This is a genomic window from Amycolatopsis sp. 3B14, assembly GCF_050958625.1.
Classification (GTDB): Bacteria; Actinomycetota; Actinomycetes; order Mycobacteriales; family Pseudonocardiaceae; genus Amycolatopsis_E; species Amycolatopsis_E thermoflava.
In genome coordinates this window covers 222387-278503 of sequence record NZ_JBHZEN010000023.1, presented here as the reverse complement: position 1 = coordinate 278503, position 56117 = coordinate 222387, and the positions used below count along the sequence as shown (strand labels likewise).

At 69.7% G+C, this 56117-nt stretch carries 52 protein-coding genes and 1 pseudogene (2 of these 53 cut by a window edge); 9 read left to right on the top strand and 44 right to left on the bottom strand.

Annotated elements, in window-relative coordinates; translation table 11 throughout:
- The 12 genes from ACCP09_RS14245 to ACCP09_RS14190 form a co-directional block, all read right to left on the bottom strand.
- Positions 1-593 carry the 5' portion of an RraA family protein gene (locus ACCP09_RS14245; protein ID WP_209440741.1) on the bottom strand. Its footprint begins 25 nt before the window's first position, so the window shows 593 of its 618 coding nt (coding positions 1-593); the start codon lies at positions 591-593; its stop codon lies off the left edge, out of view.
- Positions 594-1092: 499 nt separating this feature from the next.
- Complete coding sequence (locus ACCP09_RS14240) at positions 1093-2070, bottom strand: LysR substrate-binding domain-containing protein (RefSeq protein WP_433746724.1); 978 nt, start codon at positions 2068-2070, stop codon at positions 1093-1095.
- Positions 2067-2522 carry an Lrp/AsnC family transcriptional regulator gene (locus tag ACCP09_RS14235; RefSeq protein ID WP_433746721.1) on the bottom strand — a complete coding sequence of 152 codons (456 nt, stop codon included), beginning with the start codon at positions 2520-2522 and terminating at the stop codon, positions 2067-2069. The genes ACCP09_RS14240 and ACCP09_RS14235 overlap by 4 nt, the downstream gene beginning before the upstream one ends.
- Positions 2523-2590: 68 nt before the next feature.
- On the bottom strand, positions 2591-3655 hold the full coding sequence (locus ACCP09_RS14230; protein ID WP_433746718.1) for a substrate-binding domain-containing protein: 1065 nt from the start codon (positions 3653-3655) through the stop codon (positions 2591-2593).
- A gap of 62 nt (positions 3656-3717) precedes the next feature.
- On the bottom strand, positions 3718-4554 hold the full coding sequence (locus ACCP09_RS14225; RefSeq protein WP_433746715.1) for a mycofactocin-coupled SDR family oxidoreductase: 837 nt from the start codon (positions 4552-4554) through the stop codon (positions 3718-3720).
- Positions 4554-5294, bottom strand: coding sequence for a hypothetical protein (locus tag ACCP09_RS14220; protein ID WP_433746712.1), 741 nt, complete (start codon positions 5292-5294; stop codon positions 4554-4556). The genes ACCP09_RS14225 and ACCP09_RS14220 overlap by 1 nt, the downstream gene beginning before the upstream one ends.
- A 38-nt stretch (positions 5295-5332) precedes the next feature.
- Complete coding sequence (locus tag ACCP09_RS14215; RefSeq protein ID WP_037322236.1) at positions 5333-5887, bottom strand: VOC family protein; 555 nt, start codon at positions 5885-5887, stop codon at positions 5333-5335.
- Positions 5888-5963: 76 nt separating this feature from the next.
- Entirely contained in the window at positions 5964-6371 is a 408-nt protein-coding gene (locus ACCP09_RS14210) for a hypothetical protein (RefSeq protein WP_433746708.1), read from the bottom strand.
- A 60-nt stretch (positions 6372-6431) separates the two neighbouring features.
- On the bottom strand, positions 6432-7220 hold the full coding sequence (locus ACCP09_RS14205) for an SDR family NAD(P)-dependent oxidoreductase (RefSeq protein WP_027929221.1): 789 nt from the start codon (positions 7218-7220) through the stop codon (positions 6432-6434).
- Positions 7221-7279: 59 nt separating this feature from the next.
- Positions 7280-7732 (bottom strand): pyridoxamine 5'-phosphate oxidase family protein, encoded by a 453-nt coding sequence (locus ACCP09_RS14200; RefSeq protein ID WP_433746704.1) that lies wholly within the window; start codon positions 7730-7732, stop codon positions 7280-7282.
- Positions 7729-8829 carry an ABC transporter permease gene (locus tag ACCP09_RS14195; RefSeq protein WP_433746701.1) on the bottom strand — a complete coding sequence of 367 codons (1101 nt, stop codon included), beginning with the start codon at positions 8827-8829 and terminating at the stop codon, positions 7729-7731. The genes ACCP09_RS14200 and ACCP09_RS14195 overlap by 4 nt, the downstream gene beginning before the upstream one ends.
- The gene (locus ACCP09_RS14190; protein ID WP_433746698.1) at positions 8826-10376 is read right to left on the bottom strand and encodes a sugar ABC transporter ATP-binding protein; all 1551 of its coding nucleotides are present in this window, start codon (positions 10374-10376) and stop codon (positions 8826-8828) included. The genes ACCP09_RS14195 and ACCP09_RS14190 overlap by 4 nt, the downstream gene beginning before the upstream one ends.
- Before the next feature lie 270 nt (positions 10377-10646).
- Between ACCP09_RS14190 and ACCP09_RS14185 the strand changes: the two genes are divergently transcribed.
- Complete coding sequence (locus ACCP09_RS14185; protein ID WP_433747059.1) at positions 10647-14159, top strand: indolepyruvate ferredoxin oxidoreductase family protein; 3513 nt, start codon at positions 10647-10649, stop codon at positions 14157-14159.
- 357 nt (positions 14160-14516) lie between these two features.
- Here the strand turns inward: ACCP09_RS14185 and ACCP09_RS14180 are convergent.
- Positions 14517-14719, bottom strand: a pseudogene (locus tag ACCP09_RS14180) (IS701 family transposase); the annotation flags it as partial.
- A gap of 245 nt (positions 14720-14964) precedes the next feature.
- On the opposite strand from ACCP09_RS14180, the gene ACCP09_RS14175 reads away from it, so the two are divergent.
- Positions 14965-15231, top strand: coding sequence for a hypothetical protein (locus ACCP09_RS14175; protein WP_433746695.1), 267 nt, complete (start codon positions 14965-14967; stop codon positions 15229-15231).
- Between the two features lie 578 nt (positions 15232-15809).
- Here the strand turns inward: ACCP09_RS14175 and ACCP09_RS14170 are convergent.
- The 12 genes from ACCP09_RS14170 to ACCP09_RS14115 form a co-directional block, all read right to left on the bottom strand.
- Positions 15810-17006 carry an acyl-CoA dehydrogenase family protein gene (locus ACCP09_RS14170; protein WP_433746692.1) on the bottom strand — a complete coding sequence of 399 codons (1197 nt, stop codon included), beginning with the start codon at positions 17004-17006 and terminating at the stop codon, positions 15810-15812.
- Positions 16996-18225, bottom strand: coding sequence for a CoA transferase (locus ACCP09_RS14165; RefSeq protein ID WP_433746689.1), 1230 nt, complete (start codon positions 18223-18225; stop codon positions 16996-16998). Before ACCP09_RS14165 ends, ACCP09_RS14170 begins: the two co-directional genes overlap by 11 nt.
- The gene (locus ACCP09_RS14160) at positions 18222-19442 is read right to left on the bottom strand and encodes an acetyl-CoA C-acetyltransferase (protein WP_433746686.1); all 1221 of its coding nucleotides are present in this window, start codon (positions 19440-19442) and stop codon (positions 18222-18224) included. Before ACCP09_RS14160 ends, ACCP09_RS14165 begins: the two co-directional genes overlap by 4 nt.
- A 2-nt stretch (positions 19443-19444) precedes the next feature.
- Positions 19445-21061, bottom strand: coding sequence for an AMP-binding protein (locus ACCP09_RS14155; RefSeq protein ID WP_433746683.1), 1617 nt, complete (start codon positions 21059-21061; stop codon positions 19445-19447).
- Positions 21058-21888, bottom strand: coding sequence for an alpha/beta fold hydrolase (locus tag ACCP09_RS14150; RefSeq protein WP_433746680.1), 831 nt, complete (start codon positions 21886-21888; stop codon positions 21058-21060). Before ACCP09_RS14150 ends, ACCP09_RS14155 begins: the two co-directional genes overlap by 4 nt.
- A complete protein-coding gene (locus ACCP09_RS14145; protein WP_433746677.1) occupies positions 21885-22727 on the bottom strand; it encodes a MaoC/PaaZ C-terminal domain-containing protein in 843 nt (280 codons plus the stop codon). The genes ACCP09_RS14150 and ACCP09_RS14145 overlap by 4 nt, the downstream gene beginning before the upstream one ends.
- A gap of 14 nt (positions 22728-22741) precedes the next feature.
- A complete protein-coding gene (locus tag ACCP09_RS14140) occupies positions 22742-24130 on the bottom strand; it encodes an MFS transporter (RefSeq protein WP_433746674.1) in 1389 nt (462 codons plus the stop codon).
- Between the two features lie 62 nt (positions 24131-24192).
- The gene (locus tag ACCP09_RS14135) at positions 24193-24702 is read right to left on the bottom strand and encodes a hypothetical protein (RefSeq protein WP_433746671.1); all 510 of its coding nucleotides are present in this window, start codon (positions 24700-24702) and stop codon (positions 24193-24195) included.
- A gap of 275 nt (positions 24703-24977) precedes the next feature.
- Positions 24978-26099: a muconate/chloromuconate family cycloisomerase gene (locus ACCP09_RS14130; protein ID WP_433746668.1), complete on the bottom strand. Its 1122-nt coding sequence runs from the start codon at positions 26097-26099 to the stop codon at positions 24978-24980.
- Between the two features lie 63 nt (positions 26100-26162).
- Positions 26163-27011 (bottom strand): catechol 1,2-dioxygenase, encoded by an 849-nt coding sequence (gene catA, locus ACCP09_RS14125; protein WP_433746665.1) that lies wholly within the window; start codon positions 27009-27011, stop codon positions 26163-26165.
- Positions 27012-27031: 20 nt separating this feature from the next.
- Complete coding sequence (locus ACCP09_RS14120; RefSeq protein ID WP_433746662.1) at positions 27032-28606, bottom strand: 4-hydroxyphenylacetate 3-hydroxylase family protein; 1575 nt, start codon at positions 28604-28606, stop codon at positions 27032-27034.
- A 34-nt stretch (positions 28607-28640) separates the two neighbouring features.
- Complete coding sequence (locus tag ACCP09_RS14115; RefSeq protein WP_123686399.1) at positions 28641-29177, bottom strand: flavin reductase family protein; 537 nt, start codon at positions 29175-29177, stop codon at positions 28641-28643.
- 110 nt (positions 29178-29287) lie between these two features.
- Between ACCP09_RS14115 and ACCP09_RS14110 the strand changes: the two genes are divergently transcribed.
- The 5 genes from ACCP09_RS14110 to ACCP09_RS14090 all read left to right on the top strand — a co-directional run bounded on the left by ACCP09_RS14110 (position 29288) and on the right by ACCP09_RS14090 (position 33604).
- The gene (locus ACCP09_RS14110; protein WP_123687342.1) at positions 29288-30067 is read left to right on the top strand and encodes an IclR family transcriptional regulator domain-containing protein; all 780 of its coding nucleotides are present in this window, start codon (positions 29288-29290) and stop codon (positions 30065-30067) included.
- A 152-nt stretch (positions 30068-30219) separates the two neighbouring features.
- Positions 30220-30837, top strand: coding sequence for a TetR/AcrR family transcriptional regulator (locus ACCP09_RS14105; RefSeq protein ID WP_027929208.1), 618 nt, complete (start codon positions 30220-30222; stop codon positions 30835-30837).
- Positions 30838-30923: 86 nt separating this feature from the next.
- Positions 30924-31412 (top strand): nuclear transport factor 2 family protein, encoded by a 489-nt coding sequence (locus ACCP09_RS14100; protein ID WP_433746657.1) that lies wholly within the window; start codon positions 30924-30926, stop codon positions 31410-31412.
- A 106-nt stretch (positions 31413-31518) separates the two neighbouring features.
- Positions 31519-32751 (top strand): amidohydrolase, encoded by a 1233-nt coding sequence (locus ACCP09_RS14095; protein ID WP_433746654.1) that lies wholly within the window; start codon positions 31519-31521, stop codon positions 32749-32751.
- A gap of 217 nt (positions 32752-32968) precedes the next feature.
- Complete coding sequence (locus tag ACCP09_RS14090) at positions 32969-33604, top strand: NADPH-dependent F420 reductase (protein ID WP_237337874.1); 636 nt, start codon at positions 32969-32971, stop codon at positions 33602-33604.
- A 17-nt stretch (positions 33605-33621) separates the two neighbouring features.
- On the opposite strand, the gene ACCP09_RS14085 is transcribed toward ACCP09_RS14090, so the two are convergent.
- A complete protein-coding gene (locus ACCP09_RS14085) occupies positions 33622-34128 on the bottom strand; it encodes a MarR family transcriptional regulator (protein ID WP_433746650.1) in 507 nt (168 codons plus the stop codon).
- An 88-nt stretch (positions 34129-34216) separates the two neighbouring features.
- Here ACCP09_RS14085 and ctaD point away from each other — a divergent pair, with 88 nt between their 5' ends.
- Complete coding sequence (ctaD, locus tag ACCP09_RS14080; RefSeq protein WP_433746647.1) at positions 34217-35971, top strand: aa3-type cytochrome oxidase subunit I; 1755 nt, start codon at positions 34217-34219, stop codon at positions 35969-35971.
- 269 nt (positions 35972-36240) lie between these two features.
- Here the strand turns inward: ctaD and ACCP09_RS14075 are convergent, their stop codons facing one another.
- The 4 genes from ACCP09_RS14075 to ACCP09_RS14060 are packed head-to-tail and all read right to left on the bottom strand — an operon-like array spanning position 36241 to position 41718.
- Complete coding sequence (locus tag ACCP09_RS14075; protein WP_433746644.1) at positions 36241-37758, bottom strand: bifunctional 3-(3-hydroxy-phenyl)propionate/3-hydroxycinnamic acid hydroxylase; 1518 nt, start codon at positions 37756-37758, stop codon at positions 36241-36243.
- Positions 37755-39644: an acyl-CoA synthetase gene (locus tag ACCP09_RS14070; RefSeq protein WP_433746641.1), complete on the bottom strand. Its 1890-nt coding sequence runs from the start codon at positions 39642-39644 to the stop codon at positions 37755-37757. Before ACCP09_RS14070 ends, ACCP09_RS14075 begins: the two co-directional genes overlap by 4 nt.
- On the bottom strand, positions 39641-40576 hold the full coding sequence (locus tag ACCP09_RS14065; RefSeq protein WP_433746638.1) for a fumarylacetoacetate hydrolase family protein: 936 nt from the start codon (positions 40574-40576) through the stop codon (positions 39641-39643). The genes ACCP09_RS14070 and ACCP09_RS14065 overlap by 4 nt, the downstream gene beginning before the upstream one ends.
- A complete protein-coding gene (locus ACCP09_RS14060; protein WP_433746635.1) occupies positions 40573-41718 on the bottom strand; it encodes a VOC family protein in 1146 nt (381 codons plus the stop codon). The genes ACCP09_RS14065 and ACCP09_RS14060 overlap by 4 nt, the downstream gene beginning before the upstream one ends.
- A 114-nt stretch (positions 41719-41832) precedes the next feature.
- Between ACCP09_RS14060 and ACCP09_RS14055 the strand changes: the two genes are divergently transcribed.
- The gene (locus ACCP09_RS14055; protein WP_433746632.1) at positions 41833-42489 is read left to right on the top strand and encodes a TetR/AcrR family transcriptional regulator; all 657 of its coding nucleotides are present in this window, start codon (positions 41833-41835) and stop codon (positions 42487-42489) included.
- A 336-nt stretch (positions 42490-42825) separates the two neighbouring features.
- On the opposite strand, the gene ACCP09_RS14050 is transcribed toward ACCP09_RS14055, so the two are convergent.
- The 14 genes from ACCP09_RS14050 to ACCP09_RS13985 all read right to left on the bottom strand — a co-directional run.
- Entirely contained in the window at positions 42826-44370 is a 1545-nt protein-coding gene (locus ACCP09_RS14050) for an AMP-binding protein (RefSeq protein ID WP_433747056.1), read from the bottom strand.
- Between the two features lie 11 nt (positions 44371-44381).
- Positions 44382-44906: a flavin reductase family protein gene (locus tag ACCP09_RS14045; RefSeq protein WP_433746629.1), complete on the bottom strand. Its 525-nt coding sequence runs from the start codon at positions 44904-44906 to the stop codon at positions 44382-44384.
- Complete coding sequence (locus ACCP09_RS14040) at positions 44903-46075, bottom strand: NAD(P)/FAD-dependent oxidoreductase (RefSeq protein ID WP_433746626.1); 1173 nt, start codon at positions 46073-46075, stop codon at positions 44903-44905. The genes ACCP09_RS14045 and ACCP09_RS14040 overlap by 4 nt, the downstream gene beginning before the upstream one ends.
- A complete protein-coding gene (locus ACCP09_RS14035; protein WP_123686388.1) occupies positions 46072-46275 on the bottom strand; it encodes a ferredoxin in 204 nt (67 codons plus the stop codon). The genes ACCP09_RS14040 and ACCP09_RS14035 overlap by 4 nt, the downstream gene beginning before the upstream one ends.
- Positions 46272-47456: a cytochrome P450 gene (locus ACCP09_RS14030; RefSeq protein ID WP_433746622.1), complete on the bottom strand. Its 1185-nt coding sequence runs from the start codon at positions 47454-47456 to the stop codon at positions 46272-46274. The genes ACCP09_RS14035 and ACCP09_RS14030 overlap by 4 nt, the downstream gene beginning before the upstream one ends.
- A gap of 5 nt (positions 47457-47461) precedes the next feature.
- Positions 47462-48586, bottom strand: a complete 1125-nt coding sequence (locus tag ACCP09_RS14025) for a hypothetical protein (protein WP_433746619.1) — start codon at positions 48584-48586, stop codon at positions 47462-47464.
- Entirely contained in the window at positions 48586-49908 is a 1323-nt protein-coding gene (locus ACCP09_RS14020) for an MFS transporter (protein WP_433746616.1), read from the bottom strand. Before ACCP09_RS14020 ends, ACCP09_RS14025 begins: the two co-directional genes overlap by 1 nt.
- A gap of 27 nt (positions 49909-49935) precedes the next feature.
- Positions 49936-50868 (bottom strand): 4-hydroxy-tetrahydrodipicolinate synthase, encoded by a 933-nt coding sequence (dapA, locus tag ACCP09_RS14015; RefSeq protein WP_433746614.1) that lies wholly within the window; start codon positions 50866-50868, stop codon positions 49936-49938.
- Positions 50865-51734, bottom strand: coding sequence for an ornithine cyclodeaminase family protein (locus tag ACCP09_RS14010; RefSeq protein WP_433746611.1), 870 nt, complete (start codon positions 51732-51734; stop codon positions 50865-50867). The genes dapA and ACCP09_RS14010 overlap by 4 nt, the downstream gene beginning before the upstream one ends.
- The gene (locus tag ACCP09_RS14005) at positions 51731-52636 is read right to left on the bottom strand and encodes a fumarylacetoacetate hydrolase family protein (RefSeq protein ID WP_433746610.1); all 906 of its coding nucleotides are present in this window, start codon (positions 52634-52636) and stop codon (positions 51731-51733) included. Before ACCP09_RS14005 ends, ACCP09_RS14010 begins: the two co-directional genes overlap by 4 nt.
- Positions 52633-53751: an LLM class flavin-dependent oxidoreductase gene (locus ACCP09_RS14000; RefSeq protein ID WP_433746607.1), complete on the bottom strand. Its 1119-nt coding sequence runs from the start codon at positions 53749-53751 to the stop codon at positions 52633-52635. The genes ACCP09_RS14005 and ACCP09_RS14000 overlap by 4 nt, the downstream gene beginning before the upstream one ends.
- A gap of 91 nt (positions 53752-53842) precedes the next feature.
- Positions 53843-54757: a LysR family transcriptional regulator gene (locus ACCP09_RS13995; RefSeq protein WP_433746604.1), complete on the bottom strand. Its 915-nt coding sequence runs from the start codon at positions 54755-54757 to the stop codon at positions 53843-53845.
- Positions 54758-54826: 69 nt separating this feature from the next.
- A complete protein-coding gene (locus ACCP09_RS13990; protein WP_433746601.1) occupies positions 54827-55381 on the bottom strand; it encodes a maleylpyruvate isomerase N-terminal domain-containing protein in 555 nt (184 codons plus the stop codon).
- A 17-nt stretch (positions 55382-55398) separates the two neighbouring features.
- Positions 55399-56117: the 3' portion of an alpha/beta hydrolase family protein gene (locus ACCP09_RS13985; protein WP_433746598.1), read on the bottom strand. 34 nt of this gene lie beyond the right edge of the window; only the last 719 of its 753 coding nucleotides appear in the window; its start codon lies beyond the right edge, outside the window; its stop codon occupies positions 55399-55401.

Below are 56117 nucleotides of genomic sequence, written 5' to 3'. Positions count from 1 at the left end.
GTGAACTGAGTGTCGTGCATGACCTCCACCACCGACGCCCCGGACTCGACTGCCTCGATCATTTGACGCTCCCGTTCGAGGATCAGCTCGCACAGCCGCAGAACCTCGCCGATCACGCCCGCAGAGATGAACGTGACTCCGCACGCGTCCGCGAGGATGTAATCGCCGGCGTTCACCGTCACCCCGGCGAACTCCACCGGCTCGTTGAACGCCTCCTGCACGATGCGGCCACGGGCGCTGATAGGAACCACCGCCCGGCCGTACACCGGGAAGCCAAGGGACCTGCTCGCCCCGATGTCGCGGCATGCTCCGTCGATGACCACGCCGGCGATTCCACGCTTCTTCGCCGCGTGAGTGACGATGTCGCCCCAACACGAGACATCCAGACGCCCCTTGTTCGCCATCACCATGATGTCGTCTGGGGCAGCGGTGGCGATGGCTTCGGTAGCCAGGTGATTGGTGCCGGTCTCGGACTGGGCACGATCGGCGACCGTCACGGTTCGTGCGCGACCCACGATTTTCTCGCAGTCCCACAAGGGTCGAACGCCGTGGACGGCGCCAGGCCGGCCGAGGAAGTCGAGCGCGTCGGACACGGCGCAAGTGTCGTAGCGCGCAAGCTGCTCAAGAACGTCGGCATTTGCGATCGTAGTCAATCCGACTACCCTCTTTCTGTGTCACGACACGGGCCGGGCGACTAGTTCGATTCGACATAGCCCTCCGACCAACCCGTGTAGTTGAATCTTGGAACCGGCCCGGCGCGATGTCCAATACTCATAAGATGCCCAGCCGATACTTTCGGCCTTGGTGTCAGTTCAGAATGAGCTTGCCCAGGTAGATCATCGAGCCGAGCGGTGTGCCGTGCGCGTCGGCGATCGGACTGGGCCCGACATGATCCCGCCTGCTTCGTGCGACCGGAGTCATCCGTCGCCGGCAGATGGTGACCGAGGCGCCGAACAAGGCACTAGGCAGCCGATGCCAGCCACGGTTCGAGACGTGCCCACCGCTCGGTCAGAACCTCCTCACCCAGATCGTGATCTTGAAACGTCCTGCGACCGGCAAAACCGACATATCAGTCCATTCTGAACTGATCGCTTATTGCGCGGTTCCCTTGGTTTCGTCTTCGGCGCCGCCGTTGCCGTATATACCGGTGATGACCTCAAGGACGTTGCGCACCAGCGCCGGCGGGTCGTCACGAAGCCAGACCGCCGCGATCTCGGTGAGCGAAACGGGTTGCGCAAGCGGCACCCAGACGGCCCCGGATGTGCCCAGCATGCGCGCCGAAGTCGGCGCGAGCGTGACTCCCAGGCCGCAGGCGACGAACCCGACCTGGGACTGGATCGTCGAGCCTTCGAACGCGGTGCGAGCCGTGACTCCAGCCGAATGCAGCGCGCCGACGACCTGGTCGTGATAGTACGGGGACACCGAGCGGTTCGGGAGCACGAACGGTTCGCCGGCCAGCTCCGCGATGTCGACCCGTGCGCGGGTGGCAAGCCGGTGGTCCGACGGGACGACGACAGCGAGAAGTTCGCTTTTGAGCGGTCTGAGCACCAGGTCGTCATCAGTGATGCCTGCCCGGACGAACGCGATGTCGATGATGCGTTCGCGCAGATGCATCAGTGCCGCGGCGGTGTCGGTTTCAGTCAGATCTATGGTGACGTCCGGGTAGGCGGCTGAAAACGCCGAGATCGTAGCGGGCAGAATCTGCCAGAAGGCGTGGGCGATTCCCGCGACGTGCAGCGTGCCGCTGTGCCCGAGAGATGCCCGGTGCACCCGTTGCCGTGCCTGGTCGGCCAGGTCCAGGATTCGTCGCGCTTCGGCGACGAAGGCTTCACCTTCCTTGGTGAGCCTGATGGCCCGGCTCTGGCGAAGGAAGAGCGTAACGCCGAGATCCTTCTCGAGCGCCCTGATCTGCACGCTCAGCGGAGGTTGCGCCATGTGGAGCCGGGCGGCCGCCCGGTTGAAGCTGAGTTCCTCGGCGACCGCCAGGAAGTACCGCAGATGGCGAAGTTCCATGCCTCCGGCGGCCGATCTTGTGGTGGCCGCGGCATCGGCCGGGCGTTTGGTGGTCATGACGGGATCCCCATGACATGGGATGCGAGGATCACGTGGGAGCGGGTGTCGACCACGCCGGCCGTCTGCCTGAGCGCGTCGATGATCTCGGTGAGATGGGCTACATCACGCAGTCGCACCCAGACGAGTGCGTCGTAGTTGCCGGAGACCGTGAACACCGCGAGGACTTCCCCCATCGCCGACGCCGCGTCGTCCATGGACTTCGGGCGGGTCCGGCCGGCGAACCGCAGCTCGATCAGCGCCTCGACCGGGAAACCGAGCTTTCGCTGGTCGACGCGAACGGTGTATCCCCCGATGACGCCATTCGCTTCGAGGCGCTTGAGGCGGCGAGTCACCGCAGTTTGGGACAGGCCGACCTTGGTCGCCAGGACGCTCGCGCTCGCCCGCCCGTCGACCGTCAGGGCGTCGATCAGTCGCCGGTCGATGTCGTCGACGACAACTTCACTGGACACCTCGCTCGCCCTCCGGATCTTGCGGGTTTGTGTTGTGCCGCTGTGCTCGGTCCACGTTGACCGGGATGTTACAGCAGGTCGACGTTCGCGCCCTGCAGGAAGATCACTGAGTCGGCGTTCGTCTTGTCGACGATGGGCGAGTTCACGATGACCTTGGACGGGATCTCGCCGACGAGCTTGCGGACGTGCATGGCTCCGACGATCACCGGCCAGGCGTAGATCTGGGACGCCGCGTGACGCACCGTCGCGAACAGTTGACCGTTCAACACCGCCTGGCAGCCACGCACTGTTCCGTCCACGCCGGTCAGCAAGGTCTTGTCCTGCCGGTTCGCCGCCTTCAGCGCGTTGAACGCGCCGAAGGCCATGTCCTCGTTCTGGCAGAACGCGCCGTCGATGACCGGATACTTCGTCACGTAGGATTGCCACAGTGCCTGTGACTTGTCGGTGGTGAAGTTGCCGTAGTCCGAGGCGAGGACCTCGATGTCCGGGAACGCCTTTACGGCGTCGGCGAATCCGCGGTGCCGGTCGATGACGTTGCTGCCACCGGCGATGCCCTGCGTCTCGATGATCTTGCCCTTGCCCTTGAGCGCATTGCACAGCTTCGTGGTCATGTCGAACCCCATCTGGTAGTGGTCGGCCTCGATGGTCGTGAGGAGGCCGTCCACCGGTTTGGTCTCCAGCGCCACGTCACTGAGGTAGCTGATCACCGGCGTCCCGGCGTCGATGAACTTCTGCGCCGCCGTCGACAGGTTTCCCTGGATGATGCCGTTGAGGACGACCAGATCCCACTTCTTCGCCGCGGCATCCTGGATCTGACTCAGCTGCTTGCCCGGATCCCCGCCGGGGTCGAGCTGAGTCAGATTCACGTTGAACTGGTTCGCCCAGAATTTCTGCGAAGCGTAGCCCTGGGTGGTCCAGGGGATGACGTTGCCGTAGGACGAGGACAGCACGTTGAGGGTCTTTGAATCGCTGTTGCCGCTGTCCTTGTTGTCGCTTGGTGTGCTTACCTTCGTGCAGGCTGCCAGCAGAGATCCCAGCAGGCCGACCCCGGCGACGCCGGCACTCGCCTGCGCGAACGAACGTCGGGAAACACCGGGTCTGGTGTCGGTCCGGTGGTGCTTGGAGTCGGTCATGATGAACCTCCGGCGTCAGCGTCGGGTGATGGGTGAGTGCTGCGAAGCGGGTCCGTTCGTGGTCAGTGAATGTGGTGGCCGGCATCGACCGGGATCGATGCTCCGGTGATGTAACGGGCCTCATCGCTGGCGAGGAACACGACCACGTTGGACACGTCCTCGGCCTCGACATAGGGCACCGGCAACAAGTTGAGGCCGTAGAACGCCGGCATGGCGTCGGAGAGGGTGGGGTTCTCGAGGTCTGGGCGGAACAACCGGTAGGTCGCTTCGTTGAGAAGCAAGTCGGTTCCCACGCCGGTGGGATGTACTGAGTTCACCCGGACCGAAGCGGGCCCGAGTTCCACCGCGAGGGTCTGCATCAGGCCGACGATGCCGTGCTTGGCCGTGGTGTACGCACCGAAGTGCATGGCGGGCCGCATCGCCAACGATGACGAGATGAGCACGATCGATCCCCCGTTCTGCCCTGCGGCGAGAACGGGCAGAGCAGCCATCACTGTGTTGAACACCCCCGTCAGGTTCACGTCCAGGACGGTGTCCCAGTCTTCGTGTCGGGTGTCTGCGATCTTGACGCCCGGGCCGTTGATGCCGGCGTTGGCGACCACGATGTCAAGGCCGCCTAGCTCGTCGGCCGAGGACTCGACGAACGTGCTGAGGGCGGTGCGGTCACGGACATCGAGTTCGGCGCTGATGATCCGCCGGCCCCGCTTCTCGACGAGTGCGATCGTCTCCTCGAGGTCGGCGGTGGACGCGGCTGGAGCTCCTTGCGCGTCCACCGGCCCGCAGACGTCGAACGCGATGATGTCGGCGCCTTCAGCCGCCATCGCGACCGCGTGTGATCGTCCCTGGCCGCGGGCGGCGCCCGAGATCAGCGCGACCTTGCCGGCGAGCCGCGTGCCCATCAGAGAACCTCGGCGACGGTGAACGGAACCCAGGAGATGAAGCCGTAGAGGACGTCGCGGATGTCGATGGGCGAGGCGGGTGCCAGCGCGGCGGCCGGGTGGTCTGCCGGGAAGAGCCATTCGATGTCGTCGACCTGCGAGGCGAGGATGTCAGCGACGAACGGCACACGGACGCGCGCGATCTCGGTGCCGCCGGCTGAGGCCGACTCGCGGCTGGTGAAGTAGTTGAGGTGCCCGCCGACGGTGTCGAGCTTGTCCATACCGACGGAGGCATGGACGCGGATGAGCACCCGGTCGTCGGCATGCAGCTCGATGATGAGCCGGCCGGGCTCCGGTTCGGTGTAGGTCACGTAGCCGACGCTGGCGACATTGCCACAGGACTCCTTGGCGTAGGCGCGCATCCCGTCGTGTCCGAGCCAATGATGCGCGAAGTACCGGCCGTGTCCGGTTCCCGCGTCGCCGGGGAACACGCTGTCCCAGCCGTCGACCTCGGGAGCGATGTAACCGCATGACAGCTGGGAGTACTCACCGAACCCGGACGACGTGCCGGGGTGCGGAGCGACCCACAGATTGAGCAGGACATAACCCTCGTCGTGAGGTTCCAGCTCGACCGGAAGGACGTCCCGCACGGCGTCGGCGTTCGCCGGCCTGTACGCGATGATCATCATCTGGGCGTCCTTGATCAGCTGACGCTCCAGGGACACGACGCCGTTCGTTCCGGTTGCGGTAACCGCGGTCATGGTGAGTCCTTTCGAAAGTCGGTCGGTAGGACGCGGCGTCAGGAGTTGGTCCACGCGGATGCCGGCGTCAGCAGCCGGGCGGCGCTCGTCGCCTCGTACGGCAGGCTGGTGCTCGGTGTGTTCACCAGCTCGAGGTAGAGGCCTATCGGGGTGCGCACGTACTGGATGGTGATTCCGGCATGCGGCATGTTTTCCAGGTGGACGGGTTCTCCGCACGGTGTGCAGCCGTGCGAGCGGAGGTAGTCGCCGGCGGCGGCGATGTCTTCGACCTGGATCGCGATGTGGGTCGCGCCGAGGTGGTGGTTGTGCGGCCACGCCGGGTTTTGATCCGTGCTGTCCCATTCGAGCAGCTCGACGACCTGCGAAGGGCCGAGCCGCACCATCGCCAGCACACCGGAGGCCCGGGCCGGCACGTCGAACTGGTCGCTCATCCAGCTACCGGCCGGGTCACTGAACGGCCCGGCGCGGAACAATTCCTCGCCGCCGAGGACCTCGACGAAGAAGCGGACGGCGGCGTCGAGGTCCGCGACGGTCCACGCGACGTGGTCAACGTTGGTGGCGGTCGGTATTCCCGTGGTGCGGGTTTCAGGCATGAGAAACTCCCCTGCGTGTCCCAGGTGGACACCCAGTCGGTCGTGGGTGGAAGGGTGTGCTGCTTCGGCCGTTCGCTCAGCCGCGGTGGTGCGCGCTGTGCGAGTGGGTGGGAGCGCCGGTATCGAGAAGCTCTACCGTGATGATCTCCAGCGGACCGTCTCCGACGTTCTCGAGGTCGTGGATGAGGTTCTCACCGGGCCCATAGCGCTGGAAGGACACCTGTCCCGGCGTGGGCTCGATGTAGCGGGCCGTTCCGTCTTCGAAGCGCTGGTAGGCGGAGCTGGCGCGAACACAGATCCAGAAATAGTCGATGGTGTGGTTGTGGAACGGAACCCGCGTCCCGGGCTCGATGGTGGAACCCCAGACGCGAACGGACTCGTTCTCGAACAGCACGGTGTTGCCGACCGCGAAGTTGGTGGGTGCTTCGGTCAGCTCGGCGGTGAACTCGCTGGTGTCGAACGTCGGTGTCGCGTTGTCGCTCATTCTCTGTCCTTTGTCTCTTGATCGTCGGGATTCGCTACGCCGGTTGAGCCGGCGGGTCCGTCAGACGGTCGGGATACTGCCGCCGTTGACCGCGTACTCGGCCCCGGTGACGAAGCTCGCGAGCGGGCTCGAGAGGAAGACGTTCACGGCAGCGACCTCGTCGACCGACGCGAGCCGGGCGAGCGGCAGCCGGCGCATTTCCGTGGCAAAGTGGTGGATCGCCTGTTCGGGCGTCATGTCCAGCTGGGACGCCAGGGCATCGGCGAACCCGCCGGGGCGATCCCACATCGGGGTACGGGTCGGGCCGGGACTCACGGTGTTGGAGCGGATGTTCTTCGGACCGAACTCGACGGACAGCGTCTTCATGAACATCAGGATCGATGCCTTGGTGACGTTGTACTCGGCGAAGAACGGATCGGGCATGCGCGCGGCGTCGGAGGCCACGCTGACGAGGGACCCTCCCCCGGCTTCGACCATCGCGGGGACGAGTGCGCGACACATCCGGACGACGCTGAGGAAGTTGACGTCGATCGAGCGCCGCCAGTCGTCGTCCGTCCCGTCGAGGGCGCTTTCGCGGACCGGGGCGATACCGGCGCAGTTGACCAGGATGGTCGGCGTGCCGAAGGCGTCGCGCGCTGACTGGAGCGTTTCGGTGCCGACCGCCGCCTCGGTGAGGTCCTTCTTCAAGAACACGAACTGCTCCCTGGCGAGGCTTTCCGACTCGCCAGGGTTCAGGTCGACGCCCACCACATTGGCGCCCTCGGAGATGAAGGCCCTGGCAGTGGCGAGACCGATTCCCGAGCCGGCGCCAGTGACGACGACGACCTTGTTTCTGAGCTGGTAGTCCATTCCGTGCTTCCTCTGTTTCGTCGTTCGCGGATGGGTGTCGGGAGCGCGCTGGGCGTCGATCAGATCGGGGTGCCGTATGAGGTCGTCTTGCCGGTGTGCCACGGGCCGTGCCCGGTGATGCGCGTTGGCTCGACGTTGATCAGGCAGAAGTCGTCCTCGCCGAGGTCGAGTCCCCACTTGCCGGTGTACTTGAGCGCGAGGTTGTCCATGAATCGCCTGGCCTTCACCGGGTCGAGGTCCACGGTCGCGTTTCCCTCGATGAGCAGGTGGCGATGCAGGCCGTTGTCGGCGATCACGTTGTCCATGATCGAGATGACGACGTGCGGGTCGCGCTGCACGTTCTTCGTCTTGATTCGCCAGGGTGGCGTGCCGATCTGGATCACGCCATCCGGGGTGATGTCCAGCCAGACAAAGGAAACGTGGGGCCGGCCGTTCGCGCGAATGGTCACGACATGGGCGTTGACCGGCGATTCCAGGAGCTTGCGGGCCTCGGGGTGGATCTCGATCGTCATGGCGTCCGCCTCCCTGCGACTAACTTCGCAGCTGCTTGAACTATCGGTTTGGGTAAGTCAGGTGGTTCGGGGTCGTCAGAGACGGTGGCGGCGGCCCTGGCGGCGATATTGGCCGTGCAGACGTTGAGGATGACCGCGCACACGAGGATGATGCCGCCGACCAGCGGCTTCATGTAGATGTTGAGGTCGCTCTGATCCAGCCCGTTCTGCAGGATCGTGTACAGCAGGACACCCACGAGGGTCTGCCGGATTCCGCCGATGCCACCGAACAAGCTGTTGCCGCCGAGCACGACGCAGGCGAAGACCGGGAGCAGGTTGTTCAGCCCGGTATCCGCCTGAGCGGACCCGAGGTAGCCGACGTTGACGAGACCGCCGATCGAGTACAGGACGCCGGCACCGACGAACACGTAGATGACGATGCGGGTGGCCGGAACCCCGCTGAGGATCGCCGCCTGGCGGTTGGCGCCGGCCATGTAGATGTAGCGACCGATCCGGGTCTTGGCGAGAACGAGGTAACTGACAGCCATGATCGCCGCGGCGAAGACGGCGATGAGGGGTACGGGTCCCCATGTGCCTTGCGCGATGTGGGTGGCCAGCCCGGTGCTGGCGGCGACCGAGTTGCCTTGCGCGAAGTAGTAGGCCAGGCCCTGAGCGACGAGCAGGACCGACAGGGTCGCGACGAAGCTCGGGACGCCGATGCGGGTGACGACGAGGCCGTTGATCAGGCCGAACAGCAGACCGATCGCGATGGCGAGAACGAGGCCGGCGACCTGGCCGCCGCTGACGATGATCTGGCCGACCCAGGGAATGGGGAACGCGGTGCCGGAGACGACGATCGATGCGGACAGTCCGCTCACCGAGGCGACGGCTGCGAAGGAGAGATCGATTTCTCCGAGGATGACGACGAATGTCAGGCCGGTCGCGAGGATCGCCAGCACGGATGCCTGGATAGCTATGTTCTTGAGGTTGGCGGTGGTCGGGAAGGTATCGGGCGCGATCACGGAGAAGATGATGATCACCGCGACGAGCGCGGTCAGCGGGGCGATTGTCGGCAAGCCTCGCAGGACCCGGCTGCGGAAGGAAGGTCGGCTGGTCACGCGGTGATCTCCGTTTCGCCGAGGTGCGCCGCGCTCATGAGCGCCGAGCTGCTGGCTGACATGTCGTGAAGATGGGCACGGATGCGCCCTTGTTGGGCGACGTAGACACGGTCGGCTACAGCCAGGACGCTCTCGGGTTCAGCGGACACGACGAGGATCGCTGTGCCAGAGGTGTCTGCGGTCTGTCGAATGAGACGGGCGACCTCGTCCTTGGCGCCGACGTCCATGCCGCGGGTCGGTTCGACGAGGATCATCAGCCTCGGTGCTCGCACCAGGCAGCGGGCGAACAGCAGCTTCTGCTGGTTGCCGCCGGACAGGGTGCTGGGCAGCGTCTTCGGGCGGCAGCTCTTCACCGACAGCTGGGCGATCTGGTCGTTCGTGATCGATGTCTCCCGGGTCTTGGACAGCCGCAGGCCCACGAGGTTGTGCAGTTGGGCGAGGGTCACGTTCGCGGCGGCCGGCTGGCCCAGCGCCAGCGCGTCGCGCCGGTCCTGGGGGATGTAGGCCGAACCGAGGTGCCGGACGGAATGCTCGGCGGATCGCACCGCCTGGCCGGCCACGACGACGGCTCCGGTTCGATGCTTACGGATTCCGAAGGCGATCTCGGCGAGTTCGACGCTGCCGGAGCCCATGTCTCCGAACAGGCCGACGACTTCGCCGGGGTGGACTTCGAGGCTCATGTCCTTCACCCGGGGAAGGGCGCCGCAGTTCGTGATCGTCAGATACGGGCGGCCGGCGGGGACGGGCTTGAGCCGGCATTCGGCTCCGGTGGTGGTTGCTCGTCGTCCGCTGCCCCCGACCATGAGCTGGACGAGACTCTCCTTGGTCGTCTCGGCCGTGGTGCGGTGGCCCGCGACCTTGCCGTTGCGCAGGACGGTCGCCGTGTGGCTGTGGGCCATGACGTCGTCGAGGAAGTGCGTGATCAGCACGAAGGAGGTGCCGTCTTCGCACATTCGCGACACGAAGTCGAACAGGCGGTCAGCCTCGGCCACGCCGAGAGCCGAGGTCGGTTCGTCGAGGACAACGATCCGCCCGCCCGAGAACAGGGCACGGGCGATCTCGATCATCTGCTGTTCGGCGATCGACAGATCGGCGATCTTGGCGCGAGCGTCGATGGAAAGCCCCAGCCGGTCCAGGTGTTCCTGCGCGGTGGTGCGGGCACGTCGCCACCGGACGATGCGTTCGGAGTGCCCGAATCCGCCGGTGACGAGATTCTCGGCGACCGTCAGCGGCGGATACAGGGACATCTCCTGGGAGATGATGCGTACGCCCGCCCGGATCGCGGTCATCGGTGTGAAGTCGAGTTCCTCGCCCGCGACCGAGACCTTGCCGCTGCTGGGCCGGATCGCACCGGCCAGTACCTTGCCCAGGGTGCTTTTACCTGCACCGTTCTCACCGAGAAGGGCGCGCACCTCACCGACGCCGAGGTCGAAGTCGACCCCGTCCAGCGCCGTGATGCCGGCGAACCGGACAGTGATGTCGGAAAGCTGGACGAGCGCGTCCACGTGGTCGGGCGCGGGGGAAGCCTGCGTGGCGGCAGCGGTCACGGGGATACTCCCTTACTCGTCGTTGAGTACTCGTCGTCGAGGCGGCATGCGCTGGTAGGCAGACACTAAGTAGTGACCGGCCTCACGGTCCAATATCCGTATCGGTAGCTGTCGATACTTTCGACGTACCTGATCCATGGCCGGCACCCACAACGCCGGGGCGCAGTCGACGCATACACGCTGCGTGAAGGCGCTGCATGACGCAGATTTCCTGCGTCGATGCCCGACCATGTCAGTTGGTTGTTGCCGTGCTCGAAGGCGCCCCGTTGCATGTGCGGTGCACGTGTCCAGCGGACGAACGGACCAAGATCGATGACCCAAGCCTTGAGCCGAACGAATGTCACTCTCAGCGACCGGTACGAGGTCGACGAGGGCGATGTCATTCTCAACGGGACGCAGGCGCTTGTACGGATGCTGCTCACTCAGCGACGGCTCGACCGTTCCCGTGGCTTGCGTACCGGCATGTACGTCAGCGGCTACCCCGGTTCACCTCTAGGCGGGCTCGACCTCGAAATCGCACGCAGCAAGAAGCACTTCGACGACGACTTCGTGTTCCAGCCCGCGGTCAACGAGGAGTTGGCCGCGACCGCGGTCGCGGGGACACAACTCATCGAACAGACACGAGGGCGGCGTGTCGACGGCGTCACCGGCTTCTGGTACGGCAAGACGCCCGGTCTGGACCGGGCGACCGACGCGATCCGACACGCCAACACCGCCGGAACCAGCCACCTCGGTGGGGCAGTCGCACTGGTCGGTGACGACCCGATGTCGAAATCGTCCACGATCCCCGGCGCATCCGAATCGATCTGCCGAAGCCTGATGATGCCGTTGTTCGCGCCGTCCAACCTGGCCGAGATCGTGGAACTCGGCCTGCACGCGGTCGCGATGTCACGAACCACCGGGCTCTGGACGGCCCTCAAGGTGGTGTCCGACCTGGCCGACTCCTCCGCGGTCACCACGTTCAAGGACACGTTCGACGCCGTCCCGCCCGCCCCCACCGCCTCCCGCGGCAAGTCACCTGTCCTGCTCGCCACGAACTCGGTCAAGGCCGAAGCCGACCTGGTCACCACCCGCTGGGCGAAGGTGGCGGCCTACAGCCGGAACGTGGGACTGAACCGCGCCGTCAACGACGTCCAGCACCCCGAACTGGTCATCGTGTCCGCTGGAGGCGCGTACTCCACGCTGCGTCGCGCCCTCATCGAACTCGACGCCTCCCTCGATGACCTGGCTGCCGCGAACGTCCGCCTGGTTCAACTGCGGATGCCGTGGCCCCTCACCGCGCACGACGCCGAGCAGCTGTTCGCGGATGCCCAGCGCGTGTTCGTGATCGAAGACAAGACCCCGTTCGTCGAGACCCAGCTGAAGGAACTGCTCTATGGCGCCGTAGACGCGCCGGTCATCCTCGGCAAGGCCGATGCCGATGGTGCGTTGCTGCTGGACGCGTTCGGGGCGCTCACCGCCGACGACATCAAGAAGGCCCTGCACAGAGTTCTGCCCGGAGAGCTCCTCCCCGCCCCGGCCACACCCGCGGTGACGCCCGATCGGCGGGCGCTGCCGGTACCGCTGACGGTTCTGCCCGCTCGCACCGCGTTCTTCTGCTCCGGCTGCCCGCACAACATCTCGACGAAGGCCGGGTCCGACGAACTTGTCGGTGCCGGTATCGGCTGCCACGCATTGGTGATGGTCGATCCCGCCCAAGCGCGTGGGAACATCCTCGGCGCACCCCAGATGGGCGGTGAGGGCGCCCACTGGTTCGGCATCGCGCCGTTCACCACCGACCGGCACTTCTCGCAGAACATCGGCGACGGAACCTTCCACCATTCGGGATCGCTCGCAGTCCGGGCCGCCGTCGCGGCCGGCGTGACGATGACGTTCAAGGTTCTGTACAACGACGCCGTTGCCATGACCGGCGGCCAGAGCGCGAGCGGCAGGCTCAGCGTCCCGGACCTGGCACGCTGGCTGGAACTCGAAGGCGTGCAGCGTGTCGTCATCACCACCCCCGAACCGCGCGGCTACGCGCGGTCCTCACTCGGCCCGAACACGACAGTGCGGCACCGGGACGACTTCGACGAGGTCGCGGCCGACCTGGCAAAAGTCGACGGCGTCACCGTCATCATCCACGACGACCGCTGCGCCACCGAGGAACGACGAATGCGCAAGCGCGATCTACTGCCCATCGTCACCGAACGCGTATGGATCAACGAGCGCGTCTGCGAAGGCTGCGGCGATTGCGGTGAGAAATCGTCCTGCTTGTCCGTCGCTCCCGTGGAGACGGAGTTCGGTCGCAAGACACAGATCCACCAGGCGTCGTGCAACTCGGACATGTCCTGCCTGCACGGCGACTGCCCCTCGTTCGTGATGGTCGACGTTCCGGACAAGCCGGTGAAACGCAAACCGCCGAAGCTGCCGGTGGCCCTGACACCTCCCCAGCCACGTTTCGACACCTCCGACTTCCTCATCCGAATGCCTGGCGTGGGCGGAACCGGCGTGGTGACGACCTCCGCGATCGTGCAAATGGCCGCCATGCTCGACGGCAAATATGCGGCCGGCCTCGACCAGACCGGGCTGGCACAGAAGGGCGGCCCCGTCGTCTCCGACGTCCGGATCGCCCATCAGCCCATCGACGCCGGCGTACGCGCTTCGAGCGGGTCCGTCGCGGTGCTGCTCGGGCTCGACCCGATCGGCGCCGCCTCACCGACGACACTCGAGACCTGCTCACCGGCCCGCACGATCGCGGTGGTCAACACCGGCGCGCTGACCACAGCCTCGATGGCGGTCGACACCGCCACTCCCCCGCTCCGCAGGGAGGACGTACGCGCGACGGTCGACGCCGGCACCCTCGGCGACGCTAACGTCTACGTCGACGCATTGCACCTCTCCGAGGCTCTGTTCGGCGACCACATGCCCGCCAACCTCGTCCTCCTCGGCGCCGCCTACCAGCACGGCTGCCTCCCGGTCAGCGAACAATCGATCATGAAGGCCATCGAGATGAACGGGACCGGCGCATCCAACAACGCCGCCGCGTTCAACTGGGGCCGCGCCCTCGTCATCGACGAACACACAGTGCTGGAAGCAGCCGGTCTCAGGCCCACCGATCCGATCCCAGTGCGCGATGCATCGCGAAAGATGATCGCCGACGCGAGCATCAGCGATGCTGTGCGCGAAGTGGTCGCCCGTCTCGCCGACGACCTCGTCGACTACCAGAGCACCTCGTACGCCCAATCGTTCGTCGACTCGGTCGCCGAGTTCAACCGGGCGGAGACGCGAACTCTCGGCGCGGATGCCAGTGACCTCACCGCCGCCTACGCTCGCGGCCTGCACCACCTGATGGCGTACAAGGACGAGTACGAGGTGGCACGACTGCATCTGCTGCCGTCCGAGCGCGAACGGATACGACGTGAGTTCGGGCCGAACGCCAAGGCGAGCATCATGCTGCACCCACCGCTGCTGCGTGCGCTCGGACTCAAACACAAGATCCGGCTCGGCCCGTGGTTCCTACCCGCGCTGTTCGTCCTCGCCCACCTGAAGCGGGTGCGCGGCACCCGCCTCGACCTGTTCGGCTATGCGAAAGTTCGCCGGACAGAGCGCTCCCTGATCCAGGAATACCGCGCAGCCGCGTCGGCCGCGATCACGACGGTGACCGCCGACAACACCGACGACGTACGGACCGTGCTCGATGCCGCCTTCGAGGTACGCGGCTACGAGCACGTGAAACTTCGCAACGTCGACCGGTTCCACGAGACGGTCGCCGCGGCGCTCGCACGCCTCGGTTCGGCAAGCTGAGGCAGCCGCTCACTACCCCGACGCGGCGCGCGGGGCCGGGTTCGAGGAACGTCACCTGCAGGGTGTTGACCCCGGCCTCGCGCAGCGCCGCCCGGCGCTCCGTGACCAGCCCCTTCGGCCCGACCAACGAGATCGCCCGCATTAGCGCCGCCACCCAATCCGTCTCGGAAAAACGCTGCTACGGCAGTTAGGCGAGTAGGTGGCCGCGGCGTAGCGCAACCAGGACCAGATGTGGTCGGAGCTGTTCACGCCACACCCGGCGAGTGTGGTGAGCAGGCTCCGGATCTCCGGTGACGTGAAGTCGATCAAGCCTGGTTCGTTCGCGCTGGTTCCCCTTTCGCGGCAAGGGATCGGGACACGGCGAGCCAGGCGCGGGCGGGCATGGACAGCGTGAGGGGACACCTCCCCGGCCTGCTCGGCCCACGTCCAGCCGTTCTTCCGCTCCAGCCCGTCACCAGCCCGGACACATACTCCCACGCCCGCCCCCGCGGTTCCGACCGAGCGAACCGGCCCGCGATCCGCTCATCGACCACCACGGACGACGATCCACCACACCACAACCAACTGCCGTTGCAGTGGAGCAGGTCCCGAGCCTGTTGCGCGCGGTCAGTATCACCGTCGGCGCGGAACCGCCCAAGCTTGAACCCGCAACCGTTGCGCTGGTCTTCGCCGACGTAGCGCCAAAGTCCGGGCCAGAGGTTGCGGACGTTTTCCTGCGTGTCCGGGGTCGCGTCAGGCGAGGTGAAGACACCGAAGTGGACATCACGTCATTCAAGCCACCTCCCGGGCCCACAGCAACGCCGTGATGTCCGGGTACGGGCGCGCAACCAAAGTGGTGGCGGCGGGAGTGCACAGAGGTGCGCGGATCCACGCCCGGCAAGCCGTCGCGCACGGTCGGCCGGCGATCCTGACCGATCTCGTCGTGCAGGCGAACCGCTGGCCCGCCGACCTCATCGGCCGACCCGCCGTCCACGTCGCGCACGGCACTGCCGAGGCGACGGCGATTGTTGGGGACATCATCGCCGCCTGCGACGAAGTCAACGAGCTGCTGGCCTTCGCCCTGCAGCGATGACGCCCGAGGCACTTCCCGAGCGGCTTGCGCGACTGCAGCCGCACCCGGCCCCCGGCTGCGTACCGCGGTCGGAGCCGGGCCGCCGCCTAACCGAATGCCGCCGAAGCCCAGAGCCCGCGGCTTGTCGCCTGGAAAGCTGCCGAAGGCGTATCCTCCCGAGTTCCCGCTCGCGCTGTCGCACCGGTTCGAGTGGGCAAGCCCGTGCGAGAGGCCACGCGGGAGCTCGGGATCAGGGAGTCGTGTTTGCACACCGGGGTCAGCACCGAGCACGCGAAGCTGGCAGCGGTGAAGTGGCGAATCCGCCAACTCGAGACCGGGCTGGAGGTCCCAAGCCTCGCGGAGCGAGGGATTGTCGGTGAAAACTGGCTTGCCAGCTACTGGAAGTCACTGCGGGTTCTACGATTGGCGGGTGCCCCCGGGTACGGACCGGGCTGCGGCCGTGCATGGGCATCATGGTCAGCCGCAGAGCGGTTTTCTCGGTGTAAGCCTCAGAACTGTGGACTGGTCCGCACCCCAGAACACAAACTCGTCGCGAACGCCCTGGATATTGCCATCAGCAACCGAAAAACCGTCTTTGGTCACCGCAGTTCGTAGTCCTCCAGCAGCCGGCGCCCGATGATCATTCGCTGGATGTCGGCGGTGCCTTCGCCGATCAGCAGCATCGGCGCCTCGCGGTAGAGCCGTTCGATCTCGTACTCCTTGGAGTACCCGTAACCGCCGTGGATGCGGAAAGAGTCCTCCACCACCTGCGCGCAGTACTCCGAGGCCAGGTACTTCGCCATCCCGGCTTCCAGGTCGTTGCGCTCGCCCGAGTCCTTCTTCCGCGCCGCCCGCACCATCATCTGGTGCGCCGCCTCCACCTTGGTGCCCATTTCGGCCAGGCGGAAGAGCACCGCCTGGTGATCGGCGATCGGCCGGCCGAAGGTCTCCCGCTGTTGCGCGTAGGCGACGCCGAGTTCGAACGCACGCCAGGCCACCCCGCACCCGCGGGCCGCGACGTTGACCCGCCCGACCTCGACGCCGTCCATCATCTGGTAGAACCCGCGACCGGGCTCGCCGCCGAGGATCTGCGAGGCGGCGATCCCGTAGTCGTCGAAGACGAGTTCGGTGGTGTCGACACCCTTGTAACCCATCTTCTCGATCCTGCCCGGAACCGTCAGACCCGGCGCCACCTCACCGAAGCCGGCGGGCTTGTCCACCAGGAACGTGGTCAGGTTCCGATGCGCAGGCCCGGCGCCGGCACCGGTCTTGACCAGCACCGCGACCAGGGTCGACGATCCCCCGTTCGTCAGCCACATCTTCTGGCCGTTGATCAGGTACCCACCGTCGTGCGGGGTGGCGCGGGTGCGGATGGCGGACACGTCGGAGCCGCAGCCGGGCTCGGACATGGAGAACGCGCCGCGGATCTCGCCGGTGGCCATCTTCGGCAGGTAGTGGCGTTTCTGCTCCTCGGTGCCGTGATGCATGAGCAGGTGAGCCACGATGAAGTGGGTGTTGATGATGCCCGACACGCTCATCCAGCCGCGGGCGATCTCCTCGGCCACCAGCGCGTAGGTCAGCAGCGACTCGCCGATCCCGCCGTACTCCTCGGGAATCGTCAACCCGAACAGGCCAAGTTCCCGCATCCCTTCGACGATCTCGGCGGGGTAGGCGTCGGCGTGTTCGAGTTCGGTCGCGACCGGGATGATCCGGTCGTCCACGAACGCGCGGACGGTCTTGAGGATGTCGTCCTGGACGTCGGTCAATCCTTCGGTACGGCACAGTTCACGCGCCATCGCTGTCATCTCTCCTCGTCATGATCAGCCCGTTGTCGGCGAGCCTCCCGATCTCCCGGCCGGACATCCCGAGCACCTCGGCCAGCGCCCACTCCGTGTCCGCACCGAACTCCGGCGCCGGCTCGGCCTCGCGGTAGCGCGAGTTCCAGCGCAGCGGGGAGGTGGCGGTGACCATCGGGCCCACCCCGGCCTGCTCGACCTCGGTGAGCACCGGCGACTCCGTACCCCGTCGCCAGGCCGCCACGACCTCCGACGGCGAACGGAACTCGCCGGCCATCACCCGGGTGCCGCGCGCCGCCTCGAGCACCTCTTCCACGGTGCGGGCGGCGAACCACGGTGCGAGGACCGCCTCGATCAGGCCGCGGTGCCGGTACCGCTCCCCCTCGACGTCGAAATCGGTGCCGTGCACCGAAGACAGGGCCGCGAACACCGCTTCCGTCCCGGTCATCCGCATCAGGTCCCGCCACTGGGCGCGGGTGATCGCCACCGCGACCACCCGGCGACCGTCGGCGCACGCGAAATCCACGCCGAACGCGCCGAACAGGTGGTTGCCGAGCCGGGGCCGGTCCTGGCCGGCCTCGGCCACCTCGGCGAACCAGCCCAGATGCGCCACGTGCGCCGCGGCCACGTCGGCCAGGGCCAGCTCGACCAGGCACCCGTCACCGTCCACCGCCCGCCGGCGCAATCCGGCCAGCAGCCCGGACACCGCGAGCAGCCCGGTGGCGATGTCCCAGGCAGGCAGGACGTGGTTGACCGGACGGCGCGAATCGGCCGGACCGGTCAGCGCAGGCACGCCGTAGCGCGGGTTGACCGCGTAGTCCATGGCGGCCCGGCCGTCGGGATAGCCCTGGATGTGGACGTGCACGAGGTCGGCTCGGCGAGCACGCAACCGGTCGTGGGACAGGAAGTCCCGGCCGATGGTGTTGTCGACGAACAAGCCGGCGTGCGGGCCGGGCGCGGTGATCAACGCGGCGGCGAGTTCCTGCCCTTCCGACACGCGGAAGTCGACGGCGACGGACTTCACGCCCTTGTTCATCCCGGCCCAGAACAGGCTCCGGCCGGTCCCGCTCAACGGCCACCGGCCCGCGTCCACCGGCCCGGTGACCGGGTCCAGCCGCAGCACCTGCGCCCCCAACTGCGCGAGCGTCATGCCGGCCAGCGGACCGGCGACGAAACTCGTGGCCTCCACGACCCGCAGCCCGCGCAGCGGAGCGGTCATTCGACCAGCTCCAGGACGGCCGCGAGGCCCTGGCCGCCGCCGATGCACATCGTCTCCAGGCCGTAACGCGCCCCGCGGCGGCGCATCTCGTAAGCCAGCGTGGCCAGGATCCGGGCGCCCGTGGCACCGACCGGATGGCCCAGCGAGATGCCCGACCCACTGACGTTGACCCGCTCCAGGTCGCGATCGGTGAGCTCCCATTCCCGGAAGCAGGCGATCACCTGGGCGGCGAACGCCTCGTTGATCTCCACCAGTTCGATGTCGGACAGTGCGAGGCCGGCGCGGTCCAGTGCCTTCGCGACCGCCGGTACCGGACCGAGGCCCATGGTGCGCGGCGGCACCCCGGCCACCGCCCAGCTGACCAGGCGCAGGATCGGCGTGAGACCCAGCTCCGCCGCGGCGTCCCGGGTGGTGACGATGCACGCGGCCGCGCCGTCGTTCTGGCCGCTGGCGTTGCCCGCGGTGACGGTCGCCTCCGGGTCGCTGTTCACCATGACGGGCCGCAGTGTGCTCAGCGCGTCGAGCGAGACGTCGGGCCTCGGGTGCTCGTCGGTGTCGACGAGGGTGGCGGGCGCTCCGCGACGGCCGGGCACGGTGACCGGCAGGATCTCCGCGGCGAAGCGGCCGTCGGCGGCGGCCTTCACCGCGCGCTCGTGGGAGCGCAGCGCCCACTCGTCCTGTTCCCGCCGGGAGATCGAGTACTCGCGCCGCAGGTTCTCGGCCGTCTCGAGCATCCCGCCCGGCACCGGGTAGTCCTTCCCGCCGGCGGTCACCCGGGCCCGCGCGAGCCTGTCGTGCAGCCGGGGCCCGTCGCCCTTGACGCCCCAGCGGATCTCGTCGGTGTAGAACTCGACGTTGCTCATCGATTCGGCGCCCCCGGCGATGACGACCTCGGCGGCGCCGGTGGCGACGCTCATGGTGGCGTCGATGACGGCTTGCAGTCCGGATCCGCAGCGGCGGTCGATCTGCGCGCCGGGCACGCTCACCGGCAGGCCGGCGTCGAGCGCGGCGACCCGGCCGATCGCCGGGCTCTCCCCGCTGGGATAGCACTGCCCGAGACGCACGTCGTCGACCCGGTCCACCGGCAGGCCGGTCCGCTCGATCAGCTGCCGCAGGGTCTGCGCGGCGAGCTCGGTCGCCGACAGCGTCCGGAACGCGCCGCCGTAGCGGCCGACGGGGGTGCGCAGGGGGTGGCAGATGACGACCTCGTGGTTCATGGTCAGACTCCCTCTCGCAGTGCCAGCTCGCGCAGTGCGGCGGCGCGGATCTTGGTTCCGTTCGTGCCCGAGGTGGTGGGCATTTCGTCGATCAGGCGGACCCGGGACGGCACCTTGAACTTGGCCAGGGTCTGGGCGCACCACTGCTTGAGCTCGTCTTCACCGGGCCGGTCCGGGCCGTAGGGCACCACGAAGGCCACAGCGACAGTGCCGCCGTCGCCGCCGGGCACGCCCACGACTTTGGCCATCGCGACCGCGGGGTGCGCCGCCAGCCGGGTCTCGATCTCGGCCGGGTCGACCAGGAATCCCCGCAACCGCAGCACGTCACCGATCCGGCACAGGTACTGCACGGTTCCCGGGGCGACCAGCCGACCGAGGTCACCGCTGCGGAACCAGCCGTCCTCGGTGAACACCTCACCGGCGACCGCGGGATCACCGAGGTAGGCGTCGACGACGTTCGGACCGCGGAACTGCATCTCGCCCTCGGCGCCGTCCGGCACGGTTTCCCCGGTGACCGGGTCGGCCACCCGCACCTCGATCGCCTCCGTGACCACCTGCCCGCCCCCGGACCACCGCAGCTCCGCCGGATACCGCCGGGGCCAGAACGCGGTCAGCGCGAACAGCTCCGACGAGCCGTACACGCCGGCGACGGTGGTGCCGAACTCCCGCTCCGCCCAGGCCGCCAGCTGCCGGGACCGGCCCTCGAAGTCCGCGATCCCGATCCACCGCAACGGCAGGGGCGCGGGGTGGTCCTGCCAGGCCCGCTCGATGCGGCCGAGGAGGTCGTCCGCGCCGATGACGTGGGTGACCCGGTGGCGCACCATGTCGGTGAGGACGCCCTCGGCGTCGAACACCGGCTCCAGGGCCACCGCGGCGCCGGAGAAGACCGCGGCCATCGCCGCGACGAACCCGAAGACCCCGGACAACGGCAGCGCGCCCAGCATGACGTCCCCGGGCCCCAGGCCGATGCGCTCGCCGGCGGCAACGAGGTGCTCGGCCATGCCGGGTTCGCCGTGGGCAGCCAGTTTCGGGCGGCCGGTCGAGCCCGAGGTGGTGAACGCCGTGGCCAGGCCCGGAACCGGGCACGGCCGCAGCTCACCGCCGCCGGACGCCTCAGGGAACGCCGACGCCCCACCGCCCACGTCGTAGGCCGCCACCTCGTCCGGGGACGCCGGTGCGGCCCCGGGCGCGGTGGTCACCAGGCACACCGGCGGCTCGGCCGCGGCCGCCTCGTGCGCCGCGCGCAGGACCCGGCGGAGGTCGAGGTTCATGAAGTCGTGGGCGATCACCACCGCCCGGGGCCGGGCCATGCGCAGGACGTGCGCGACCTCGTCGACGTTGTACCGGGTGTTGATCCCGATGACGTGCGCTCCCACCGCCAGTGCGGCGAACTGCGCGGCGACGGCGTGGGACCAGTTCGGCAGCCAGACACCGACGCAGTCCCCCGCGCCGATCCCGTGCGCGCGCAGATCCTCGGCCATTCCGGCGGCGAGGTCACGCAACTGCCGCCTGCTGACCGGCCGCACCGGAGACCGGCCGGCGTCGGCGTCGTACAGCACCACGGCGTCGGGTTCGGCGTCGGCGAGTCCGGCGAACACATCGAGCAGACGCGGGGTCACGGTCGTCCCTCCTTCATCTCGCCCAGCCAACCGTCCAGCACCTTCGCGAAGTCGTCCATCTCCTCCATCGGGTAGTGCCCGTATCCCGGCAGCAGTACGAACCGGCCGTCCGGCGCCTGCCGGGCGGACTCGGCCACCGATCGGGCATCGACCCACAGGTCGTCCTCGCCGGCCACGAACATGATCGGGCACGGAATGCCCGGCAGCAGCGGGCGCACGTCATGCGTGCCCCACCCGATGAGGTCGCTGGTGGACACCAGCGGGTCCTCCCGGCAGTGCATGCGCGCGATCAGCTCGGCGCGCCCACGGGCCACCCGGCGGCCGACGACCGCGCGGGTTCCCAGGTGAGTGCGATCGGCACGCGCGGCGGCGGCGCTGTCCTCCAGTTCCCGTTCCAGCGCGTGCAGCTGGACCCGTCCCGGTCCGGACTCGGCGCACATCGACACCGCCGCGTCCAGCCGGTCGCCGTACCGCGCCGCGAGGTCCTGGGCGATCTTGCCGCCGATCGAGCAGCCGACCACCACCGGCCGCGTCACCTCCAGGACCTCCAGCAGCCGCACGAGCCAGTCCGCGTACTCACGCAGGTCCCGCACCGCGCCCCCGGGCGCAGGCTCGGAATGCCCGTGGCCCGGCAGGTCGGGCACGAGCACGCGGTATCCCAGGTCGCTGAGCGGCCGCAGCGCGTGCCGCCACTGCACACCGCTCTGCCCTGCCGTGTGAACCAGCACCAACGTGGTTCCGTTCGGCTCCCGCGGCGCGGCGTCCTGCACGAACCCGATGCGGTCGTGCAGCACCAGGTGGTGTGCTGTCACGGTGTGGACCGTCATGCGGCCACCTCGGTGTGCTCGGTCCGGGCGAGGTCGCGGGCGACGTCCACGATGATCTCCAGGGCCTTGGTCAGCCGGAGGTACTCGTACGGATCACCGCTGGAGGTGAACTCCCCGGTCATCAACCGGGCACCGAACCGGCTGTCCTCCGCGGTCAGCAGATCCGCCCAGATCCGGTCGGGTGCACCGAAGGTGAACGTGGCGCCGTGCGGCGACCGGCGGGTCACGTCGATGATCCGGCCCCGGTAGACGCGCAGGTGGACTTCGTGCTCGCCACCGCGCAGTCCGATGGTGCCGTCCCAGGACGCCACCGCGGACACGAACGCCGGGTTCGCCGTCAGTGCCTCGGCAAGCACTTTCCCCCACGCCACCGTGCCCACGTCCCGGTTCACGGGCCGCGGTCCTCCGTCACCCGCCCGCACGAGCGCGGTGGCCGTGCCCGACTGGATCACGGTGCCGGCACCGTCGCGCAGCTCGTTGTACCGGGTCACCAGTCCCTGGCCACCCCCACGGCTGTCCTGCAGGCGGACGATCGTCACCGCGAGCGAGAGCTCGTCCCCCACCTTGATCGGCCGGTGGTAGGTCCAGCTCTCCTCGGTCGCCGCCACGATCGACGCGCTCACCAGCCCCAGCCGGTTCCACAGCCCGGCCGCCACCGCCGCACCGAAGGAGCCCTGCAGGACCGGTTCCCCGAACGACGTGCCCCGGGCGTACTCGGCGCTGGTGTGCAGGGGGTGATCGTCGCCGCTGAGGGCGGTGAACCGCGCCAGGTCCTCCTCGGTCACCACCCTCGGTCCCGCCGTGAACCGCTGCCCGACCCGGAAGTCCTCGAAGTGCATCCCACCTCCGCCGGTCACGCCGCACCGTCCGCCCGGTCGGACGAAACCGCGTACAGGTCGCGCTGGAACCGTTCCCTGATGGTGCTCACCCCGGCGAAGGTCACCACGGCCATCGCGATGATGTAGAGCGACACCGCCCACGATCCGCCGGAGGCGGCGACCAGGGCCGTGGTGATCATCGGCGCCAGTCCGCCTGCCAGCACGGACGCCACCTGGAAACCCAGTGACGCTCCGGAGAGCCGGACATCGGCCGGGAACATCTCGGCGTACATCGCGGTCTGGCACCCGAACATCGACGCGTGGATCGTGAACCCGATGACCAGCGCGACCCCCAGCCACAGCAGGCTGCCGGTGTCGATCAGCCAGAACATCGGGAATCCCGCGACCGCCATGGCCACCGCGCCCGTCAGGTAGATCCGCTTGCGCCCGAGCCGGTCGGACAACGCGCCGAACACCGGGATGGTCACCACCTGCGTCAGCCCCGCGAGCATCACCACGAGCAGCATCGGCGTGCGGTCCAGCCCGAGTGTCTTCGTCCCGTAGTCGAGAATCCCGGAGATGAAGATGTAGAAGGTTCCGTTGACCACGAAGAACGCCGCGACCGCCTGCAGGATCTGCCGCCAGTACAGGCGGATCGCCTGCCCGACCGGCGCCTTGCGCACCCCTGCCCGCTGCGCGGCCGCCGAGGAGGCGTGCCGGAGCTCGGTGAAAACCGGGCTCTCCTCGATCTTGAGCTGGACGTAGATCCCCACGACCACCAGCAGCAGCCCGGACAGGAACGGGATCCGCCAGCCCCACGCCTCGAACGAACCCGCCGGCACCAGTGCGGTGAGCACCAGGAAGAACCCGTTGCCGAGGACCGCGCCGAGGATCGTGCCGGTGTTGACCAGCGAGCCGTAGAAGCCGCGCTTCGCCACCGGGGCGTGCTCCACCAGGAGCATCGCCGCACCACCCCACTGCGCACCGACACCCAGCCCCTGCACGATCCGCGCGACCACGAGCAGCACCGGCGCCCACATCCCGGCGGTGTCATAAGTCGGCAGCAGTCCCACCACGAACGTCGCCACACCCATCAACAGCATCGAGCCGACCAGCGGGACCTTCCGTCCGTAGCGGTCCCCCACATGCCCGGCGAGCACCCCGCCGAGCGGTCGCGCGACGAATCCCACCGCCAGCGTCGCGAACGACGCGAGCGTGCCCTGCACGCCGCCCAGCGTGGGGAAGAACAACGGACCGAACACCAACGCCGCCGCCGTCGAATACACCAGGAAGTCGAACCACTCGAGCACGGTCGACGCGATGGAGGCGAAGGCCAGCTTCCGCATCCTGCGCTCGTCGACCACGAGACCGCCGTGAGCCGCATCGGCTCGGGCGGACGGGGACACGTCACGGTCCGTAGACACCGGGGGACCTCCTCATCGATCGTCCACCACGGCCGCTCAGAACGAACGACCGTTCAGGCCAGTCAAGCAGGCGGTCCGCCCTGGGTCAAGCCCGGCGGCTCACCGGCCCGCACCACGCACGGAGTCGACAGTGGACACTGGATCCGCCGCGTCAGACCACGAAGGCGATACCGCCCGGTCCCCGCCGTGCTGGCGCGACGGGCACCACCCGATGCTCGCCGGTCACCCACACCGGGACCGACCCCAAGCCGTCGAGGCGCCCCCGGTGGCGACCGGACGCGACGACGAGCTCGGTCCTGCCCGTGCCCCCGCCCGCACGTCTCCGCGCCTCGGACAGGACGTCGGTCGAGGAGCACCGGATGCCGCCTGGGCCGGTAACAGCCGACACCGTCCGTGGTGAAGCCGCGCTGTTCCCCGAGCTCCCGGAGGGCGTCCACGAGGCCTGCGGCGCGGTGACCGAAGGTGAAGTCGGCGCCCACCATCACCGCCTCGGCACGCAGCCGCTCGACCAGCGTCCGCTCGACGAACTCGGACGGTGAGAGCGCGGCGAACTCGCGGGTGAACGGCAGCACGCAGACCGCCCGAATCCCGAGCCCGAAGGCGAGATGGGCGTTCGACGGTGCTCAACGCCGCGGTGCCCGCGGTAACCCGAGCACGCGTGCCGGGTGCGGGTCGAAGGTGACCAACACGGGCGGCAGGTTCCGGGCGCGGCCGAAGCCCACCGCGCGGTCGATCAGGTGGGCGTCACCACCGACGGGCCGAACCCGGCGGGCCCCTCGCCGAGCCCGCCGCAGCACGCACTCTTGCGACGAGGGGCGGACATCAGCTCCGAGCCCGGCCGGCCTGGTCACCTCCGGGCGAACGCGCGCACCGCGTCCGGGTCGAGCTCGACCCCGAAGCCGGGCCCGTCGGGCAGGTGCAGCTCCCCACCCTCGTAGCGCAGCGGGGTGGCGAGGTGCTCGGCACGCATCAGCAGGGGCCCGAACAGCTCGCTCCCCCAGGTCACCGCGGGCAGTGCGCACGCCAGGTGCAGCGAGGCCGCGGTGCCGACCGGACCGTCGATGGACGTGCCCATGTGGGCGGGGATCCCGGCGGCCGCCGCGACTTCCGCGATGGACCTGGTGGCCCTGAGGCCGCCGGATTTGCTGATCTTGAGCGAGTACACGTCGGCAGCGGCGAGCCTGGCGAGGCGGAGCGCGTCGCCCGGGGTGCGGAGGCTTTCGTCGGCCATGACGTGGATCGGCAGCGCCCGGTTGATCTCGGCGAGGGCCTCGACGTCGGCCCCGGGCACGGGTTGCTCGACGAGCTCGATGCCGCCGTCCGCGAGGCGGGGCAGGTGGGCCAGCGCCGTGCCGCGATCCCACCGCGCGTTGACGTCCACGCGCAGCCCCGCCGCGCCGGCCAGCTTGTCCGCGATGGCGGTGACGCGCCGGACGTCGTCGGCCGGGTCCTGGGCGCCCATTTTCAGCTTGAAGGTGCGGTGGGTCCCGGCGTCGAGCTTGGCGAGCGCCTCCTCGACGACGACCGGGGCTGGTTCGGTGCCCAGCGCCCAGGTGACCGGGACCGACCGGCGGACGACCCCGCCGAGGAGGGCGTGCGCCGGTACGCCCAGGCACCGGGCCCACGCGTCGTGCAGCGCGATGTCCACGGCCGCCTTGGCGTGCAGGTTGGCCGCCACCACGTCGCCGATGTCGCGCCCGATCCCCGCGATGTCGTCCACGTCGCGGCCGAGCAGGATCGGCGCCAGGTAGCGTTCGATGACGAGCTGCATGGTCTCCACCGACTCGCCACCCCACCACGGGCCCCCGGGAACGACGCCCTCGCCCACGCCGGTGACGCCACCCGCGGTCCGCAGGTACACCAGCAGGACGGGCTGGACGTCCATCCCGACGCGGGCGAACCGGTGCGGTCGCCTCAGCGGCACGTCGAGCACGACCGTTTCGACGCGGTCGATGCGAAGATCGCTCATCACGAAGCTCCTCTGGTCTGCGACGGGCAGCGCCCCGGGCCCGCGGGCCCGGGGCGCGGGGGTTCAGGCCGGTTCGAGCACGAAGTCGTACTCGGCACGCACGCACCCGTCGGAGACCGGTTGCGGGTCGAGCACGAGTTCCGGCTTGGTCGCCTGCGCGACGTCGGAGTCGAGCCAGTCCCCGCCGGCGAAATACAGCTGCGTGGTGATCGGCCGGCAGCCGGGCGCCCGCACGATCAGGTGCAGGTGCGCCGGCCGCCACGGGTGCCAGCCCGCCGCCTCGATCAGTTTGCCGGTCGGGCCGTCGGTGGGGATCTGGTAGGGCGCGGGCTGGACGGTGCTGATCTCGAACCGGCCCTGGCCGTCGGCGACCACGACACCGCGCAGGTTGCCCTCGGGGATGTGCGGGGCGAATCCCGAGTAGTAGCCGGCGTGGTCGGCGTGCCAGATGTCGAGTTCGGCGCCGGGGACCGGCCTGCCGGTCGTGTCGCGAACCTGCCCGGCGAACACGAGCCGGGTGCCCGGTTCGGCCTCGCGCATCGGCAACGTGGTCACCGACGGCAGCTTGGGCGCGCCGGGCAGGTAGTACGGGCCCAGGATGCTGCCCTTGGTGCCGTGCTGCTTGCGGGCGGCCACTTCTTCGACCTCGTGCTCGACGAACACGTCGAGCAGCAACGGCCATTCGCCGCTCTCGCCGACCTCGATCAGCCACTGCTTGGTGGCGGTGAACTCGGGGTAGGTGACCTCGTGGGTGCGGATGGCCTCGCGCACCCCGTCCAGCACCGCCTGGACGACGGTCGCCACGCGTTCCCGGCTCACCTCGCCGGCGCCACCCTCCTGGCGCGCGAGGAATGCCTGGGTGGCCGAGGCGCCGGAACCGGCAGCCGTCGGCGATGGGTGTGTCGTGTCCATCGTGGAGTTCCTCTCCGTGCTCACCGCTTGCCCAGCAGCGATACGTCGTCGTTGTTGATCAGGTCGGGCACCGTCCAGCCGTCGAGGTCGTACTCGGCCATGCATTGTTCGGCGAAGCCGCGCATGGCATCGGCCTGACCGGACTGCTCCATGGCGATGAGCTGCTCGAAGCGCACGCCCTCGTGGTTGCCTGCGTAGTTGCGCTCGTAGAGCTCGTGACGGCCGCCGAACTCGGTGCCGATGGAGTCCCAGATCAGCTTCATCAGCTTGACCCGCTCGACCGAGTCGTAGCCGTTGGAGCCGCGCACGTACCGGTCGAGGTAGGGCCGGACCTCGGGCGAGGAGAAATCCGACGCGTGCGAGGGCAGGTAGATCAGGGCGCTGCCGAGGTCCTGCATGATGATCTCGCGGATGCGCGGGTAGCCGACGGTCATGAACCACCGGTAGGCCAGGCCGTAGTTCAGGTTCGGCAGCAGGGTGCCGTTCTTCCACTCGCTGGGGCTCGCGGCCATCGCGTCGGAGAGCGCCCAGAACAGGTTGCGCCAGCTGATGACCTCGCCGATGCGGGTCTGGATGCCGCGGAAGTCCTTGGTGCCGGTCGCTTCCACGCCCTTGAGCAGCAGGCCGGCGATGAAGTCGAGCTTGACCGCGAGGCGGGTGACGCCCTGGAAGGTGAACCGCTCCAGGAAACCGGAGCCGGGGACGAAACTGCTCACCTTGTCGGCGTCGCCGTAGATGAACACGTTCTCCCACGGGATCTTCACCTTGTCCAGGATGAAGATCGTGTCGTTCTCGTCGAGCCGGCTCGACAGCGGGTAGTCGAACGGCGAGCCCATCTGGGCGGCCATGCTGGTGTAGGAGTTGCGGCAGATCAGCTTCATGCCGGGCGTGTTCATCGGCACCGTGCACACCAGAGCGAACTCGCGGTCCTTGAACGGCAGGCCGTAGTGGGCGATGAAGTTGAAGTGCGTGAGTGCCGATCCGGTCGCCACGACCTTCGCCCCGGAGACGACGAGGCCGTCGTCGGTCTCCTTCTCGACGTGGACGAACACGTCCTTGACCTCGTCGGGCTTCTTGTTGCGGTCGACGGGCGGGTGGACGATCGCGTGGTTCCAGTACAGCACCTTTTCCTGCGATTCGGCGTACCACCGGCGCGCGTTGCCGGAGAAGGGTTCGTAGAACTCGGAGTTCGCGCCCAGTGTGCCGAGGAAGGAGGCCTTGTAGTCGGGACTGCGGCCCATCCAGCCGTAGGTCATCCGCGCCCACTCGGCGATCGCGTTGCGGTCGGCGAGGAGGTCCTCGCGGGTGCGCGGGCTGCGGAAGAACGGGAACGTGAACCCGTTGCTGCCGGTGTCCGTCGGCACCGTCAGGACGTCCTGCTTGGCCGGGTCGTGCAGCGCGTCGTACAGGCGCGCCGTCATCCGAACGGGATTGCGGAAGGCCGGGTGGGCGGTGATGTCCTTGACCTTCTCGCCGTAGAGGAACACCTGCCGGCCGTCCTGCAGCGACTCGACGTACTCCTCACCGGTGAACGGGCGGGTGGTCCGCGCGTTCGCGGCACCGTCCGGGCCGGGCGTGGACTCCTGTGCGGTCATGCTTTTGCTCCTTTGCAATAGCGGACGACGTACGTCAGATGGAGGCGGCGAACCACGACACGCCCGGGCTGTCCCCGGACTGCAGCCACGGCGCCGCCTGGTAGACGGGACCGAGGTGACGGAAGCCGCCGAGGTAGAACACCAGCGGGTCGCCGCCGTCGACCTCGAAGCCGGCGACCTCACCGAGGTAGAGCACGTGGTCGCCGCCGTCGTAGCAGCGCCACGGAGTGCACGAGATCGTGGCGAGCGCACCGCCCAGCTGCGGTGCCAGCTGCGGATCGGGACGCCGCCAGTCCGGCGCACCGGCCATCGGCTTGCCGGCGAAGTGCAGCGCGACCTCGCTTTGCGGTTCGCTCAGCACGTTGACGGTGAAGGGCGCCCCCTCGAGGTACTTGCTGATCTTCGACCGGCGGTCGAGCGACACCAGCACCAGTGCGGGATCCAGCGACACCGCGCTGAACGCGTTGACGGTCGCCCCGTGTGGCTTTCCGTCGCCGTCACACGTGACCACCGTGACCCCGGTGGCGAAGTGGCCCAGGCACCGCCGCAGTGCTCGCGGATCGACCGGCATGCTCCACACCTCCTGTACACTATGTGTACGCAATGAACGGATAGTGTACGTCTGGCAGATCGTGTGACACTTCCCGCGGACTGTCAAGAGAACTGAGGAAAATGGAGCCGATGGACGACGAGAAGACGAGTCAGAACCACATCCAGGGCCTGGAACGCGGCCTTGCGGTGCTCACCGCGTTCGACGCCGACCGTCCGAACCCGACAGTGGCCGAGCTCGCGACGGCGACCGGGCTGTCCCGCCCGGTCGTGCGCCGAGTCCTGTTGACCTTGCAACGACTGGGTTACGTGGCCGCGTCCGGTCCACACTGGACGTTGACACCGCGCGTGCTGTCCATCGGCCAGCACTACACGGCGACGCACGCCCTCACCGAACTGGCTCAACCGCACCTGATGCGACAGGCCGAGCGGACCGGGGAGTCGGCCACCCTCGCGGTGATGGACGGCAACGAAGTCGTCTACATCGCGCGGGTGCCGGTACGCCGCGTGTTGAGCGTGACCGTGTCCCCCGGCACGCGCGTCCCCGTGCACGCGACGTCCCTGGGCCGGGTGCTGCTGGCGTGGGAACCGGACGAGCGGGTCGACGAGGTGATCGCCGAATGCGGGCTCCCCCGCCTCACCCCATACACCGTCACGGACCCGGCGGAGTTCCGCGAGATCCTGGCACGCGTCCGGGAACAGGGCTGGTCGCTGGTGGCGAACGAACGCGAGGAAGGGCTCATCTCGCTGTCGGCACCCGTGCGCGACCACCACGGCCGGGTCATCGCCGCGGTCGCCTCCTCCACCTCGACCGGGCGCACCACGCCGGACCGGATGCGCGAGGAGGTGGTCCCCGTGCTGCTCGAGACCGCGAAGGCGATCAGCGGCGAGCTGGGGCACGAACGCGGGTGACACGGCGGTCCGCGGCAGGCGGGACCGTCCCAGCCCAGGGTCGGCGGCGTGTGCGCACTCGCCATGCTCACGCCTCCTCGGGCCTGAACGAACGTTCTTACTCCAGGGAACCAGTCGCTCCGAGGTCCGTCAAGAACGTGTAACCTCGCCGGATGAACAGTCGTTCTGCTGCTGCCGCGCTGATCAGCGAAACCGGCCGGGGCACCAAGGCGGCGATCCTCAACGCAGCCCTGGCCGCGTTCGGCGAAAAGGGCTTCAACGGCGCCTCGACACGCGATGTGGCCGCCGGCGCCGGAACCAGCCTGTCCAACCTCTACAACTACTTCCCGTCGAAGTCGCACCTGCTCGCCGAACTGCTCCAGCGAGCCAACGACGAGCTGCTGAACCGCACCAGCGCCGCGGTCCAGGCCGCCGGGGACGACCCGGCCGACCGGATGCGGGAAGCGGTCAAGGCCTACGTCGGGTTCGTCGTGGACCACCAGACGGCAGCGCTGGTCGCCATCAGCGAGATCCGCTACCTCCACGGCGAGCACCGGGAACGGATCGTCCGCGCCCGCGACAGCACCCAGGCCATCTTCGGGGAGATCATCGCCGAGGGCGTCGCCCAGGGCCGGTTCACCACCCCCTACCCCGACGGCGCCGCACGGAACATCGTGTCGATGTGCTCGGCGATCTCCACCTGGTACCGCGCCGGGGGGCGCCTCTCCCGGAAGGCCCTCGCCGAGCAGCACGCCCGGTACGCGCTCGCCCTGCTCGAAACCCGCGACTGACCGCAGGCACGCCTTGCCAACCGGCTCCGCTCCCGCCTATCGTCTGAACGATCGTTCGTACTGAGGCAGGGAGCGGGGAGGCGGGCATGGGTGACCTGGAGGCCAGGATCCGGCGGCTCGAAGACGTCCAGGAGATCGGCCAACTGCGTGCGCGGTACTGCCAGTACCTCGACGACGGGCGCTGGGACGAGCTCGCCGGCCTGTTCACCGAGGACGGCCGGTTCGTCGGCCTGTCCACCGCCAGCGGGCGCAGTGAACTGCGCACGTTCTTCGCCGGTCTGCAGCGCGGTCCGCTCACCGCGTGGTGGCACTTCAGCGCCAACGAGACGGTGACGGTCGACGGTGACGCCGCCTCCGGGGAAACCTGGCTCTACCAGCCCTGCGTGGTCGACGGCGAGGCACAGGTCGCCGCGGGCCGCTACACCGATTCGCTGGTGCGCCAGGACGGGAGGTGGCTGTTCACCGAGCGCAAGGTCACCTTCTTCTGGTGGGTCCCCCTGACCGCCGGGTGGGACGCCGGGAGAATCGGCTGGGCCCCGGCCGACGGGGCTCTGGATCCTCGCTACCGGCGATGACTGCCGCCCGGCGCGCTCAGCGTTGCGCTCCTACACTCGGCTGAAGTGGCCTGATCCCGGACGGGAGACGTACCGCTCCCGCGCCAGGCCGAGGAGGTCGGCGACGATGAGCGTTCATCAGGTCCTCACCGGTCTGAATGCGGTCCGGGCCGACCTGGAAGAGTTCTATCGGGACCTGCACCGGCACCCGGAGCTGGGCCTGCGGGAACACCGCACCGCCGCCAAGGTCGCGCAGGCGCTGCGGGAGGATGGGTACGACGTCACCGAGGGCATCGGGGGCACAGGGGTGACCGCGGTCCTCGCCAACGGGCCGGGGCCGGTGGTGATGGCGCGAGCGGACATGGACGCCCTGCCTGTGCGGGAACAAACCGGGCTGCCCTACGCGTCCACGGTCACCGACGGCGACCAGCCGGTCATGCACGCCTGCGGGCACGACGTGCACGTGACGGCATTGACCGGGTGCGCGCGGCTGCTCGCGCGAGCCAGGGAATCCTGGCAGGGCACGTTCGTGGCACTCTTCCAGCCGTCGGAGGAGAACGGCGACGGCGCCGACGCGATGATCGACGACGGGCTGACCGGCAGGGTGCCCACCCCGGATGTCGTGCTGGCCCAGCACGTCCTGCCCTACCCCGCGGGGTACGTCGGAATCCGCGCGGGCCCGTTCCTGTCTGCTGCGGACAGTCTCGAAGTAACCGTCCACGGCCGCGGCGCGCACGGGTCGAAGCCCGAGTCGGCCGTGGACCCGGTAGTGATGGCGGCGATGATCGTCGTGCGCCTGCAGACCGTCGTCGCGCGCGAGCTGGCCGCCACCACTCCGGCGGTGCTCACCGTTGGCAGCATCCACGCCGGTTCCGGACCCAACATCATCCCGGACCGGGCCGTGATCCAGCTCAACGTGCGCACCTACGACGACGTCACGCGCGCACACGTGCTGGAGGCGATCGACCGGATCGTCCGGGCGGAATGCGCCGCGTCCGGGGCCCGGCAGGCACCGGTGATCCGGCGGATCGCGTCGTTCCCGCCCACCGTCAACGACGAGGAACCCACCCGGCGCGTCGCGGCGGCGTTCGCCGACCACTTCGGCGAGACGCACACGATCGACCTGCAGACCGCGAGCGAGGACATGAGCCTGATCCCGCAGGCCTTCGGTGCGCCGTTCACCTACTGGGGTTTCGGTGGAACCGATCCCGCCGAATACGCCGAAGCGGACAAGCGCGGCACCCTCGCCCGCGACATTCCGGTCAACCACAACCCCCGGTTCGCCCCCGTCGTCCAGCCCACGCTGGACACCGGTGTCACCGCGATGGCCGTGGCCGCGCTCGCCTGGCTGGCGGCCTGAGACACGACCGCGCCGGAGCGCGACCTCGCGGTTTCCGTGTGGTTCACGTCACCGTCGCACTCTCTGCGCCGAGGACAAGGACAGAGCGGATGAGGAGCCGCCCACTTTTTAGCGTCCGGACGCATGGGGCAGCCCCCTCCCGGGGCCGTTTGCCAACGTACCGCCGGGGTAGCCGGTAACGGACCCGGCCGACACCAAGGAGTCTGCGATGACGACAGTGACGATCATCGGCGCGGGCAACATGGCCCGGGGAATCGGCATCCGGGTGCTCGCCGGCGGCGCGGAGCTCCAGATCCTGGCGCCCTCCGCGGAGAAGGCGACCACACTCGCATCGGACATCGCCGGCGACGACGCCCCGGCCAGAGGCGGCGCGGTCGACCAGCATCCGGTCACCGGCGAGATCGTCGTACTCGCCACCCCGTACGAAGCGGCCCTGGAGTGGGCCTCCGGCCACGGGACCGAACTGGACGGGCGGGTGGTCGTCGACATCACCAACCCTGTCGATTGGGCGACGTTCGACCGGCTGGTCACCCCGCCGGGATCGTCGGCCGCGGAGGAGATCGCCGCCCGACTCACCCGTCAGGTTTCGGTCGTAAAGGGCTTCAACACGACGTTCGCCGCGACACTGCACACGGGACAAGTGGACGGGCAGCCGCTGGACGTGCTGCTAGCCGGCGACGACGTCGCGGCCAAGCGTATGGTCAGCGGCCTGGTCGAGGCAGCCGGTATGCGGCCTGTTGATGCCGGGCCCCTGCGACGATCACGCGAACTCGAAGCGCTGGGCTTCCTCCACATGACTTTGCAGGAACCGCTGGGAACCGGCTACCGCAGCGCGGTCAAGTTTCTGGGCTGAGATCTCGGCCAGGACGTTCAGCCGTCTTCGAAGCGCCGGAGCAGGAGCGTGAGCAGAGCGGCCAAGTCGGTGCGCTGCTGCCGGGTGAGGGGAGCGAGCAGGTCGTCCTCGAAGGCGAAGTGCTCGGCGATGTCGTCGTCCAGGTCGGACACCGCTTCCGGGGTCAGGGTGACCAGGACGCTGCGCTGGTCGTCCGCCGAGGCTTCCCTGGTGATCCAGCCGTCGCGCTCCAGCCGGTGCAGGCGGCCGGTCAGCCCGGAGGACGAGATCAGCATCTCCGCGCGCAGCTGGGACGGTGTCATCGCGTACGGCGGGCCGATGCGGCGCAGCGCCCGCAGCACCTCGAAGTCGCCCACGTTGGCCACCATCCGTCCACGCCGGCGGCGCAGTCGGCCGTTCTCCGCGCCCTCCACGTGCTGCGCGATCCGCAGGATCCGGGCGAGCACCTCCGACGCCGAGACGTCCAGGCCGGGCATCTGCTCGGCCCACAGCGCCACCGACCGGCCGACGACATCACCATCCATGTCGTGAAGTAATACCTCGTGTGTTTCCGGACACCCGCACGGCCCCACGGGTAGATAGTTCGCTCGCGAGCGAGATAGCCTCGCCTTCGTGACTGCCTCCACCTCGGCGCCCGTCCGGCCGGTCGCGCGCCGCTCGCCCAAGGGTTCGGTGCTGCTGCGGTTGTTGCGTACGACGGATCACAAGCAGATCGGCATCATGTACCTGGTCACGTCGTTCGCCTTCTTCATGGTGGGCGGCGCGATGGCGATGCTGATCCGCACCGAGCTGGCGCGCCCGGGACAGCAGTTCCTGTCGCAGGAGCAGTACAACCAGCTGTTCACCATGCACGGCACAGTGATGCTGCTGCTGTACGCGACGCCGATCCTGTTCGGGTTCGCCAACTTCGTGCTGCCGCTGCAGATCGGCGCACCTGACGTCGCGTTCCCCCGCCTCAACGCGCTGTCCTACTGGCTGTTCCTGTTCGGCGGCGTCATCACCGTCTCCGGCTTCCTGACCCCGGGCGGCGCCGCCGACTTCGGCTGGTTCGCCTACACGCCCCTGTCGAGCGCGATCTATTCGCCCGGCGCGGGCGGCGACCTGTGGATCGCCGGGCTGACGGTGTCCGGCCTGGGCACCATCCTCGGCGCGGTCAACATAATCACCACGATCGTGTGCCTGCGGGCGCCGGGCATGACGATGTTCCGGATTCCGATCTTCACGTGGAACGTCCTGGTGACGAGCGTGATGACCCTGATCGCGTTCCCGATCCTGACCGCCGCACTGCTCGGCCTGGCGGCCGACCGGCACCTCGGGGCGCATGTGTTCGACCCGGCCAATGGCGGCGTGATCCTCTGGCAGCACATGTTCTGGTTCTTCGGCCATCCCGAGGTCTACATCGTGATGCTGCCGTTCGTCGGGATCGTGTCGGAGATCGTGCCCGTGTTCAGCCGCAAACCGTTGTTCGGCTACAAGGGCATGGTGTTCGCGACCATGGGCATCGCGGCGTTGTCGGTCGCGGTGTGGGCGCACCACATGTACGCCACCGGCGCCGTGCTGCTGCCGTTCTTCTCCTTCATGACCTTCCTGATCGCGGTGCCCACCGGGGTGAAGTTCTTCAACTGGATCGGCACCATGTGGAAGGGACGTCTCACGTTCGAGTCACCGATGCTGTTCTCGGTCGGGTTCATGGTGACGTTCCTGTTCGGTGGTCTGACCGGCATCCTGCTGGCCGCCCCGGCCATCGACTTCCACGTGTCCGACAGCTACTTCGTGGTGGCGCACTTCCACTACGTCCTGTACGGGACCGTGGCTTTCGCGACGTTCGCCGGCATCTACTTCTGGTTCCCGAAGATCACCGGGCGGATGCTGGACGAGAAGCTCGGCAAGCTCCACTTCTGGACCACGTTCCTCGGCTTCCACGGCACCTTCCTGGTGCAGCACTGGCTGGGCGCCGAGGGCATGCCGCGCCGCTACGCCGACTACCTGGCCAGCGACGGCTTCACCACGCTGAACACGATCTCGACCATCGGCGCCTACATCCTGGGCGCGTCGACCCTGCCGTTCATCTACAACGTGTTCACCAGCTACCGCTACGGCGAGCTCGTCACGGTGGACGACCCGTGGGGCTACGGCAACTCGCTGGAGTGGGCCACCTCGTGCCCGCCGCCGCGGCACAACTTCACCGAGCTGCCCCGGATCCGGTCCGAGCGCCCGGCGTTCGAGCTGCACTATCCGCACATGGTCGAACGGCTGCACACCGAGGGTGAGATCACTTTCACCGGCCGGGCGAAGGCGCCATCACAAGCCCTCACCGACGCGGTCATCCCGGGCGACCACGACAAGGACAACGCCTCCGAACACTGACGGGCACGCCCAGAGTCTGAGCCAGTTCCCTGTCCACCCTCGGCGCCGACCGGCGATCGGATCGCGCGGTCAATGCCGGAAATGCCTACCGTGACCTCCAAACCGGGTCGCGGCAACTCCTCTCCCGGTGCTGTCCGATGGGGCCAGAGCAACGACATCGAGCTCGGGACACCGACCCCAGCCTCGGGACTGTCTACCGCGTGACGATCCACAGCCTTCCTGGGTTGCCCGCGGCGCGGGGTGGTGGCTGGTTCGCCCACTCCGGTCGTTCAGGCCACCGACGGGACCGCGCGGTAGGGAGGTATCGCCGCGCAGAGAGCGGCCAGATCGCGCCCGGCGCTGTGGACTGTCGCATCGGGACGGACGACGGCGGCGAGGGCGAAGCCGCGGCGCAGCCAGCGGTGCAAGGGGGTCCCCGGCCGGGCCACCACGAGCACAGCTCCGCGTTGTTCGATGTCCGCGCGTTGCGCGGGCGACGGCTCGGCGGTGCTGATGACGGTGAACCGGCCGGCCGTCACGTCGTCGAGGCGCCGGTCGCCGTCGACCGGTGCGTTGGGGCACAGGCGACCGGCCAGGGGATGCCACAGGGGCGGGCGCGCCACCAGGGCGGAGCGGCGCAGGGCGGGGGTTTCGGTGTCGAGCACGCGCTTGCGCAGGCCGGGCACGCGGTGCAGGCGAGGTGCGGCGACGCGGCGGAGGAGGTCGCCGAATTCGCCGCCTTCGGTCATGGCGGTGCCCATCAGCTTGGCGATCCGGATCATGGTGGTGGCGTGGGGTTTGCGCTCCGCCTCGTAGCTGCCGAGGACGGTTTCGGCGAGCGTCCCGTCGAGCACGCCGGCGAGCTTCCACGCGAGGTTCATCGCGTCGCGCATCCCGGCGCCCATGCCCTGGCCGATGAACGGCGGGGTGAGGTGGGCGGCGTCGCCGAGGAGGAAGACCCGCCGATCGCGCCAGCGGTCGGCGACCTGGGCGCGGAAGGTGTATTCGGCGACGCGGACGATCTCGAGCTGGTCGGACGGTGTCTCCCCGGTCCACGGCTTGATCAGCGGGAGCAGCGCGGCCGGTTCGCGGTAGGTGTCCGCCGTTTCGCCGTCGGTCAGCTGGAATTCCCAGCGGTAGCGGTTCTCCCCCACGCGCATGTAGGTGGCGGCGCGGGCCGGGTCGCAGACCTGGTGCACCCCTTCCCAGGCGCCGAGTTCGGCGTCGGTGCGGATGTCGACGACGAGCCAACGCTGGGTGAACCCGAGGTCGCGCATGACGGAGCCGATCGAGGTCCGGGTCAGGCTGTTCGCTCCGTCGCAGCCGAGCACGTACCGCGCGAGCACCGAGTCCGGCCGGCCGGCCGGATCGGTGAACGCGACCCGCACACCGCCGGCCTCCGGGGCCAGTGCGGTGACCTCGGCGCCACCGCGCATCGTGGCCGCACGGTGCCGTTTGAGGCCCGAGCGCAGCAGCGCCTCCAGCTCGGGTTGCTCGAACATACTGGCCTCGGGGTAGCCGTGCCTGCCGTGCGCCGCGTCGCGCCGGAACTCCGCGAGCACCCGCATGTCCCGGTCCAGGAGCCGCAACCCGTTGCAGCGCCAGGAGATCGCCGAGAACTCCGCGGAGAGGCTCAGCCAGCCGAGGATGCGGCAGACCTCGTCGTCGAGGTGGACGGCGCGAGGCTGGGGATAGATCGTTTCCCACCGGTCGAGGACCAGGGACTCGATGCCGTACTGGGCCAGCAGGGTGGCGGCGGTGAGGCCGGTCGGGCCCGCGCCGATGATCACCACGGGCACTTCGGTCACGAGGCACCTGCCAGGCGCCAGCCGATCGCGTAGCGGTCGAGGACCGCCTTCACCGCCGGCTCGTCGGCGTCGCTGGAGGTCCGCACCACCACGATGACCGAGCCGTCGTCGACCTCGGCGTCGACGTCGAGCACGCCGGGCAGGCCGGCCAGGGCTTCGGTGAGCTCGCGCCGGGTGGCGTCGGCGCGCAGGGCGGGTTTGTACGGCTTGCCGAGGTCGGTGAGCGGCAGGGCGTCGAGCACTGTGACGGTCTTCGGCGCCGCCGCGGCCTCGGGAACCTGGTGGCGTGCCCAGTCGCACAGTTCCTGCTCGCTGACCGCGCAACCGGCAGCGAGGGTCACGTAGGCGACGGGGACCTCACCGGAGCGGGGGTCCGGCCGGCCCACCGCGCCGGCGGCGGTGACCGCGGGGTGGGTGAGCAGGCTGTCCTCGATGAGCGCGGGGTCGATGTTGTGTCCACCGCGGATGATGAGGTCCTTGGCGCGGCCGGCGAGGTAGACGAACCCGTCGGCGTCGAGGCGCGCGAGGTCGCCGGTGTCCAGCCAGCCGTCGACGAGCTTGCCGAGGCCGTCGAGAACGTGGCCGTGCTCGTCCTGGCCGGTGACGTAGCCGGAGAAGACCGTGGGGCCGCTGATCGCGAGCACGCCCGTGTGGCCGGGCGGGAGGTCTTCCCAGGTGCCGTCCTCGCGCACGCGGATGGTTTTCATCCGCTGGTAGGGCAACCGCTGACCGACCGAGCCGGGCCGGGGCACGTCGGGGAAGCTGCGCGCGCTGGCACAGGTCGCTTCGGTCAGGCCGTAGCCTTCGACGAGCGTGACGCCGGTGTGGGCCTCGAAGCGCGCGCGGACGGCGGCCGGCAGCGGAGCGGCCCCGACCATGGCGAAGCGCAAGCTGCTGATGTCCGCGTCGACCGGGCACTGCGCGAGCACCGCGTACACGGTGGGGACCGCGCTCATCGTGGAGATCCGGTGGTGCTCGACGATCTTCCAGAACTCGCCGTAGAGCGGGAGGTCGCGATAGCCGAGCGGCCCGGCCCAGACCACGGTCTGCCCCTTGAACAACGGCGCGAGCAGGGTGACCACCAGCGCGTTGACGTGGAACAGCGGCAGCGCGGCGAAGAGGGTGTCGTGGTCTTCGAGGAGCGAGTTGGCGGCCAGCATCCAGGCGTCGGCGACCTCGACGGCGTGCGTGTGCGCGGCGAGCTTCGGCGCGCCGGTGGTGCCCCCGGTCGGGAAGAGCGCGGCCAGGTCCTCCGCGCGGGGCGGTTCACCGAGGAAGGCCGACGAGTCCTGCCCGGCCGCCAGCTCGGCGAGGTAGCCGACGCGGACCCCCGGCAGGTTCGGCAGGTCCGGAGCCGGTCCGGTGGCGCCGGTGGGCCGCAGGACGAGGACGGCATCAACCTGCCCGTCCTGGGCGAGAGCGTGGGCGGTCTCCCAGGTGGCCACGGACAGCTCGGGACCGGCGGTGACGATGACCCGCGCACCCGAACGACGCAGCAGCTGGGCGAGGTGCTCGCGCGAAAGGCCACCGTTGAGGGGCGCCGCGATTCCGGCGAGCTGCGCGGCCAAGGTGGCGGGCACCAGGTCGGCGGTGTTGGGCGAGATCAACGCGACCGCGTTCCGACGGCGAACACCGATTTCGTGCAGGAGGTTCGCGTACCGGTGGACGTCGCCGAGCAGTCCGGCGAAGGTGCGCTGCTCGGGTTCGCGCCAGCGCGCGGCTTCCGGCAGCACGGTGGTCGCGGTGCGGTCCGGCCAGGTGGTGGCGGCCCGGACCAGCAGGGCGTAGGTGGACGCGGGAAGGCCACGTGCCGCCAGCGGCACGGCTTCGATCGCGGCGATGTCGGCAGGGGCGGAGTACTCCGGCCACAGCAGGTTCCCAGTCATCGGGCGTGCCTCACCACCGTGCACTGGGTGCCCAGGTCGATCGCGCCGTCGTCGGTGGCCACTCCGGCCTCGATGACGTCGCCGTCCTTCAGGTACCGGGGATTGCGTTCCTGGCCACGGAAGAACAGCCTCCACTTCAGCGCCGGTGGCAGCAGGGAGCCGACGATCTCCACCGGCTTCGGCGGGGCGGACAACGCCGTGCCCACGGGGGTGCCGGTCAGGACGAGATCCCCCGGGTCGAGCCGTTGGAAGCGGGCAAGGGCCCGGAGGGTTTCCGCGGGCTGGTAGATCATGTCGGCGACCGTCTGGTCCTGGCGGGTTTCGCCGTTGACGCTCAGTTTCAGCCGGAGGTCGGTGAACCGCTTGAACTCGTCGGCGTCGAGCAGGACCAGCGCGGGCCCGGTGGGGGTGAACGTCGGGTAGGACTTGGCTTCGTAGAACTGGGTCTGGGGCAGCTGGATGTCGCGCGCGGAAATGTCGTTGGTCACCACGAGGCCCGCGACGTATCCGGCGACGTCGTCGCCGATCTCCGTGCCGACCGGGATCTCCGCGCCGATGACCAGGCCGATCTCGACTTCGTAGTCCAGGAGCCGCACGTGGGCGGGGCGCACCACGTCGTCGTGCGGGCCGCTGATCGAGCCGGACGACTTGCGGAAGAAGGTCAGCGGCACGGTGTCCGGGTTCCCGCCGGTGTCCTTGACGTGCGAGGCGAAGTTGGTCATCTGCGCGACCACCCGGCACGGGGCGGTGACCGGCGAGACGAGCTCGAGGCTCTCCACGGCGACCGTGCGCCCGCCGGCCAGGGCGGCGTCGAGGGCATTGCGGTCGGCCAGTAGTTGTGCGGTGGTCGTGGCGCGGGTGGTGACCTTGGCGGCCCCGGCCGGGGTGGCCACCCACCAGGCGTCGGCGGTACGGAGGACGGAAATGCTCATGACACAGCTACTTTCAGCAGGCCGCGAAGGCGGTCGAAGTCGAATTCGTTGTCCTCGCGCAGCGCGCCGATGATGGCGCGCAGCTCGCCGAACGCCTCCCGGCCGGGTTTGACGCCGAGGAAGTCCTTGGTGGCGGGCGGGCCCCACTGGGCCAGTCCCGACGCGGTCATCGGCGCCCAGCCGGGCTCGAGCGAACAGTCGAACATGTCGCCGTCGCTGAAGTGCTCGACGAGGAATCCGTCGGGGTCGCGCCAGTAGTCGAAGAGCTGGCTGCCCTGGATGTGCCTGCCGATGCCCCACGACCGCCGGTAGCCCCGCTCGAGCAGGTACTCGCCACCGGCGGCGAGCGAATCGAGGTCGGGCACCTGGTAGGCGGAGTGCACGTACCGGTTCGCCGGTCCGAGCACCAGCGCGAGGGTGTGGTGGTCGGTCGGGGTGCCACCGCGGTCGCAGCGGATGAAGCTCATCACCGGGCCCCGCCCGCGCTGCCCGGGGTAGTAGAGGAAGTCGCTCACGATCATGCCCAGATGACTGAGGTACCAGTCGAGCGTGTGGCGGTACTTCGTGGTCTGCAGCACGACGTGGCCGAGCCGCCGCACCTTGACCGGCTCCCGCCGCGGCCGCTGGGTGGCGTTCACCCGCGCGATGTCGTGCCCGAAGTTGAAGGTCAGCGGCTCCTGGCCGGGCAACGCCGGAAGCTCGTGCGTGCCGGACACGACACGCACCCGGGCACCGCTCGGGTCGTGCAGGTCCACCGTGACCCCGCCGAGGCTTTCCGGCAGGCGGGTGACCTGGTGCCCGGTCGCGTCCGCCAGGCGAAGCACGTCCGCCGGGTCGGCGGCCCGGAACGCCGGTCCGGTGAACCGCGAGCGCGGGCCGCGGCGGACGAGGACGCAGGGCGCGCCGGGTTCGGTGCCGCGCAGCTGCAGTTCGTCCGCGGTGCGCAGCGAGGTGGTGAACCCGAAGGCGTGCGCGAACACTTCGGCCTTGGCCAGGTCTGGTTTCTCGAACTCCAGCCAGGCCAGGTCGTGCACCTTGATGACCGGATTGGGCGCCCGCCCGGGGTGTTCGCCGGGTAACGCGCCCTGCTCGCTGTGCAGGTCGGCGTGGGGATCGTCGTGGTCGATCATCAGCTCTCCCATCGGATTGACGATATCGTCACTTACGACGGTACCGTCAGTCAAGGAGTTCTGACGATTTCCTCATCTCTGAGGTGATCCGCTAAGGTGGGCTCGAACGACTTGGGAGGTGAGGGCATGACCGGGGACGCGACCGGCAACCGGCTGGCACGGCGCAAGGCACGAACCCGTGCCGCGCTGCTCCGGGCCGCCCAAACCTTCATCGCAGCCGGGAAGACAACCGTCCCGATTCTGGAGATCACGCAGGCCGCCGACGTCGGGATGGGTTCCTTCTACAACCACTTCGAGAGCAAGGAGCAGCTCTTCCAGGCCGCGGTGGAGGACGCGCTGGACCGTTTCGGCGCCCTGCTGGACGAACTGACCGCGGATCTGGACGACCCGGCGCTGGCGTTCGCGCAGAGCTTCCGGCTGAGCGGCCGCCTGCACCGGCTGCGTCCCGAGTTGAGCCGGGTGCTGCTGAACAACGGGCTCCGCCTGGCGACCTCCGAGCACGGGTTGGCGCCCCGGGCCCGCCGGGACATCGAGGCCGCGGTCGAAGCCGGCCGGTTCACCGTGCGCGACCCCGAACTCGCGATGATCACAGTGGCCGGCGCGATGCTGTGCCTCGGCCAGCTGCTGCACAACCAGCCCGGCCGTGACGCCTCGGCGGCCACCGACCAGGTCGCCGAGGATCTCCTGCGCATGTTGGGCCTTGACGCCGACGAGGCTCACGAACTGTGCCGGCGCCCCTTGCCCGACCTCGCCGCGGACGATCCCCGCGACTCCGCCGCGTAGTCCACCGAGAGACGCAGTGCCGGGAAGTCACTCCCGGCCGGCGCGCGTGGACGGGTCGCCACCGGCACACCCAGGGGTCGGGCCACATCGCCACGAACTCACCTGCACCCAGGAGCGTTCCGGCATCGCGCGCTCAAGCGGCACCGAGCGTCCACTCCGGATGCCACTTCCAGCACCGGGCGGACGTAGGTGTCAGCAACGCCATGGTGATCAGCGCCCGTCGCCAATGGCCGGCGGCGCGCGCCCCGGACCGGAATTGCGACGGGGTCCGCACCGGCGGGCACGGTCGCCGAGACGCATGTGGCGTCCGCGCCCGATGCCGTGCAGGCGCGATCCTCACCCGATCCGGCGCTCGGCCCCGGCCCAGGCGCGCTCCCGGAGCAGGTACTTCTGGATCTTGCCGGTCGAGGTCTTCGGCAGCTCGCCGAAGGTCACCGACTTCGGGGCCTTGAACCGGGCGAGCCGGGAGCGCACGTGGGCGATGATCTCCTCCTCGGTGGCGCTCGCCCCGGCGTGCAGGGTGACGTGCGCGGCGGGGACCTCGCCCCACTTGTCGTCCGGCACGCCGATCACCGCGACCTCCAGCACGGCCGGGTGGTCGGCGATCGCCTGCTCCACCTCGACGCTGGCGATGTTCTCGCCGCCGGAGATGATCACGTCCTTGCTGCGGTCGCGCAGCTCGACGTAGCCGTCCGGGTAGATCACGCCGATGTCCCCAGTGCGCAGCCACCCGTCGGGGGCCGCGGCCGCTGTCGCTTCCTCGTCGTGGAGGTAGCCGAGCATGACGTTGTTGCCGCGCAGAGCGATCTGCCCGGTCGTCACGCCGTCGGCGGGCACGTCGCTGCCGTCGCCGGCGATCACCCGGACTGTGCAGGCGATCATGTTCCCCACGCCCTGGCGGGCTCGCAGCCGGGCGCGGGCGGTCTCGTCCAGGCCGTTCCACTCCGGACGCCAGTCGCACAGCATCGCCGGACCGTAGGTCTCGGTCAATCCGTACAGGTGGGTCACGTCGAAGCCCAGATCGGCCATCCGGCGCAGGATCGCCGGGGACGGCGGCGCGCCGCCGGTCGCGATGCGGATCGTGGCGCCGACCGGCTCGGCCTCGGGCGCGTACGCGAGCATCGACAGCACCGTGGGCGCGCCTTCGAGGTGGGTCACGCCTTCGGACCGGATCAGGCGCCACGCCTCCGCCGGGTCGACGCGCGGCAGGCAGACGTGCGTCGCCGCGGCCGCGGTCACCGCCCACGGGAAGCACCAGCCGTTGCAGTGGAACATGGGCAGCGTCCACAGGTGCACCGACGACGGTGAGAGACCGGTGTGCGCGACCATCGCCAGCGCCTGCAGGTACGCCCCGCGGTGGTGGTACATCACCCCCTTCGGGCGACCGGTCGTGCCCGAGGTGTAGTTGATCGACAGCAGGCCCCGCTCGTCGCGCGGTCGCCGGTTCACCGGCGCCGCCGAAGCCAGCCGGGTTTCGTAGTCCTCGCCGGCGCGGATCCGCACCGGTGGTGCGGGCAGCTGGGCGAGCACGGCGTCCACCAGCTCGTCGAAGGCCGGGTCGTGGATGAGCACGGCCGCCCGGGAATGCCCGAGGATGTAGGCGATCTCCGGCGCAGACAGACGCGTGTTGAGGGTCAGCAGCGGCACCCCGGACCAGGGCACCCCGAAGTGCGCCTCGAGCATGACGTGGGAGTTGGGCGCGAGCACCGCGACGGGCCGGTCCCCGGCCAGCGGCGCGAGCACGCCCGCGAGACGGGACGACCGGTCGTGCAGCTCCGCATAGGTCCAGCGCAGCGGCCCGTCGATCACCGCGACCCGGTCGCCATGGGCGGCGCGGGCCCGGTCCAGGAACGCCGTCGGCGTCAGGGGCTCGAACGACATCTCGGCGAGGTTCACCGGCTGTTCCCTTCCCGTGGGCGGCTGACGCGGGCGAATCCGCTGCGGTGGAAGACCAGGGGATCGATGGCGGGCTCGGCGCGCGCCGTGTGGATCCGCAGCGTGGCGATCAGGTGGTCGCCCGCCCCGGTTTCGGCCTCCAGCGAGCACACGAACCGGGTCGGCCCGCCGAGGACGTGCACCGCGCCCTCCGGCGTCGTGTCGATGGCCAGGCCGGCGAACCGGTCGCCATCCCTGGCGGCCAGGGCGCGGGCGGCGTCTTCGTGGCCGCCGGCCAGCACGCTGACGCCGAGCGCCGGCAGGGTGCGCAGAACCGCCCACGTGCGTGACGTGCGCTGCACGCAGATCGCCGCGAGCGGCGGGTCCAGCGAGACCGGCACGAACGTGCTCACGGCCATGCCGACGGGCACGCCGTCCGCGAGCCCGCAGACCGCGACAACGCCGCTCGGGCAGGTGCCGAACGCGTCGCGCAGGGATCGTTCGTCGAGGCCGGGACCGCCCGGCCTGCTCGTCGTGATCATCCTCGGGTCCTCTCGGTGAGCGGCGCCGCGGCGGACGCCACGCGGCGCCGGAAAGCGAGCAGGTCGCGCGGCGCGTCGAACGCGGTCGCGCCGACCAGCTCGTCCCCGTCGTGGTGCAGGAAGAGCTGCCCACCGCCGGTCGGGATGCTCGACGTCGTGGTGGCGGCGTCCACGCGGCCGACGTGCTGGATCCGGACCCCGTGCTGGTCCGACCACACGTAGCCGGTCGTGCTGAACGCAGCGGCCGGGGCGTCGCCGACGATCACCCCGGCGACGAAGGACGCCTGTTCGCGGGCCGCGGTCCAGTGCTCCATCCGGACCGGCCGGCGGCGAACGACGTCGAACCACCGCGCGCAGTCCCCGATCGCCCAGACTCCGTCCGCGCCGTGGGCCGACAGGTCCGGTCCGCACCGGACGCCGTCGTCGAGGACGAGGCCGGATCCGGTCAGCCAGCGGGTCGCCGGGGTCGTGCCGATCCCGGCGACCACGACATCGGCGTCGAGGCGGGTGCCGTCGTCGAGTTCCACGGCTTCGACGCGGTCCCGGCCGCGGCAGCCGGTCACGGTCCGTCCACACCGGACGTGGACGCCGTGGTCGCGGTGCAGCCGGGCGACCCGGTCCGACACCTCGGGCGGCATCAGGCGGGCCAGGAGCCGGGGCGCGGCTTCCACGATGGTGACGTCGAGCCCGAGCGCGCGCGCCGACGAGGCCACCTCTCCCCCGACGAACCCGCCACCGACGACGACCACCCGTGGCCGGCCGGTGAACTCCGCCCGGAGCGAAGCCGCATCGGCACGGGTGCGCAGGTAGTGGACCCCGGCCCAGCTGTCGAGGGCGGGCAGCCGCCGCGGGCGCGACCCGGTCGCGATGACGAGCCGTCCGAACGGGATCGACCCGCTGCCGGTCACCAGCCGCCGCGCGGCCAGGTCGAGTCCGGTGGCGGCCAGTCCGGGACGGTGGTCGACGGCGAGGCCGCCGAGGTCCGCCAGTGCCGGTGGCTGCGCGGCGGCCCCGGTCAGGATTTCTTTCGACAGCGCGGGTTTGTCGTAGGGCGGGCCGGGTTCCTGGTCGACGAGGACGATGTCCTCCTCGTAACCGCGGGCGCGCAGCGCCTGGACGGTCCGGACCCCGGCCACGGAACCGCCGACGACGACTGTCGGGCTCCTCATCGGCGTGTGAGCCTGATCGCGCGCGCCGGGCAGTCCGCCTCGGCCTCGCGCAGCGCCGCGTCGTCGGTGGGCAGTGGGCGGCCCGCTTGGACGACGGCGAGGTTGGTGCCGGGGTCGAGGTCGAACACCTCGGGCGCCGCGACGACGCAGTTGCCGTAGCCGCTGCACAGGTCGGCGTCCACGTCGATCCGGTAGGTCATGTGCTCTCCTCGAAACGGACAGGGAGTGTGGCGGGGCCGAAGTGGGAGCCGCCCCGCAGCCCGCTCCAGGTCGGCGCTCCGGCCGCCCGCAACGGCGGGTGCGCGCACAGGATGGTCAGCAGGATCGCCAGTTCGGCGCGGGCCAGCGGGGCGCCGAGGCACTGGTGGATGCCCCAGCCGAAGCCGAGGTGGCCACGCGCGTCGCGGTCCGGGTCGAAGCGGTCCGGGTCGGGGAACCGGGCGGGGTCGCGGTTCGCGGCCGCCAGCGCCAGCAGCACCGCATCGCCCTCGGCCAGGTGTGTTCCGCCGAGATCGGCCGGGCACGCGGTGCGCCTCGCCGCGCCCTGCGCGGGGCTGCGCAACCGCACCATCTCCTCCACGTACCGGGGAGCGAGGGCGGGGTCGGCGCGCAGCCGGTCCTGCAGGTCCGGGTGCTCGGTCAGCAGGTGGACCAGCGAGCTGGCGGAGTTCATCGTCGTCTCGTGCCCGGCGACGGCGAAGGTCGCGAGGATGCCGGCCTGTTCCGCGGGCTCGAGCGCGCGGCCGTCGACCTCGGCGTCGAGCAGCCTCGTGACGAAGTCGTCCGGCCAGGCCGTCCGGTGCTCGGCGAGTTCGTGGTGCATCAGGTCGTGGATGCGCCGGTCGATGGCCGCGAAGTCGACCGTGTCGTCGTCGGCGGCCAGCCTGCTCCACATGTCCTCGGTGAGCTCCCGGAACTGCCGCACCGTGTCCGCCGAGAACCCGACGACCTCGGTCAGCACCCGCAGGGGCAGGGGCAACGCGACCGCGCGGACGAAGTCTCCGCCGCCGGCCGCGGCGAACCCCGCGACGAGGTCCCACACGGTCCGCTCCAGGAACGGGGTGAGCTGCCGGACCCGGGCCGGTGACAACGCCTCGGTCATCAGCCGGCGGTAGGCGGTGTGCAGGGGCGGGTCGAAGTCGATGGGGATCGCCCGCTGGGTGCCGTTGACCGGGAGGCGGTGCCCGGAGGCCGAGGAGAAGGTGGCGGGGTCGCGCAGCGCGGCGCGGACGTCGTCGTAGCGGGTGGCCAGCCAGAACCCGCCCCGCGCCCGGGACCGGACGACCGGGCCGGCCGCGCGGGCGGCGGCGTAGGCCGCCCACACGGTCGGTTCGGTGAGGGCGGGGTCGTAGGGGTCGAAGTCCGCGACGGGAGCAGGCACGCCGGTCACTTCCCCGTCTCCCGCGGGCCGACGTACCCGGTCTGCCCGGCCTCCGACCCCAGCGCGAGGACCGGTCCGTCCAGGTCTTCCTGCCACACCAGGGCTTCCATCCCGATCTGCAGCGGGTGGTCCTGGACGGTGTAGACGCCGAGCCCGTCCGGTCCCTGGTAGTGCGCGTGCTCCAGCCAGCCCGGCGCCGACAGCAGCAGGTCGCCCGCTTCCCACGCGATGTCCTGGCCGTCCACTGTGCTCACCCCGGACCCGGCGAAGTGGTAGTTGATCGCCACCGAGGAGTGCCGGTGCCCGCGTCCGCGCGGCCGCGGCGGCAGGCCGGGTGGCATGACCGAAGCGGTGACGAAGAAGTTGTGGGTCGCGCCCTGTCGCCGCTGGGTCGCCGGGTTGTACAGCGCCATGATCGTGCGCTTGCCGTCACCGGCCTCCTGCGACAGGTGCGGCGCCACCTCCGCCCACGGCCAGTGCAGGGGGCGGGAGTCGACGACCTCGATGTCGACGAGGAACTCGTAGCCGCGCAGGCGGGCGCCCCGGTCGCCGATGGCGATGTCCGGCGCGGTGCTCCGCGTGTAGGCCTCGTCGCGGGCCTTCCCGCGACCGCCGGCCGAGGGCCGCCAGGTCGGTGGCAGGTCCTCGGCGTAGTGCACGCCGAGTTTCTCCAGCAGCGGCGCGTTCGAGTAGCTCAGCCGCGCCCACACCGCGCCGGAGTCGTTGTGGAAGCGGAACGGTTTCATCGACGGGATGTTGGCGACGTCGAGGTGGGCGAAGGGGATCGTGGTGTCACCCACCTCGATCCGCCCGCTGCCGGCGATGCCGATCTCCACCCGGTGGGCGTTCTCCCGCAGCGGCGCGGTCGTCTCACCGGGGTTGAGCACTTCGATCGTGACGGAGATGCCCGGCGCCAGGCCGAGTCCCGGCGCGGTCGCCGACGGGTGCACGATGCGTGCGGCGCGGCGGCCGGTGGCCGGCAGCGGGGCCGCGGCGAGCCGCTGGATCTCGGCTTCGATCTCCGCGCGGGTGATCTTCACCGGCGCCCACGGCTGCGGGGCCGCGGCCGGTTCGGCGCTCACGTCGATCATCCGCGTGGAGCCGGCGGGTCCGGTGTTGGTGATGGTCATCAAGCTCTCCCTTCCAGGAGCGATTCGGTTTCGGCCCGGGTGTCGGTGGCCTCGGGATGGGGGCTGCGCAGGACCAGGCTGGCGGCGAGGCTCACCGCTCCGGCCAGGACGAGGTAGGCGGAGACGGCCGCCGCCCCGCCGGTGGCGGTGTGCAGGAGCGTGGCGACAATGGGCGCGATCGCGCCGCCGAGGACGCTGCCGATGCCGTAGGCCACCGACGATCCGCTGTAGCGGATGCCGGGCGGGAACGCCTCGGAGATGAACGCGCCGTAGGGACCGGACGCCAGCCCGATGCCCAGTCCCGCGACGGCGCAGGCGATCAGCGCGCCGGCGGTGGTGCCGGTGTCGAGGAGCCAGAAGTACGGGAACGACCACGCCGTCAGCAGGACGAGGGCGGAGACGATGACCCGGCGGCGGCCCAGGCGCCCGGCGAGCAGGGCCGCGAGCGGGATCGCGGCGGCCCACACCAGCGCGCTGACGATGGTCACGGCGAGCATGGCCGACGAGGAGATCAGCCGTTCGGCCGCGACGTAGCCCAGGGTGAAGACGAGCAGCACGTTCCCCAGCGCGGACGCGAGGATGTTCAGCCCGGCGGCCGGGATCCAGGTGCGCGGGGCGCGCAACACCTCCGCCAGCGGCGCGCGGTGGATCTCGCGGCGGGCCCGCAGCTGCCGGAACTCCGGGCTCTCGTCCAGTTTCAGCCGCAGCACCAGGCCGAACACGACGAGCAGAGCGCTCACCAGGAACGGGATCCGCCAGCCCCACGCGGCGAAGGCGGCGTCGCCGGTCGCCAGCCGCACGGCCAGCAGGACCAGGCTGCCGAGCACGACCCCGAGCGGCAGCCCGACCTGGGGCAGCGAGCTGTGCAGCGTGCGCCGCGCCGGTGCGGCGTGTTCGAGGGCCAGCAGCGTGGCGCCGCCCCATTCGCCGCCGACGCCGAGCCCCTGGCAGAACCGGAGCACCACGAGCAGGATCGGCGCGGCGATGCCGATCGTGGCGTAGTTCGGCAGGAGCCCGATGAGCACCGTGCCCACGCCCATGATCAGCAGGGAGAGCACCAGCATGCTGCGCCTGCCGATCCGGTCCCCGAAGTGCCCCATCAGCGCCCCGCCGACGGGGCGGGCCACGAAACCGACCGCGAAGGTCGACAGGGCGGCCAGCGCGCCCGCGGCGGGTGAGGCGCTGGGGAAGAACTGGCGGCTGAACACCAGGGCGGCGGCCGAGCCGTAGATGAAGAAGTCGTACCACTCGATGGTGGTGCCGATCAGGCCGGCGAGCGCGACGCGGCGCGACCGTCTCGGCGATGTGATGGAGACGGACATCGTCGTCCCTCCTCGGTTGGTCCGGCCTCAGGCCGGGTGGGGGTGGTCCGGGAGCAGGTGCGCGCCCTCGGCGAGCAGGGCGCGCACCCGCCGGACGCCGTCGTCGGACACGGTCGTCAGCGGTGGCCGCACCCGCGCGGAGGCGATCCGGCCCTGCTGGTGCAGGACCCATTTCGCGGGTGCGGGGTTGGTCTCGACGAACAGCAGGTCGACCAGCGGGTGCAGGGCGTAGTGCAGGTCGCGGGCCGTGTCGTGGTCGCCGGCTTCCCACGCCTGGAACATGCGGGCGACCGCGGTGGGGGCGAGGTTGGCGACGGCGCTGATGAACCCCACCCCGCCGAGCGCGAGCAAAGGCAGGCCGAGCAGCTCGATGCCCGACCACACCAGCAGGTCCCGCCCGCACGCCGCGAGCACGCGCGAGAAGTGTTCGAAGTCCTTGGTGGTTTCCTTGATCCCGACGATGTTGTCGTGCTCGCGGAATAACCGGGCCACGGTTTCCGGCGCGATGTCCACGGCGGTGCGGGAGGGCACGTTGTAGATCACGATCGGCAGGTCGGGGAACTCCCGGGCGATCGTCGAGTACCAGGTGTGCAGCGCCTGCTGGGTCGGCCGGGCGTAGTACGGGGTGATGACCAGCGCGGCGTCGGCGCCAGCGTCGCGGGCGGCCGCCGTGATCTCCAGGGTCTCGTCCAGCTTGGCCGAACCGGTGCCGGGCAGGAACGGCACGGCGTCGTCGATCTCGGCGGCGACGATCCGGATGGCCTCGATCCGCTCGGCCGGGCTCTGCGCGGCCGGCTCGCCGGTCGACCCGCCGAGGGAGATGCCGTGTGAGCCGGAGCCGAGCTGCCAGCGCACCAGTCCGCGCAGGGAGGCCAGGTCCACCGCTCCGTCGTCGGTGAAGGGGGTGATCACCGGCGCGATGGAGCCGCGGATGCGGGCGGGGTCGGTGCGGAACTTCACGGGGTACCTCCGGCGAGCAGGCGGGCGACAGCCAGGTCCGACAGCCCCATGCCCATGCCCTTGAACACGGTGCGGTGCGGGCGGTCCGGGCGGGCCGCCTTCCCGGTCACGACCTCGGCCAGCGTGCGGACCGCGCTCCAGTCGTCTCCGTAGTGCTCCCGCAGTTCACGGGATCCGCGCCGGGCGTTCGGCTCGCTGTCGACGACGGTCAGATCGGTGTCGTCCAGCAGTTCGTGGTGGAATTCGGCGTGGGAGGGCAGGATGGCGCCGACCGCGTTGAGGTGGGCGCCCGACGCGAGGTGGGCCGGCCGCAGGAGCGGGTCGGCCGCGCGGGTGATCAGGCTGACGATCGGCGCGCCCGCGGTGGCTTCCGGCACGGACGCCGCGGTGACGGCGTCGAGGCCCAGCCGGTCGCGGACTTGCCCGGCCAGTTCCGCGGCCTTCGCGGCGGTGCGGTTCCAGACGCGCACGCGCCGCAGCGGGCGCACGGCCGCGACCGCCTCCACCTGGCGCAGCGCCTGCCGCCCGGCGCCGAGGATCGCCAGTTCGTCGGCCGCCGGGTCGGCGAGCCACCGGGTCGCGAGCCCGGACACCGCGGCGGTCCGCAGTGCGCCCGCGACACCGGCTTCGGCCACGCCCAGCAGGGCTCCGTCCGCGGCGGAAAAGATCGTCATGAGCGCGCTCGCGCCCGCCGGGGTGTTCACCCAGGTCTTGAAGACCGCCAGATCGGATTCGTGGTCGACGGCGCCCAGTGCGTGCGCACTCCCCCGGCCGTCCGCGGCCGGCCAGGTGGCCATGGTTTTGTCCAGGTTCCATGCGGTGCCTGCGGCCTCGTGGGTGAGGACGCGCTCCAGCGAGTCGATCACCTGCGGCAGCCGCAGTCCGGCGGCGTCGGCGTCCGTCCAGATCCTGATCCGGCCACCGCCTCGGCGATCTTCGGCGCGACCTCGTCGACCACGCCGTGGCGCAGGACGCCGACGCCGGACACCTCGACCTCCACCTCGTCGCCCGGCCGGAGGAACCTCGGCGGGGCCATCCGGAAGCCGATGCCCTTCGGGGTGCCGGTCGCGATCAGGTCGCCGGGGCGCAACGGCGTGAACGTGCTGACGTAGGCGACGATCTCGGCGAACCCGAAGGTCAGCCGGTCGGTCGTGTCGTCCTGGACGACGGTGCCGTTGAGGCGGGTGGTGACCCGCAGGGGCGCCGTGCCGAGTTCGTCGGTTGTGGTCAGCCATGGACCGGCGGCGCCGGTGGCTGCCCAGTTCTTGCCCGCGGTCGCCTGGCCGGAGTGCAGCTGCCAGGTGCGGACGCTGTTCTCGGCCATGCAGGTGACACCGGCGATGTGCTGCCATGCGTGGGCGGCGGGGATGCGGCGTCCGCCGGTGGAGATGACGAGCGCCGCCTCGCCCTCCCAGTCCAGGGAGTCGTCGTCGAACGGGCGCACGACGGGGGTTCCCGCTCCGACCAGTGAATCGGGGAACCTGATGAACAGCGTCGGATGTTCGGGCGCGGCACTGTCGCGTTCGGCCTCTTTGGCGTGCGCCGCGTAGTTGAACCCGACGCAGATGATCTTGGGGTGTGCCCCGACCGGCGGCAGCCACTCCACATCGGACAGTGGCACGCGGGGGTCGTCCGCCCGTGGCGCGGCGGGAGCGGTCAGGAGGTGCTCGAAGGAGGGGACGCGGTGGTCGAGCCGTGCGACGGTGTCGCGCTCGACGACGCCGAAGCCGGCGCCACCGTCGGCCGTGCAGAACCGGGCGAGCCTCACGCGGTCACCACCGGCGCCGGTGCCCGCAGGCCGCGCTTTTCCAGCAGCGGCAGCACATCGCGGGTGAAGTCGGCCAGGCCGGCGTCGTAGTCGACCCAGGTCAGCAGCGTGCCGTCGATGCCGGCCGCGCTGAGCATCTCCATCCGGTCGGCGATCGTCTCGACCGTCCCGACGAGCGGGAACGCGCCGGCGCCCGCGGCGAACCGCTGCCGCATGGCGGCGGCGACCTCGGGTGGCATCGTCTGCGCTTCGATGCCCTGCAACCGCATCCACGCGTCGACGCTCTCGGTGTCCTCGTACTCCACGGAGAAGCGGCGCAGGTACGCTTCCGCCTCGGCGTCGGTGTCCCGCTGCACGACGACGGTGTGGGTCCACACCTTGACGTCGCGCCCGAACTCGTCGCGGGCCATCGCCTTGTAGCCCTGGACCTGCTGGCGGACCTTCGCCTCGTCCTCGCTCTGGACGATGACGAAGCACAGGTCGGCATGCTCGGCGGCGAACCGCATGCCGCGCGGCGAACCGCCGGCGTTCATGATCGGGATGTGCCTCTGGTGCGGCTTGGGCATCGACACCCCGCCGAGGACGTCGAAGAACCGGCCGTGGAAGTCGAACTCCTCGGTCTCGTTCCACAGCTTCTCGATCACCTCGAGCCATTCGGCGAGGTGGTCGTAGCGCTCGTCGTGTTCGCGCATCGGGGCGCCGAACATCTCCAGTTCGGGACGGTTCCAGCCGCCGACGACGTTGAGGGCGAACCGACCGCCGGAGATGAGGTCGACCGTGGCGGACTGCTTCGCCGCGACGATCGGGTGCATCGTGGGGGCGTGGGACGTGGCGAACACGCCGATCCGCTCCGTGGCCGCGGCGATCCCGGCCGCCCAGGTGAAGGGGTCCAGGACCGTGCCGGCCTTGTGTCCCGGCCGGTTCGGGGCGTAGCCCTTCCAGCGCGCGAACGGCACGACGGCCTCGAACCCGGCGCGGTCCGCGGCCTGTGCGGTCCGCAGCGAGAAGTCCCAGGACGTGGTGTGCGCCTCGGGCACGAGTGTCAGTGCGGCGCCGGATCCGTTGGTGCAGAACAGGCCGAGCTTGAGGGTGTTGTCGCCGAGCAGCGGGTTCATCGCAGACCTCCTCGTCTGTGGTGACACCACGCTAAGGAGGCCAGGCCGATAACACCACTACCAAGAATCGGATGACTGCATAAGGAAACTCTTATGCGGTGTGGCGGGACGCCGCCTCGCGCAGGGCGTCGAGCGCGGCGGTCTGCAACGGCGAGAAGTACTTGGCGGTGCGGTGGTAGAGCCCGATGCCCTCGTGGAAGGACGCGTCGGCGAGCCGGACCTGGCGGAGCCGACCGTCCGCCAGGTCGCGGGCCACCGCGTACCAGGGCGCGAAGCAGACCCAGCCGTTGTCCGCGACGGCCTGTTTGATCGCTTCGGCGTGCCCCAGCCGGATCGTCACCGGGAGATCGGCGATGCCGTGGGCGTGCAACTGGACCTGCAGCAGCCGGTGGAAGGCGACGGTCGTGGGCACGCCGACGAAGGGCAGCGTGGCGAGGTCACGGACCCGCACCTCGTCGGCGTCGGGCGGGCCGTCCGGGCTCGCGCAGAGGATCAGCGGTTCCTCCCACAGTTTCTCGGCGGACAACGCCTCGGGAACGTCCTCGTCGAGCCAGCTCGTCACCGCGAAGTCGACCTCGCCCAGCTGCGCCGACCGCAGCGCCACGGCGGGTTCGTTGATGTGGACGGTGATCTCCGCGCCCGGCCGCCGTCTGCGCAGACCGGTCATGATCGGAGGCAGCAGGTAGGTCCCGATGGCCATGCTCGCGGCGACGACCACCGACCCCGCGGTGCCCGCCGCGAGTTCGTCGACGTCGCGTTGCACCTGGACGCTGCCGGCGAGGACTTCCTTGGCCCAGTGGTAGACGCGCTGCCCCGCCTCGGTGAGGACGAGACGGCTGCCGGCGCGGACGAAGAGTTCGGCGCCCAGCGTCTTCTCCAGGGATGTCATCTGGGCCGACACCGCGGGCTGTGCGATCATCAACCGCTTGGCGGCGCGCGTGACACCGCCCTCGTCGACCACGAGGCAGAACATCTCCAGCCGACGCAGCGGAACGCGCGTGTCCATAACCGCGACGTTATCACTGGCAAGCTCGCCTGTGAATTGCGTTATGGACGGTGCGTCGGCGCCGTGGAATTACGTCGCGGAGAACCAGGACAAACGGTCGACGGCCTGGCTTCGCATGGGTTCGGGCAATTCCAGGGACTTGAAGGTGACCGGCCAGTCGGCCGGACGGTAGCCGGCGTTCAGGTCGACGTGGTGCAATTCGAGTTCGACGAGCTTGCGTAGCACGACTTGGCTGGCCGGGAACGGCTCGAGGTGCAGAATGGTGACTCGGGTCGTCCATGCGGCATCGGGCACCGTGTCGACGGCGGCCCGGAATGCCGCTGCCGTCCGTTCGATGTCGGCTACGTGTTCCGCGACCGGCCGGCTCGCACCGTCCTCGATGGCCGTGTCGCGGGCATGTTGGCTCGTATAGGCGGGGATGTCGGTGCCGGTGCGGGCCGCCTCCAACAGATTCCGGTGAGCCTCGGCCGCGCGTGCGATGTGGGTGAGGACGTGGCCCCGGGTCCAGCCGGGCAGCAAGGACGGTTCTCGAACCTGTTCATCGGTCAGCCCGCCGACTGTCACGATCAGTCGTGCCGTCGCATCGTCGATCTGAGTTACCAGTTCCTTGAGCCAGGTTTCCATTTCGCGTCGGTGGCGAGTCAGGCGACGAAGCGCTCGAACCAGTCGAGCATCGGCTGCGGGTTCTGGGGCAGGTAGTTGTAGCCGTCGAAACGCCGGTTCGTGCCCTCGATCCAGATGAGATCCTTCCGGTCGGTCGGCATGGCGTCGAAGATCGCCTGCACGTCGTCGGGGGTGGTCATCGTGTCGTTGCGGACCTGCAGCAGCAGCGTCGGCACATCCACTGCCGTGGCGTACTGCGGCATGTCCATGTCTTTCAGTTCCATGCTGGTCGCGCGGCGCAGGTCCTTGAGGTCCGGTTGCGAGCGGACGTAACGCAGCGAGCCGATCACATCGCGATACTCGCGTATACCGTTGCCCACCGCGCCGCCGCTACCGGCCGCGCTCTGGCCGAAATTGCGCAGGTCGTAGGCCAGGATGTGGTAGCCGGCTTCGTGCAGGTGCTTGTAGTCCGGCATGAAGTTGACTTCGATGTTGTTGCCGCTCGCCTCCCAGGCATCGCTGTAGGGCTTGAGGTGCCCGGGGAAGCCGTAGCGGTTGGCCCAGATCGGGTGGTTGGCGATGATCAGACGATCGCTGTCGCCCGGGATGTACCAGCCCTCGATCGTCACGCCGTCCATCGCAGGGAAGAAGATGTCGGAGAAGGCGATGCCGTCGTCCGCCGGCGAGCGGAGGATCGGCGAGCGCGCCGGGTTCGCCATAGCGGAGACCAGACCGGCGACGAGCTCGGCGCGAGTCG

What these genes read in the sequence shown, in the direction of transcription:
- ACCP09_RS14210 (WP_433746708.1), bottom strand. Translation starts at nt 6,371, where the DNA reads ATGAGCGACAACGCGACACCGACGTTCGACACCAGCGAGTTCACCGCC.
- ACCP09_RS14120 (WP_433746662.1), bottom strand. Translation starts at nt 28,606, where the DNA reads ATGACCGCACAGGAGTCCACGCCCGGCCCGGACGGTGCCGCGAACGCG.
- ACCP09_RS13990 (WP_433746601.1), bottom strand. Translation starts at nt 55,381, where the DNA reads ATGGAAACCTGGCTCAAGGAACTGGTAACTCAGATCGACGATGCGACG.
- ACCP09_RS14060 (WP_433746635.1), bottom strand. Translation starts at nt 41,718, where the DNA reads ATGGGAGAGCTGATGATCGACCACGACGATCCCCACGCCGACCTGCAC.
- ACCP09_RS14055 (WP_433746632.1), top strand. Translation starts at nt 41,833, where the DNA reads ATGACCGGGGACGCGACCGGCAACCGGCTGGCACGGCGCAAGGCACGA.
- ACCP09_RS14205 (WP_027929221.1), bottom strand. Translation starts at nt 7,220, where the DNA reads ATGGACTACCAGCTCAGAAACAAGGTCGTCGTCGTCACTGGCGCCGGC.
- ACCP09_RS14095 (WP_433746654.1), top strand. Translation starts at nt 31,519, where the DNA reads ATGAGCGTTCATCAGGTCCTCACCGGTCTGAATGCGGTCCGGGCCGAC.
- ACCP09_RS14040 (WP_433746626.1), bottom strand. Translation starts at nt 46,075, where the DNA reads ATGAGGAGCCCGACAGTCGTCGTCGGCGGTTCCGTGGCCGGGGTCCGG.
- ACCP09_RS14170 (WP_433746692.1), bottom strand. Translation starts at nt 17,006, where the DNA reads ATGGCGCGTGAACTGTGCCGTACCGAAGGATTGACCGACGTCCAGGAC.
- catA (WP_433746665.1), bottom strand. Translation starts at nt 27,011, where the DNA reads ATGGACACGACACACCCATCGCCGACGGCTGCCGGTTCCGGCGCCTCG.
- ACCP09_RS14115 (WP_123686399.1), bottom strand. Translation starts at nt 29,177, where the DNA reads ATGCCGGTCGATCCGCGAGCACTGCGGCGGTGCCTGGGCCACTTCGCC.
- ACCP09_RS14175 (WP_433746695.1), top strand. Translation starts at nt 14,965, where the DNA reads ATGTCCGGGTACGGGCGCGCAACCAAAGTGGTGGCGGCGGGAGTGCAC.
- ACCP09_RS14160 (WP_433746686.1), bottom strand. Translation starts at nt 19,442, where the DNA reads ATGAACCACGAGGTCGTCATCTGCCACCCCCTGCGCACCCCCGTCGGC.
- ACCP09_RS14020 (WP_433746616.1), bottom strand. Translation starts at nt 49,908, where the DNA reads ATGTCCGTCTCCATCACATCGCCGAGACGGTCGCGCCGCGTCGCGCTC.
- ACCP09_RS14200 (WP_433746704.1), bottom strand. Translation starts at nt 7,732, where the DNA reads ATGACGATCGAGATCCACCCCGAGGCCCGCAAGCTCCTGGAATCGCCG.
- ACCP09_RS14050 (WP_433747056.1), bottom strand. Translation starts at nt 44,370, where the DNA reads ATGTCGTTCGAGCCCCTGACGCCGACGGCGTTCCTGGACCGGGCCCGC.
- ACCP09_RS14070 (WP_433746641.1), bottom strand. Translation starts at nt 39,644, where the DNA reads ATGACTGGGAACCTGCTGTGGCCGGAGTACTCCGCCCCTGCCGACATC.
- ACCP09_RS14105 (WP_027929208.1), top strand. Translation starts at nt 30,220, where the DNA reads ATGAACAGTCGTTCTGCTGCTGCCGCGCTGATCAGCGAAACCGGCCGG.
- ACCP09_RS14185 (WP_433747059.1), top strand. Translation starts at nt 10,647, where the DNA reads ATGTGCGGTGCACGTGTCCAGCGGACGAACGGACCAAGATCGATGACC.
- ACCP09_RS14230 (WP_433746718.1), bottom strand. Translation starts at nt 3,655, where the DNA reads ATGACCGACTCCAAGCACCACCGGACCGACACCAGACCCGGTGTTTCC.
- ACCP09_RS14035 (WP_123686388.1), bottom strand. Translation starts at nt 46,275, where the DNA reads ATGACCTACCGGATCGACGTGGACGCCGACCTGTGCAGCGGCTACGGC.
- ACCP09_RS14130 (WP_433746668.1), bottom strand. Translation starts at nt 26,099, where the DNA reads ATGAGCGATCTTCGCATCGACCGCGTCGAAACGGTCGTGCTCGACGTG.
- ACCP09_RS14000 (WP_433746607.1), bottom strand. Translation starts at nt 53,751, where the DNA reads ATGAACCCGCTGCTCGGCGACAACACCCTCAAGCTCGGCCTGTTCTGC.
- ACCP09_RS14085 (WP_433746650.1), bottom strand. Translation starts at nt 34,128, where the DNA reads ATGGATGGTGATGTCGTCGGCCGGTCGGTGGCGCTGTGGGCCGAGCAG.
- ACCP09_RS14100 (WP_433746657.1), top strand. Translation starts at nt 30,924, where the DNA reads ATGGGTGACCTGGAGGCCAGGATCCGGCGGCTCGAAGACGTCCAGGAG.
- ACCP09_RS14145 (WP_433746677.1), bottom strand. Translation starts at nt 22,727, where the DNA reads ATGCACTTCGAGGACTTCCGGGTCGGGCAGCGGTTCACGGCGGGACCG.
- ACCP09_RS14110 (WP_123687342.1), top strand. Translation starts at nt 29,288, where the DNA reads ATGGACGACGAGAAGACGAGTCAGAACCACATCCAGGGCCTGGAACGC.
- ACCP09_RS14165 (WP_433746689.1), bottom strand. Translation starts at nt 18,225, where the DNA reads ATGACCGCTCCGCTGCGCGGGCTGCGGGTCGTGGAGGCCACGAGTTTC.
- ACCP09_RS14225 (WP_433746715.1), bottom strand. Translation starts at nt 4,554, where the DNA reads ATGGGCACGCGGCTCGCCGGCAAGGTCGCGCTGATCTCGGGCGCCGCC.
- ACCP09_RS14150 (WP_433746680.1), bottom strand. Translation starts at nt 21,888, where the DNA reads ATGACGGTCCACACCGTGACAGCACACCACCTGGTGCTGCACGACCGC.
- ACCP09_RS14215 (WP_037322236.1), bottom strand. Translation starts at nt 5,887, where the DNA reads ATGCCTGAAACCCGCACCACGGGAATACCGACCGCCACCAACGTTGAC.
- ACCP09_RS14065 (WP_433746638.1), bottom strand. Translation starts at nt 40,576, where the DNA reads ATGAGCATTTCCGTCCTCCGTACCGCCGACGCCTGGTGGGTGGCCACC.
- ACCP09_RS13995 (WP_433746604.1), bottom strand. Translation starts at nt 54,757, where the DNA reads ATGGACACGCGCGTTCCGCTGCGTCGGCTGGAGATGTTCTGCCTCGTG.
- ACCP09_RS14045 (WP_433746629.1), bottom strand. Translation starts at nt 44,906, where the DNA reads ATGATCACGACGAGCAGGCCGGGCGGTCCCGGCCTCGACGAACGATCC.
- ACCP09_RS14025 (WP_433746619.1), bottom strand. Translation starts at nt 48,586, where the DNA reads ATGACCATCACCAACACCGGACCCGCCGGCTCCACGCGGATGATCGAC.
- ACCP09_RS14240 (WP_433746724.1), bottom strand. Translation starts at nt 2,070, where the DNA reads ATGACCACCAAACGCCCGGCCGATGCCGCGGCCACCACAAGATCGGCC.
- ACCP09_RS14220 (WP_433746712.1), bottom strand. Translation starts at nt 5,294, where the DNA reads ATGACCGCGGTTACCGCAACCGGAACGAACGGCGTCGTGTCCCTGGAG.